This is a genomic window from Actinomyces provencensis (assembly GCF_900155435.1).
Classification (GTDB): Bacteria; Actinomycetota; Actinomycetes; order Actinomycetales; family Actinomycetaceae; genus Pauljensenia; species Pauljensenia provencensis.
In genome coordinates this window covers 1,845,242-1,902,427 of record NZ_LT700212.1, presented here as the reverse complement: position 1 = coordinate 1,902,427, position 57,186 = coordinate 1,845,242, and the positions used below count along the sequence as shown (strand labels likewise).

Below are 57,186 nucleotides of genomic sequence, written 5' to 3'. Positions count from 1 at the left end.
GTCGAGGTGCGTCCCGCGCGCCAGACCACGCTGGCCCTGCGCTGGCTCACCGACTTCTCCCGCCAGCGTCGCGAGAAGACGATGACCGAGCGTCTCGCCAACGAGATCATGGACGCCTCCAATGGCCTCGGCGCCGCTGTCAAGCGTCGCGAGGACATGCACAAGATGGCCGAGTCGAACCGCGCGTTCGCCCACTACCGCTGGTGACCGTCCTCCTTCACGAGGGCGTCGCCGCCTGAGTCCGTGTCGCCCCGCGTGAGCGGGGTGCAGCGGGACCGGCAGGCAGGGGCCGCCCTCGTGGGGGAGCCCACACCACATCCACGCAACTTCAAGCGTTAGGACACAACTCCGTGGCACACGAGGTGTTGACCGACCTGAGGAAGGTCCGCAACATCGGCATCATGGCCCACATCGATGCCGGCAAGACGACCGTGACGGAACGCATCCTGTTCTACACGGGCATCAACTACAAGATCGGCGAGACCCACGACGGCGCCTCGACGACCGACTGGATGGAGCAGGAGAAGGAACGCGGGATCACCATCACCTCCGCGGCCGTCACCTGCTTCTGGAAGAACAACCAGATCAACATCATCGACACCCCCGGTCACGTGGACTTCACGGTCGAGGTCGAGCGCTCCCTGCGCGTGCTCGACGGCGCCGTCGCGGTCTTCGACGGCAAGGAGGGCGTGGAGCCCCAGTCCGAGACCGTGTGGCGCCAGGCCGACAAGTACGACGTCCCCCGCATCTGCTTCATCAACAAGATGGACAAGCTGGGCGCCGACTTCTACTTCTCGGTGCAGACGATCAAGGACCGCCTCAAGGCGACCCCCATCGTCATGCAGCTGCCGATCGGTGCGGAGAACGACTTCGAGGGCAACATCGACCTGCTCACGATGAAGGCGCTGCGCTACCCCGCCAAGGATGCCCAGGGCAACCCGACGCTGGGTGCCATCGTCGAGGAGGGGGAGATCCCCGCCGACCTGGTCGACCGCGCCATCGAGTACCGCGAGGCACTCATGGAGGCCGCGGCCGAGGGCAGCGACGAGCTGACCGACGCCTACCTGGAGAATGGTGAGCTCACCATCGACCAGATCAAGGAGGGCGTGCGCGCCCTGACGATCGCCGGCAAGGCGTTCCCCGTCTACTCCGGCACCGCCCTGAAGAACATGGGCACCCAGCCCGTGCTGGATGCGGTCATCGACTTCCTGCCCTCCCCCCTCGACGTCCCGGACGTCACCGGTTTCAAGCCCGGCCACGAGGACGAGGGGGAGACCGAGTCCCGCAAGCCCAGTGAGAACGAGCCCTTCGCGGCCCTGGCCTTCAAGATCGCCGCCCACCCGTTCTTCGGGAAGCTGACGTTCATCCGGGTCTACTCGGGCAAGCTGGACGCGGGCTCCGCGGTCCTGAACTCCACCAAGGGCAAGAAGGAGCGCATCGGGAAGATCTTCCAGATGCACTCCAACAAGGAGAACCCCGTCGACGAGGCCCACGCCGGCCACATCTACGCGGTGATCGGCCTGAAGGACACCACGACCGGCGACACGCTCTGCGCGATCGACAAGCCGATCATCCTGGAGTCGATGACCTTCCCCAAGCCCGTCATCCACGTCGCCGTCGAGCCCAAGTCGAAGGCCGACCAGGAGAAGATGGGTGTCGCCATCCAGAAGCTGGCGGAGGAGGACCCGACCTTCACCGTCGAGCTCGACAAGGAGACCGGCCAGACCGTCATCGGCGGAATGGGTGAGCTCCACCTGGACATCATCGTGGACCGCATGCGTCGCGAGTTCAAGGTCGAGGCCAACGTCGGCAAGCCGATGGTCGCCTACCGTGAGACCATCCGCAAGAAGGTCGAGAAGTTCGAGTACACGCACAAGAAGCAGACCGGTGGTTCCGGCCAGTTCGCACGCGTGATCATCGCACTTGAGCCCATCCCCACCGACTCCGAGGAGGACTACGAGTTCGTGGACAAGGTCACGGGTGGTCGCGTGCCGCGCGAGTACATCCCGTCGGTGGACCACGGCATCAAGGACGCCATGCAGTCCGGCGTCCTGGCCGGCTACCCGATGGTGGACATCCGCGCCACCCTGCTGGATGGCGCCTACCACGAGGTCGACTCCTCCGAGATGGCCTTCAAGATCGCCGGTTCCATGGCGTTCCGTGAGGCTGCCAAGAAGGCCAAGCCGGTCCTGCTGGAGCCCATCATGGAGGTCGAGGTGCGTACGCCCGAGGAGTACATGGGCGACGTCATCGGCGATCTCAACTCCCGTCGCGGCTCGATCCAGTCCATGGACGAGCAGCACGGCGTGCGCGTGGTCCAGGCGCACGTCCCGCTGTCGGAGATGTTCGGCTACGTCGGCGACCTGCGGTCCAAGACCCAGGGTCGTGCGGTGTACTCGATGCAGTTCGACAGCTACGCCGAGGTCCCCCGGAACGTCGCCGAGGAGATCATCGGGAAGTCTCGGGGCGAGTGAGTCCCACGGGGTCGGATCGACCCCGGTCCGGGTGGGGCGTCGCGGAGACGCGGAGTCCCACCCGGACCCCCGGAGCGGTGGTGGCGGGAGTTGCCGCCGCGCCGGGGAGATCCGCCCTACACCAATAGAAAACCCTGTAGGATCTCCTGTCCCGTCGGTGTTACAGTGACACCGAGCCAAAGGCTGAGAGAACATCTACCCGAGTCCAGGAGGACACCAGTGGCGAAGGCCAAGTTCGAGCGCACCAAGCCGCACGTCAACGTCGGCACGATCGGTCACGTTGACCACGGCAAGACCACGCTCACCGCAGCGATCACCAAGGTGCTGCACGACAAGTACCCGGAGCTGAACGACTTCACGCCGTTCGACCAGGTCGACAACGCCCCGGAGGAGCGCGATCGTGGCATCACGATCAACGTCTCCCACGTCGAGTACCAGACCGAGAAGCGTCACTACGCACACGTCGACGCCCCCGGTCACGCCGACTACATCAAGAACATGATCACCGGTGCCGCCCAGATGGACGGCGCGATCCTGGTGGTCGCCGCCACCGACGGCCCGATGGCCCAGACCCGTGAGCACGTCCTGCTCGCCCGTCAGGTCGGCGTGCCCACGATCCTGGTCGCCCTCAACAAGGCGGACATGGTCGATGACGAGGAGATGCTGGAGCTCGTCGAGGAGGAGTGCCGCGACCTGCTCAACTCGCAGGGCTTCGACGGCGACAACGCCCCGATCATCCGCGTCTCCGCGCTGAAGGCCCTCGAGGGCGACCCCGAGTGGACCAAGCAGATCGAGGTCCTCATGGACGCCGTGGATGACTACATCCCGACGCCCGAGCGCGACATGGACAAGCCCTTCCTCATGCCCGTCGAGGACGTCTTCACCATCACCGGCCGCGGCACCGTCGTGACCGGGCGAGTGGAGCGCGGCAAGCTGCCGATCAACTCCGAGGTCGAGATCCTGGGCATCCGCCCGACTCAGAAGACCACGGTCACCGGCATCGAGATGTTCCACAAGTCGATGGACGAGGCGTGGGCCGGCGAGAACTGCGGTCTGCTCCTGCGTGGCACCAAGCGCGACGAGGTCGAGCGCGGCCAGGTCGTGGCCAAGCCCGGTTCCATCACGCCGCACACGAAGTTCAAGGGCCAGGTCTACATCCTGAAGAAGGACGAGGGCGGCCGTCACAAGCCGTTCTTCACCAACTACCGCCCGCAGTTCTACTTCCGTACCACGGACGTGACCGGCGTCATCGAGCTGCCCGAGGGCACCGACATGGTCATGCCCGGTGACACCACCGAAATCGACGTCGAGCTGATCCACCCCATCGCGATGGAGCCCGGCCTGGGCTTTGCCATCCGCGAGGGCGGCCACACCGTCGGTTCAGGTCGAGTCACCGAGATCGACGCCTGAGATCATCAGCGTCACGGGAGCGATCGGCCTGCGGGACGCCCGGGTGACTGGGTGAACTGACAGGTCTGATCGGTCCCACAGGGGTCTGCCCCCTCCAGCGAGAGCTGGAGGGGGCAGACCCCTTTCTCGTGTGCGTGCGGTGTGCAGGGGTGTGTGCGCGATGACCTGTGCGGGTGGCATCGCTGCATAGTCATGCACGGGTGGTGTGACCCTGGCGGTGGAGAGGTGAGCAGCCGTGTCCGGCCTCCTCTGGTACTGACTGCCCGCTCATGCGGATGAGCAGGGGTGAGGATGGTGCGGGTCACAAACACTGACGCGATGACAAGAGTTCGAGCTGATATGCATCTATGTCAACCACTGCATATCCATGACAGACTTGCCAAGCGTGTGGTAAGCGCCCACAAACAATTGCGGCCCAGACGAACGGGGTGGACGCGGTTGTCGTCAGGGGGTTGTCGGAACGTTTTCCAGCTGGTAGGTTCGTTCCCACATCCCATCCGCGAGGCGCGCGCGGGGCCGACTCCGGCGCCCTTGTGTGACCTCAAGCAGAGGAGCCGGAAACCTGATGAGTACTCAGCGACAGGGACCCGCCCACGCCAGTGTCGGCGGTGGCGGAGCGCGTGGTTGGAGGTCGCTCCTCGCAGTGGCTGCGGCCTCACTGATGTTCGTGACGAGCTTGGGCGGTGTGGCGTCCGCGGTGGGTGACACGACCGATGGTGGGGCTGGTGACGATGTCGTCGCCAGTGAACCTTCGGAGGCCACGGAGGACGAATCCACGCAGGCGGTTGAAGGCGATGGTGACGTGGAGTGGGAGGTGACGCCCACTCCGCAGGACAGTGCGTCCGAGGTCAGTGACGAGGATTCAGAGGCATCGAGCGGCAACCTTGCGGATGAGGCTGGCAACGAAGCAGATGACAGTGCGGATGATCAGGACCTGTCGACTGCGTCGGAGGAGGTGGGGGGACTCGCGGCGATCACGCCGTTCGCCCTCGGTCCCGAGACAACGGTCGACGCACCGTACCTGTACTGGAAGGCCGTCGACGGCACCGGCGCCCTCATCGGCGGAGCGACGTTCACACTCGCTGGTCCTCGCGCGGGCCGTGGCCCGAGCGTGAGCTGGGGTACTGAGCGCAGCGTGACCGACTGCACCTCCGCGCCGTGCACCGGCTACGACCGGGACCCCGACGTTGGCGAATTCCTGGTCAAGTACCTCACCCCGTCTACGTCGAGCAACGAGGTCTCCACGAGTTCGCGATACCGGGTGCGGGTTCTGTCGGCGCCGACTGGCTATACGGCGTCGACCGACTGGGAGGACATCCCGTCGACGGGAAACAACAACAACACCGGCAACTGGAACGCCGGGCAGGGTACTAACACACACGACTTCGGTGACTTCACCTTCAACCGCACCGGCTACGCGACGATCCAGGTGCAGGTGGGCGGCGACCGGCAGGGCCTGACGACCGTGCTCGGTCTCGCGGGCGTGACGCTGCAGTTGTGGAACGGCAACGACAATGGGCCGATCAGTCAGCGCAGCGAGTCGTGGGCAACGTGCGTCTCGGATGCGACCGGTCTCTGCGCGTTCGAGGTGCCGATTGCGGGAACCGGAGGAGTCGGGGACAACTCGTTCCGGCCGTGGGTCGTGCAGACGAGCGTGCCGACGGGTTGGTTCGTGAACGCGACGCTGCGTACCGGTAGCGGAACCGGCGGGAACAGCGAGGCCACCCCCTACCGTTTTCGCTTGGGCGCGAACCTCGCCGCGAACAGGACCTACCGAAGCACCGTGACGGGCAACAACGGTTTCATGCTCAGCTCGACCAACGGCACCAGCGCCACTCGTAATGCTTCCGGCGGAGTCTGGCAGCAATCCCGGAACAACCCGGTGCTCCCGGCCCAGTGCGGGCTCGATATGGCGATCGTCCTTGACCTCTCTGGTTCGGTGACCTCAACCGATTTGGCAAACCTGAAGTCGGCAGCAGCGACGATCACGAACAGCTTGGTCGGCACGCAGTCGCGGGCCGCACTGTTCTCCTTCTCCACGGGCAGCCCCGCCAACAACGCCACGGCGAACTACCCCGCGCTGACTTCAGTGTCCACCCAGACGCAGGCCAACACCTTCACCAGCAGATGGTCGAGCTGGACATCTGACGGCGGGACGAACTGGGACCGCGCGCTCGCGACTGTCGCCCAGGCCGCACCGACCTATGACGTCGTCGTCGTCATCACCGACGGCAACCCGACTTTCTACCAGGCCGGCGAGGGCCCCGGTGACTACACAAGGCTCCGCGAGATGGAGAACGCCATCTTCTCCGCCAACGCCGTGAAGGCCGAGGGCAGTCGCATCCTCGCCGTTGGCGTCGGCTCCGGGGTGACCGATGCGACCACCGCGTCGAACCTCGCAGCCATCAGCGGCCCGACGAAGTACTCGAGCGACGCTGGCAACGCGACCACCGCCGACTACTTCCAGGAGTCTTCCTACGCGAACGCCGCAGCTGCTGTGCGTGCGATGGCGCTCGGCAACTGCGCATCGTCGGTATCGGTGACGAAGATGATCGTCCCGAACACGACCTCGAACGAGGACGTCACGGGCGCCGTGACGGCCCCTGCGGGATGGCAGTTCACGGCATCGGCGACGAGCCCGGTCACGATCTCCGATTCAGTGAAGGCAACCACGAACGACGGCACCGGCACTGTGAACTTCCCGATTACGCTGCCAGGTACGCAGTCATCGGCGACGGTGACTCTCGCAGAGACTCAGCAGTCGGGCTACGAGCTGGTGACTCAGAACGGCGCGCGGGCGGTGTGCAAGCGGCTGGACAACGGGGCTGCGGTGACGGTGACGAACGACTCCTCAATCCCCACCGGTTTCAGCGTCGACGTTCCTTCCTCCACGGGGGTCAGTTGCACGGTGTACAACCGGGCGCCGGACGAGCAAGCATCGATCACCCTTGAGAAGCAGTGGGTGATCAACGGGGCCGACCCTGTGCCCGATGGACAGCAGAACGCCGAGTTCCAGGCGATTCCGTTGATCTCCGACCCCGGCGCCTCGAGTAGTGCCCCTCTGACCCAGATCGGATGGGGGGTCGAGCGCACCGGCTACGCAGCTGGTGACATCGTTACGGTGGGCGAGACCTATGGCAAGACCGACTCGAATCTGCAGTGCGAGCTCGTCAGCGCCACGATCACCAACGTCAACGGTCAGGACGTCGACGTTCCGTTGAGCGATCCCGACGCGAACGGAAGCCGCACGGGGTCGTTGCCCTACAGCGCGCTCCCAGCAGGGCGCTCGACCGTCACCTTTACGAACGTCGTCAAATGCACCACCGAGCTGGTCTTGCGCAAGCGCGTTGCCGACTACGGCGTCGAGCCGAACCTGTGGACCTTGACGGCGATCGCGCCTGATGGCGCATTGGCCGGGCCGACGGGTCAGAGCAACTCGCTCAGCCCGAGTAGTCCGGCCCCCGACGGCGGAGCGGATCCGAGCGGTGAGATCACCCCGGGCGTCACGTATCAGCTCGCAGAGAGCGGAGGCGATCCCCGGTATGTGCAGACTGACGAGCGGACGATCCCCCTCATCAATCGGCAATCCACCGGGACGATGACCTGTGAACGGGTGAACCCCACGACGGGAGCGATAATATCCGACTTCATCGATGGCATCGAGGGCGGCGTCACGGTACCCATGGGGTACGTCGTCCGGTGCACGGCGAACAACGAGACCGCGTCGCTCACGCTGCTCAAGCACGTCGAGGGCGATGCGTCGTTCGAAGCCGATGACTGGAACCTGACGGCGACGCCGGCGCCCGGAGTCGACGGTCTGGAATCCACGACGGTCGCGGGCGCGGAGACGGCCGAAGGGACCGCCAGCACGTTCCGCGTGCGCCCAGGGCACACCTACACGCTCGCTGAGGTGCTCGCCGATGCCGGAACGAGTCTGGCGTACCAGCAGCTGGGTCTCGAACGCTGGGATGCCTCCGAGAACGAGTGGGAGACGGTCGGCAGTGCCGACATCATGCTCGGCAACTCCGAGAGCGCGACGTATCGGTTCGTGAATGCCGCCGTACCCAGCGTGTCCCTACCGCTGACGGGTGGGCTCGGGACCGACACATTCCTCCTGGTCGGGGGCGGCCTGCTCGCCCTGGCAGGAATCGGCGGTTGGCTCCACAGGAGGAGGTCCCTGCGCGCACATGCATCTTGATCCTGGCGGCCACACCGGCCGCCTGATCTGGGGCATGGCCAGGTGAGCAGCACCTGGTCTCCTCCGGAACCACGTTCCACCACACACTCGTGCCGTGCGAAGGCGGCGCACACGAAAGGAAACACATCCCATGAACACACACACGAGCCTGGGGAGGCGCATCGTCGCAGCCCTCGGCGCCGCAGCGGTGGGCCTCGCAGGCGCTGTCGCGCTGGCATCCCCGGCATCCGCCGCGATCCCCGCGAACATCGACAACAGCCGCAACGGCAACAGCACCATCACCGTGCACAAGCACGCGCAGCCCTCGCCCGTCGGCGAGGCTGGTGACGGCACCGAGTTGGACACGGCTCCCGCGAACCCCCTCTCGGGCGTCGAGTTCTCGCTGTACAAGCTGAGCAACATTGACCTCACCACCGTGGAGGGCTGGACCACCGCGACCGCCGTGTCCACGGCGATCAACGGCGGTGCTGTTCCCGTGCCGGATGCCGACCCCGCGACCTCGGTGACGATCGGTGGCACGAACTACCCGGTGACCCCCGTCGAGACCCAGGAGACGGGCACCGACGGTGCCGCGACCTTCGGTAACGCCTCGGGTGCGGCTGGCACCGATGACCTCGGCTTCGGGATCTACCTGATTGTTGAGGGGGCGGACAAGGGCGACAACAACATCACCGACAAGGCTGCCCCGTTCATCGTGAGCCTGCCGTTCGCCACGGGTGACAACACCTGGAACTACGACGTGCACGCCTACCCGAAGAACTCGGTCACCGCCATCACGAAGACCGTGAAGGAGCCCGCTGCTGGCTCGGCGGAGGACCTCAACCGTGACCTCGTGCGCTGGGAGATCGCGCTCGACGTGCCGAACCTGACCACGGGGGACACCCTCACCAAGTTCGAGATCGTTGATACGATCGTTGCGGCCGAGCTCTCCTTCGTCGCGACGCTGCCCACCGGTGTCGACGGCAACTCGTTCACCGTGACGGATGCCGCGGGAACCGTACTGACCGTTCCGGCGGGCACCTTCGAGTGGGACCCGACGACACCCGCGGGCATCACCCTCACGTTGAAGGCCACCACGGTCGGACTGGAATGGCTGCAGAACAATGCCCAGGGCGGCACCGTGACGGCATCCATCCTCACGAAGCTGGTCGCTGTCGGCGACGGCGAGGTGACCAACAGCGTGGTCGGTAACGTCAACGACGGCACCGTCACCACCGACACCCCGACGGACGTCGGCGAGCTGGAGATCTTCAAGTGGGCTGACACCAGCTCGACCGAGACCCCGACGATCACCGGTCTCGGTGGCGCGAAGTTCGCGCTCTACCTTGACACGGCGAAGACCCAGCGCGTCGTGGTCAACGGCGTGAACGAGTGGGGTCCGACCACAGATACTGGCTACCTGAAGATCAGCAACCTCAAACCGGGCAGCTACTACCTGGTCGAGACGGTCGCCCCCACCGGCTACCAACTCGACACGGCCCCGCGTGAGGTGACGATCGTCGCTGGTCAGACGGTCCGCCCGACCGGTGCCGCGAACGAAATCGGAACCAACAACTACAAGCCGGTCGAGAACCAGCAGGTTTCCGAGTGGAAGCTGCCGCTCACCGGCGCCAACGGGCAGTTGCTCGCGCTGCTCGGCGGCGGCGCCCTGGTGCTGCTGGCCGGCGGGACTGCTCTGGTCGCGCGCAAGCGCAGCCACCAGAACCAGGGCTGAACCGGGACACGGTTGCGCAGAGCACAGGCTACCCGGCGTGACCGTGCCTGAACGGTCCGAATGAGAACAGCAGGTGTGGCGGGGAGGTCAACACCTCCCCGCCACACCTGTGTCATGCACCAGGAGAGTCACTGTGGTGCAGCTCCCGGAGCCGCCCTCGTGGGCCTCAGGGGCGGAACCGCACCTCGAGAATCGGAGAACACATGGCCACCAGCGCGGCACCGAGACATGCGGCGAGGCGCGCACCAGCCCACAGGACCGGCATTGCGCAGGGTGGGTGGCGGTTCCCGGTGCTGGCATTCGTCGCGGGGCTTGCCGCATGGCTCGGCATGTGCGTCGCGCTCTATCCGACGGTGGCCAGCTGGTTCTCCCAGTACAACCAGTCCCAACTCGTCACCAACTACTCGACCGAGGTCGCCGCGGGCATCAGTCCCTCGGCCGCGGAGCAACTGGAGCAGGCCCATGAGTACAACGACGCGCTCAACGCGGGCGCCCTGCTGGAGGCCGACCACCGTCTTCCCACAGGGGATGGCACTTCCACCAACGAGGACCTGAAGTACAACGCGCTCCTGACCGCGGACACCACCGGCATGATGGCGCGCATCAAGATCCCCTCCATCGACGTCGACCTGCCCGTCTACCACGGGACCTCGGACGAGACGCTGGCCAGGGGCATCGGACACCTGGAGGGAACCTCCCTCCCCGTGGGTGGCGCTGGCACCCACGCGGTTCTGACCGGACACCGTGGCCTGGCCACCGCCACACTCTTCACCAACCTCAACAAGGTGAAGATCGGCGACACCTTCACCATCGAGGTCCTTGACCAAGTCCTCACCTACAGGGTCTACGACACCAAGGTCGTCGATCCTGACCAGACCGAGTCACTGCTCCCCGTGGAGGGCAAGGACCTGGTCACCCTGGTCACCTGCACCCCGCTCGGTATCAACTCCCAGCGCATCCTGGTCACAGGGGAGCGGATCACTCCGACACCCCAGGAGGACGTCGACGCCGCAGGTGCTCCGCCGGACATCCCCGGCTTCCCGTGGTGGGCCGTGGCACTGGCGGGCGGCACTGTGCTGGTGGGGGTGTACATCTGGCGTTCCGGCTACCCGCCCAAGGCGAAGGTGAAGGCTGCGGGCGTGGGCGCAGGCGGGGTGGGCGACGCAGACGCGACGGGCACACCTGGTTCCGAAGGCTGAGGGCTCCGGGGAGCACTCACGGTCGACTTCAGGGGGCTGTGGGGCCCGGTTCGGGGTGGAATGGCCCGTGAGGTCGCCTGTGGATGTTCGGGGGGGACACTGGTGGTCGACTTCAGGGGGTGCTGGCGGGCGATCTGGGGTGGATTGGGCTGTGAGGTCGACTGTGGATGCGCCCGGGGACACTGGCGGTCGACTTCAGGGGGTGCTGGGGCGCAAACCGGGCTCGAACCGCCTGTGAGGTCGACTCCGGATGTCCGAGGAGGCATTCAGCGTCGACTTCCCGTGCGGATGTTCCCCGGGGGTGTTCGTGCCGGCCGATCCGGCACACCCGCCGCATCTCACACGCATCTCACACCCCGGAGACTTCGCGACACGCCCGAGTGGGGGGTAGGGTGGACAACCGGTGCCGGAGGTGGGGTGCGCGAGCACGCCACCGAAGGACGGGGGAGACCCCGGTACGTCGCCCAGGTCCTGACGGGACCGAGCCCACTCGGGCCCGGGTCCTCATCGGACCGGAGATGGCGCATCCGAGGTCGTGCCCGCGTCCTGTCGGCGGATTCACATGGGTCCTCAGGTCTCCTGACTTGAAGTGGCTGGTGCGTTTCTGCCAGACTGGTGCGGTTGCCCCGCGCAGGCGGGGCCGATCCAGAAACTCTCTGGGCCGGGCGAAATGCCCTGGTTCTTTGGACAAGACAACGGTCCACCTCCCGGACAGTAGGGGGGAACCGCGGAAGAGTGTGCCTCGCGCAAGCGACACGCCCGAATGCGGGGACCGGTGACGAAGCTGTACGAGAAGAGGTATGACGGCATGGCGGGACAGAAGATCCGCATCCGGCTCAAGTCCTATGACCACGAGGTCATCGACAGCTCCGCGCGCAGGATTGTGGAAACCGTGCAGCGCGCGGGTGCCACAGTCGTGGGCCCGGTGCCGCTGCCGACCGAGAAGAACGTGTTCGTCGTCATTCGGTCGCCCCACAAGTACAAGGACAGCCGCGAGCAGTTCGAGATGCGCACACACAAGCGGCTCATCGACATCATCGACCCGACGCCGAAGGCCGTCGATTCGCTCATGCGTCTCGACCTGCCCGCGGACGTCAACATCGAGATCAAGCTCTGAGGACATCTGCAATGACAACTGACACCAAGCAGCAGGCGGCGGCGCCCGTGAAGGCGCTGCTCGGCCGCAAGCTCGGCATGACCCAGGTCTGGGATGCCGAGGGGCACCTCGTGCCGCTGACTGTCGTGCAGGTGGGCACCAACGTCGTGACGCAGGTGCGCACCGAGGACACGGACGGCTACACCGCCGTGCAGCTCGGCTTCGGCGAGATCGACGCCCGCAAGGTGACCAAGCCGCTGGCTGGTCACTTCGACAAGGCCGGGGTCTCCCCGCGCCGCCACCTCACCGAGGTCCGCACCTCCGACACCGATGCCTTCGAGCTCGGCCAGGAGCTGGACGCGGCGATCTTCGAGGCCGGCCAGAAGGTCGACGTCTCGGGCAACACCAAGGGCAAGGGTTTCGCGGGCGTCATGAAGCGCCACGGTTTCCGCGGCGACAGCGCCTCCCACGGTGCCCACCGCAACCACCGCAAGCCCGGCTCCATCGGCGCGTGCGCGACCCCCGGTCGCATCTTCAAGGGCCAGCGCATGGCCGGCCGCATGGGCAACGCCCGCCGAACCATCCAGAACCTGACGATCCAGGCCGTGGACACCGAGAAGGGGCTGCTGCTCATCAGCGGCGCCATCCCGGGACCCAAGAACGGCGTCGTCCTGGTTCGCTCCTCCGTGAAGGGTGCGTGATCATGTCCGACGCTCGTACCGTTGACGTCCTGGACGTCGCAGGCAAGAAGGTCGGCACCGCCGATCTCCCTGCCTCGGTCTTCGACGCTCCGACGAACATCCCGCTGATCCACCAGGTCGTCGTCGCCCAGCTCGCGGCTGCCCGCCAGGGCACGCACGCGACCAAGACGCGTGCCGATGTCTCCGGTGGCGGCAAGAAGCCCTACCGCCAGAAGGGCACGGGCAACGCCCGTCAGGGCTCCATCCGCGCCCCCCAGTACAACGGTGGTGGCACGGTCCACGGCCCGCAGCCCCGCGACTACTCGCAGCGGACCCCCAAGAAGATGAAGGTCGGGGCACTCCGCGGTGCCCTGTCGGACCGCGCCCGCAACGGCCGCGTCCACGTCGTCACTGCCCTGTTCGAGGGCGAGAAGCCCTCCACCAAGGCGGCCAAGGCCACCCTGCGTTCCCTCGTCGAGGACCGTCGCGCCCTCGTCGTGCTGGAGCGTTCGGATGCACTCGCCGCACTGAGCCTGCGCAACCTGCAGGAGGCACACGTCCTGTGGGCCGACCAGCTGAACACCTACGACGTGCTCGACCACGATGACGTCGTGTTCACCGAGGGCTCCCTGGCGACCTTCCTCGGCACCAAGGAGGAGACCAAGTGAGCACCATCGAGGCGGGCAAGAACCCCCGCGACATCATCCTCAAGCCCGTCGTCACCGAGAAGTCCTCGGCGCTGATGGACCAGGGCAAGTACACCTTCGAGGTGGACCCCCGGGCCACGAAGACCGAGATCAAGATTGCCGTGGAGAAGATCTTCGGCGTCAAGGTCGGAGCGGTCGCGACCCAGAACCGCAAGGGCAAGGTCTACCGCACCCGCGACGGCATCGGTAAGCGCAAGGACGTCAAGCGGGCCATCATCACCGTCCGCGAAGGCACCATCGACATCTTCGGCGAGCAGGCCTGAGGCCCGCTGGAGAGGTAGAGGAACATCATGGGAATCCGCAAGTACAAGCCCACGACGCCCGGTCGTCGTGGCGCCAGCGTGTCCGACTTCGTCGAGATCACGCGCTCCGAGCCCGAGAAGTCGCTGGTGCGCCCGCTGCACAAGACCGGTGGCCGCAACGCCAACGGTCGTGTGACCTCGCGTCACCGCGGCGGCGGGCACAAGCGTGCCTACCGCGTCATCGACTTCCGTCGTCATGACAAGGACGGCGTGCCGGCCAAGGTCGCACACATCGAGTACGACCCGAACCGCACCGCCCGCATCGCCCTCCTGCACTACGCAGACGGCGACAAGCGCTACATCCTGGCCCCCGCCAAGCTCAACCAGGGTGACCGCATCGAGGCCGGTCCCGCTGCCGACATCAAGCCCGGCAACTGCCTGCCCCTGCGCAACATCCCGCTGGGCACCGTCGTCCACGCCGTCGAGCTCCAGCCCGGCGGCGGGGCCAAGATCGCCCGCTCCGCCGGTTCCTCGGTGCAGCTGGTCGCCAAGGAGGGCCGCTTCGCACAGCTGCGCATGCCCTCCGGGGAGATCCGCAACGTCGAGATCACCTGCCGCGCGACGATCGGCGAGGTCGGCAACGCCGACCACTCCAACATCAACTGGGGCAAGGCCGGTCGCATGCGCTGGAAGGGCAAGCGTCCCCACGTCCGTGGTGTCGTCATGAACCCGGTGGACCACCCGCACGGCGGTGGCGAGGGCAAGACGTCCGGTGGACGTCACCCCGTCAGCCCGTGGGGTCAGCCCGAGGGCCGTACCCGTCGTCCGAACAAGGCCAGCGACAAGCTCATCGTGCGTCGTCGCCGGACCGGCAAGAAGCGCTGATAGGGAGCTGGAACAATGCCGCGCAGTTTGAAGAAGGGCCCGTTCGTCGACGACCACCTGCTCAAGAAGGTCGACGCCGCCAACGACACCGGCTCGAAGAGTGTCATCAAGACCTGGTCACGTCGCTCGGTCATCACCCCGGACTTCCTGGGTCTGACCTTCGCCGTCCACGACGGCCGCAAGCACGTCCCCGTGTTCGTCACGGAGGCCATGGTGGGCCACAAGCTCGGAGAGTTCGCTCCCACGCGGACCTTCCGCAGCCACGACAAGGACGACCGCAAGGGGCGTCGGCGCTGAGCCGGCCCTGAGGAAGAAGAGGCAGATTTCATGGAAGCCAAGGCGCAGGCGCGTTATGTTCGCGTCACGCCCCAGAAGGCTCGCCGTGTCGTGAACGAGGTTCGCGACAAGGCCGCCCTGGAGGCCGCCGACATTCTGCGGTTCGCCCCGCAGGCCGTTGCTACCGATGTCCGCAAGGTGCTGCTCAGCGCCGTGGCCAACTCCAAGGTCAAGGCCGAGCTCGCCGGGGAGACCTTCGACGAGGCGGACCTCCGTGTCCTGGAGGCCTACGTCGACGAGGGCCCGACGATGAAGCGGTTCCGCCCGCGTGCCCAGGGGCGCGCCGGCCGGATCCTCAAGCGCTCCAGCCACATCACCATCGTGGTGGGCACCAAGGACGACAAGAAGAAGGGAGACCTGTAATGGGACAGAAGGTCAACCCCACCGGGTTCCGACTGGGAATCACCACCGACCACCGGTCCCACTGGTTCTCCGACTCCACGACCAAGGGTCAGCGTTACGCCGACTACGTGGCCGAGGACGTGGCCATCCGCAAGACGCTCTCCGAGAGCCTCGAGCGCGCCGGGATCTCCAAGGTCGACATCGAGCGCACCCGTGACCGCGTGCGCGTGGACCTCCACACCGCCCGCCCGGGCATCGTCATCGGGCGTCGCGGGGCCGAGGCGGACCGTCTCCGCCAGAGCCTGGAGAAGCTCACGGGCAAGCAGGTCCAGCTGAACATCCTCGAGGTCAAGAACCCCGACATGGATGCCCAGCTCGTGGCCCAGGGCATCGCCGAGCAGCTCGCTGCCCGCGTGTCCTTCCGCCGCGCGATGCGCAAGGGCATCCAGTCCGCCCAGCGCGCCGGTGCCAAGGGCATCCGCGTGCAGGTGGCCGGCCGCCTGGGCGGCGCCGAGATGAGCCGCTCCGAGTTCTACCGCGAGGGACGCGTGCCGCTGCACACGCTGCGCGCCAACATCGACTACGGCCTCCACGAGGCCCGCACCACCTTCGGACGCATCGGCGTCAAGGTGTGGATCTACAAGGGTGACATCACCGAGCGCGAGTACGCCCGCCAGCAGGCGGAGCAGCAGACGCGCGGTGGCGGACGTCGCGGCGAGCGCCGTGGCGGCCCGCGCCGTGGTGGTCGTCCCCAGGACAACGCCCAGCCGCAGCAGCAGGCCCCCGAGGCCCAGCCCGCGGCTGCTGAGACCGGAACGGAGGCCTGAGCCCGATGCTCGTTCCCCGGCGGACCAAGTACCGCAAGCAGCACCGTCCGCACCGCACCGGTGCGGCCTCGGGTGGAACCGAACTGGCGTTCGGTGACTACGGGATCCAGGCCCTTGAGGGCGCCTACGTCACCAACCGCCAGATCGAGGCGGCCCGTATCGCCATGACCCGTCACGTCAAGCGCGGTGGCAAGGTGTGGATCAACATCTTCCCCGACCGCCCGCTGACCAAGAAGCCCGCCGAGACCCGCATGGGTTCCGGAAAGGGTGCCGTGGAGTGGTGGGTCGCCCCCGTCAAGCCCGGACGCATCATGTTCGAGTTGGGTGGCGTCACCGAGGACCTGGCCCGTGAGGCCATGCGCCGCGCCCAGCACAAGCTTCCGATGAAGACCCGTTTCGTGGTCCGAGAGGGTGGTGACATCTGATGGCAGAGAAGGGACTCACCACCGCCGACCTCGACGCCATGGACGACGCCCAGCTGTCCAAGGAGCTGGAGAAGTCGAAGGCCGAGCTGTTCAACCTCCGCTTCTCCCAGGCCGTGGGCTCCCTGGAGGACCACGGCCGGATGAAGACCGTGCGTCGTGACATCGCCCGCATCTACACCATCGCGCGCGAGCGGGAGCTTGGCTTCCGCACCGCCCCGAGCACCGAGGAGTGAGTCGAGTGTCCGAGAGCACCGACCAGGACGTGCGCAACGACCGCAAGGTCCGTCGCGGGTACGTCACCAGCGACAAGATGGACAAGACCGTCGTCGTCGAGATCGAGGACCGCGTCAAGCACGCCCTCTACGGCAAGGTCATGCGCAAGAGCAAGAAGGTCAAGGTGCACGACGAGGCCAACGAGTGCCACGTCGGGGACCTGGTCCTCATCATGGAGACCCGGCCGCTGTCCGCCACGAAGCGCTGGCGGGTCGTGGAGATCCTCGAAAAGGCGAAGTGACCTTCGTCCACCAGACCATCATCCGTTCGGCCAGGCTCGGCCGGTGGGGGAACACCCACCGAGCTGAGAACCGGCTCGACGACAGGAGTCACACAAAATGATCCAGCAGGAGTCGCGACTGAAGGTCGCCGACAACACAGGTGCCAAGGAGATCCTGACCATCCGTGTTCTCGGTGGCTCGGGTCGGCGCTACGCGGGAATCGGCGACACGATCGTCGCGACCGTGAAGGACGCCATCCCCGGCGGCAACGTCAAGAAGGGTGAGGTCGTCAAGGCGGTCATCGTGCGCACGCGCAAGGAGACCCGTCGTGCCGACGGTTCCTACATCCGTTTCGACGAGAACGCGGCCGTCATCCTCAAGAGCGATGGCGAGCCCCGTGGAACGCGCATCTTCGGCCCCGTGGGCCGCGAGCTGCGCGACAAGAAGTTCATGCGAATCGTCTCTCTCGCCCCGGAGGTGATCTGATGGCAGCGAAGATCCGCAAGGGTGACCTGGTCGAGGTCGTCCGTGGACGCACATCGGACGACAAGAAGCTGGCGGAGCGCAACGCGCGCCGCCAGGAGGAGGGGCTCGAGCCCCTCAAGCCCGGCGACAAGGGCAAGCAGGGTCGCGTCATCAAGGTCTTTCCCGCTGAGGAGAAGGTCCTCGTCGAGGGCGTGAACCTCAAGACCCGCCACGTGCGCCAGGGCCAGACCCAGGGTTCCACCGGCGGCATCGAGACCGTCGAGGCACCCATCTCGCTGTCGAAGATCGCCCTGGTCGATCCCGACACCAAGCAGCGCGTGCGCGTCGGTTTCCGCGAGGACACCGTCGAGCGCGACGGTCGCACCCGCACCGTCCGGGTCCGCGTGACCCGTGGCGGCGCAGCGCGCGGCATCGAGCAGGGCAAGGAGATCTGAGCATGGCCCCGCGTCTCAAGGAGAAGTACCAGTCCGAGGTCCGCCAGGCCCTGCGCGACGAGTTCAAGCACGGCAACGTCATGGAGGTCGGCGGTCTGGTCAAGATCGTCGTCAACATGGGTGTCGGCGAGGCCGCCCGCGACCACAAGGCACTCGAGGGCGCCATCCACGACCTCACGCTGATCACCGGCCAGAAGCCCGTGACCACGAAGGCCAAGAAGTCCATCGCGCAGTTCAAGCTGCGTGAGGGCCAGGCCATCGGTGCCCACGTCACGCTGCGTGGCGACCGCATGTGGGAGTTCCTCGACAGGCTGCTCTCCACCGCGCTGCCCCGTATCCGTGACTTCCGTGGACTCTCCCCGAAGCAGTTCGACGGCAACGGGAACTACACGTTCGGCCTCACCGAGCAGTCCATGTTCCACGAGATCGACCAGGACTCCATCGACCGCGTCCGCGGCATGGACATCACGGTCGTCACCTCGGCCACCACGGATGCGGAGGGCCGCGCCCTCCTGCGTCACCTCGGCTTCCCCTTCAAGGAGGACTGACCACATGGCCAAGACGTCCCTCAAGATCAAGGCCGCGCGCACCCCGAAGTTCGCCGTGCGCGGCTACACCCGGTGCAACCGGTGCGGTCGCCCGCGCTCGGTGTACCGCAAGTTCGGACTCTGCCGCGTGTGCCTGCGTGAACTCGCCCTCAAGGGCGAACTCCCCGGCATCACCAAGAGCAGCTGGTAATCACTACGTCGTAGGTCCCGGGTCCGCCCGGCGGAAACCGCGACGAGGAAGGGGATAAGTCCCCCATGACAATGACTGATCCGATTGCAGACATGCTGACGCGTCTGCGCAACGCGAACTCGGCGCACCACGACACGGTCTCCATGCCGTCGTCGAAGCTGAAGGTCGCGATTGCCGGCATGCTGGTCGAGGAAGGCTACATCGCCTCCACCTCGGTCGAGGATGCCCGCGTCGGGCAGACGCTCACGCTGACCCTCAAGTACGGCTCGCACCGCGAGCGTGCCATCGAGGGCCTGCAGCGCGTCTCCAAGCCCGGTCTGCGCGTGTATGCAAAGTCCACCAACCTGCCCAAGGTCCACGGCGGCCTGGGCGTGGCGATTCTGTCCACGTCCTCCGGCCTGCTGACGGACCGCCAGGCGGCCGACAAGGGCGTGGGCGGGGAAGTCCTCGCCTACGTCTGGTGATGAGGAGCCTGAACGATGTCGCGTATTGGTAGGAATCCCATCACCATCCCCTCGAACGTCGAGGTCACGGTTGACGGCTCGACCGTCACGGTCAAGGGCCCCAAGGGCCAGCTGACCCACTCGGTCGCAGCCCCCCTCACGGTGGACGTGGCCGACGGCCAGGTCCAGGTGTCGCGTCCCGATGACGAGCGCTCCTCGCGTTCGCTCCACGGCCTGACCCGCACCCTGATCGCCAACATGATCACCGGCGTCACCGAGGGCTACAAGAAGCAGCTCGAGATCACCGGAACCGGCTACCGCGTGGTCCCCAAGGGCAAGGGCATGGAGTTCTCCCTGGGCTTCTCCCACACGGTCCCCGTCGAGCCCCCCGAGGGCATCGAGTTCACCGTCGACTCCCAGACCAAGTTCACGGTCGCGGGCATCGACAAGCAGCTGGTCGGCGAGACCGCCGCGAGGATCCGCAAGCTCAAGAAGCCGGAGCCCTACAAGGGCAAGGGCATCCACTACGTGGGCGAGAACATCCGCCGCAAGGTCGGAAAGGCTGGTAAGTGATGGCGTACAGCGTCAAGGGCAAGGGCAAGGTCGTCGCGCGCAAGCGTCGTCACCAGCGCCTGCGCAAGAAGGTCGCCGGCTCCGCCGAGCGCCCCCGCCTGGTCGTCACCCGTTCCAACCGCCACATGGTGGCCCAGCTCGTGGACGACAACGCCGGTCACACCCTGGTCTCGGCCTCGACGATGGAGGATGACATCCTCGCGTCCGAGGGCACCAAGGTCGACAAGGCCCGCCGCGTGGGCACCCTGGTCGCCGAGCGCGCCAAGGCTGCCGGCATCGAGGCAGTGGTCTTCGACCGCGGCGGCAACAAGTACCACGGCCGCGTCGCGGCTGTCGCGGAGGCCGCCCGCGAGGGTGGACTCGAGCTGTGATGGCGACTGAGGAAAGAGAGAGCATCTGATGGCTGCACCGCAGCGAGGCAGGACGGGTGGTCAGGGCGGCCCCGAGCGCAGCGAGCGCGACGGCGAGCGTCGTGACCGTCGCGGGGGTGGACGCGGGGACCGCCGCGACAACCGTCGCAACGAGGACAAGAACCAGTACATCGAGCGCGTCGTCACGATCAACCGCGTCTCCAAGGTCGTCAAGGGTGGACGTCGGTTCTCCTTCACGGCACTGGTGGTCGTGGGCGACGGCGAGGGCACAGTGGGCGTCGGCTACGGCAAGGCCAAGGAGGTCCCCATGGCCATCGCCAAGGGGGTCGAGGAGGCCAAGAAGAGCTTCTTCCGCGTCCCCATGGTCCGCCGCACCATCACCCACCTGGTGCAGGGCAGCGACGCCGCCGGCGTCGTGCTGCTGCGCCCGGCCTCACCCGGTACCGGCGTCATCGCCGGCGGCCCGGTGCGCGCCGTGCTCGAGGCGGCCGGTGTCCAGGACGTGCTGACCAAGTCCCTGGGCTCCAGCAACTCGATCAACATCGTGCACGCCACCGTGGACGCCCTCAAGCAGCTGGAGCAGCCGGAGGCCGTCGCGGCCCGCCGTGGGCTCCCGCTGGAGCGCGTCGCACCGGCTTCCATGCTGCGTGCCCGCGCCGAGGGCGAGGCCGAGGCCCGCGCCAAGGCGGAGGACGCCGAGGCCACCAAGGCCGCCACAGGGGTGAGCGAGTGATGTCGAACCTCAGGATCACGCTGGTCAAGTCCACGATCGGCGCGAAGCAGAACATGAAGGACACGCTGCGCACCCTCGGGCTGCGCAAGATCGGCCAGGACGTCGTGCGTGAGGACAGTGACGCCATCCGCGGCGCAGTCCTCACGGTGCGCCACCTGGTCACCGTTGAGGAGGTCGACTGACCATGGCGGACTCCACGTCCAAGAAGGACAAGGCCACGACCGAGAAGGTCCAGGTCCTCAAGCTCCACCACCTCCGTCCGGCGCCCGGCGCCAAGACGGCGAAGACCCGCGTGGGTCGTGGTGAGGCATCCAAGGGCAAGACCGCCGGTCGCGGCACCAAGGGCACCAAGGCCCGTTACCAGGTCCCGGCGCGTTTCGAGGGCGGCCAGATGCCGCTGCACATGCGCCTCCCGAAGCTGCGCGGGTTCAAGAACCCGTTCCGCGTCGAGTACCAGGTCGTCAACCTCGGGAAGCTCCAGGAGCTGTTCCCCGAGGGCGGCAAGGTCACCGTCGAGGACCTCGTCGCACGCTCCGCAGTGCGGGCGGGACACCCCGTCAAGCTGCTGGGCTCGGGCGACGTGACCTCGAAGTTCGAGGTCGAGGTCGACTCCTGGTCGGCCTCCGCCGAGGAGAAGGTCACGAAGGCCGGCGGCACCGTCACGGTGCGCTGACCCGACAGGGAGGGGGTGGTCCGGGAGTTCCCCGGACCACCCCCTTTCGCCACGCCCCCCGCGCGACGGTCCACGAGCGGGAGGGGGCCGCCCTCGTCAATGGGTGGCATGCAAGGACCCCAGACGTTCTCGGGTAGGCTGTCCGAGGTCGCCACCACCCCCGTCCGGGGGCCATCACACAGAGGAGGAAGCCGTGTTCAGCGCGTTCGCACAGGCATTCCGCACCCCCGACCTCCGTCGGAAGCTCCTGTTCACCCTCATGATCATGGGGTTCTTCCGGATGGGGTCGTTCATCCCCACACCCGGGGTCGACTCCGTCGCGATCGGGCAGTGCCTGGCGCAGCAGGACCAGGCGTCGCTGCTGGACCTGGTGAACCTCTTCTCCGGTGGCGCACTCATGCAGCTGTCGATCTTCGCGCTGGGCATCATGCCCTACATCACGGCCTCGATCATCATCCAGTTGCTGCGCGTGGTCATCCCGCGCTTCGACGACCTCCACAAGGAGGGCCAGACCGGGCAGTCGACGCTGACGCAGTACACACGTTACCTGACGATCTTCCTGGGCGTCCTGCAGTCGACCACCATGATCTCCCTGGCGCGCTCGGGCCAGCTGTTCCCGGGCTGCACGGCCGACATCATCTCCGACCGCTCGGTGACCGGCTTCCTCATCATGCTCATCGTCATGACGGCGGGCACCGCGGTCATCATGTGGCTGGGCGAGCTCATCACCGAGCGCGGCATCGGCAACGGCATGTCCCTGCTGATCTTCACCTCCATCACCGCCACACTGCCGGCGCACCTGTTCTCCATCGGCCAGGGTGGCGGCTGGGGCAAGGTCGCCGTCATCGTGCTGATCATCCTGGTGATCGCGATCGCGGTCGTCTTCGTCGAGCAGTCCCAGCGTCGCATCCCCGTCCAGTACGCCAAGCGCATGGTCGGGCGGCGCCAGTACGGCGGCTCCACCACCTACATCCCGCTGAAGATCAACATGTCGGGCGTCATCCCCGTGATCTTCGCGTCCTCGCTGCTCGCCCTGCCGCCGATGGTGGCGCAGTTCGGTGACCAGACGGAGGGCTGGGTCCAGTGGATCTCCGCCAACTTCAACCACCAGTCGGCGCCCTACCTGGCGATCTACTCGGTGCTGATCCTCTTCTTCGCGTTCTTCTACACCTCGATCACCTTCAACCCTGACGAGGTCGCGGACAACATGAAGCGCTACGGCGGTTTCATCCCCGGCTACCGCGCCGGGCGACCCACCGCCGAGTTCCTGCGCTTCGTCATCAACCGGATCACGACCGCCGGTGCGCTGTACCTGGTGATCGTGGCCCTGCTGCCCTCCCTGCTGATGATTCCCCTCAACCTGTCCAACACCCAGCTGCCCTTCGGCGGCACCACGCTGCTGATCATCGTCGGCGTCGGCCTGCAGACGGTCAAGGAGATCAACACCCAGCTCCAGCAACACCACTACGAAGGATTCCTGCGATGACCACCATCGTCCTGCTCGGCCCCCCCGGAGCCGGCAAGGGTACCCAGGCCGCCCGCATCTCCCAGCGCCTCGGGATCCCCGCCATCTCCACCGGCGAGATCTTCCGCGCCAACATCACCGAGAACACCGAGCTGGGCCAGCTGGCCAAGTCCTACATCGACCGCGGGGAGTTCGTCCCCGACACGGTCACGGACCCCATGGTGAGCGCACGACTCGCAGCGCCCGACACCGCTCCCGGATTCCTGCTGGACGGCTACCCGCGCACCCTCGACCAGGCACACGCCCTGCGTGACATGCTCGCGGACCTGGGACGCACGCTGGACGTCGTCCTGGAGATCGAGGTCGACGAGGACGAGGTCGTGGCCCGCATGCTGCGACGTGCCGACGAGCAGCACCGCGCGGACGACACCGAGCCCGTCATGCGTCACCGCCTCGAGGTCTACCACGCCCAGACGGAGCCGATGGCCACCTACTACGCCGACCAGGACCTCCTGGAGGTCGTGGACGGCACGGGCACCGTGGACGAGGTCTCCGAGCGCATCTTCGCCATCATCGACTCCGCGGTCGCCGCGGGGGAGGGGTACGAGGAGCCCCACGTCGACGAGTGGGCTGCTGCCCACCCCGAGGGCGAGGGCGAGTGCTGCGGCGCCGAGTCGAACCCCGAGGAGCACTGAGAGCGGTGTCGCGCATCCAGCTCAAGACCCGGGAGCAGGTCCGCCACATGCGTCGCGCCGGCCTGGTCGTGGCCGACATCCATCGCGCGCTGCGCGAGGCGGCCGTGCCCGGTGTCACGACGCGTTCCCTGGACGAGGTCTCCGCGCAGGTGATCTCCTCCCACGGGGCGAAGTCGAACTTCCTGGGGTACTACGGCTACCCGGCCACCGTGTGCATCTCCGTCAACGACACCGTCGTGCACGGGATTCCGGACGACCGGGTCCTGGAGGCGGGGGACATCGTCAGCTTCGACTGCGGTGCCTACCTGGAGGTCGAGGGCCGCCAGTGGCACGGGGACGCCGCCTTCACCATGATCATCGGTGGCGACGAGGCGGGCACCGAGCGTCGGCGCCAGCTCAACGCCGTGACCGAGGAGTCCATGTGGGCGGCGCTGGCCGCACTGGCATCCGCCCGACGCCTGTCCGCGGTGGGGGACGCCGTGGAGAGGGTCGTCGAGGAGCACGCCCTGCGTGACGGCTGGGAGGCCGGGATCATCGAGGACTACACCGGCCACGGCATCGGCACCGCCATGCACCAGGAGCCGGACGTGCTCAACTACCGGGCGCGCGGGATCTCACCGCGGCTGCGCCCGGGAATGGTCCTGGCCGTGGAACCCATGCTGGTCACCGGCGACATCGAGAACGTGACCCTGGGCGACGACTGGACGGTGAAGACCCTGGACGGCGGCGACGCCGCGCACTGGGAGCACACCATCGCCCTGCTGGAGGACGGCGTGAGCGTGTTGACGGCCCCCGACTCCGGCGCGGCAGGCCTGGCGCCCTACGGCGTGACGCCTGTCAGTCTGGACTGACGGGGTCGGTAGGCGGGGCCGAACGCGGACCAGGTCCTGCGTCGAGATCCACGGTCGGTGGTGAGATCCACGGCCCACGGCGAGATCCACGGCCCACGGCGAGATCCACGGCCCACGGCGAGATCCACGCGCAGAACCCGGTATCCCGACCCGGAGCGTGGATCTCAGCGCGGACCCGGTGTCCCAACCGGGACCGGACCGGGCACAGCGCCTCCGGTGTCCAGCTGGGCTGCACCGACCCGGCATGTCCCGGGACACGCCCTCGTCAATGCGTCGTCACCGCGACGGAGCCCGCCGGGCCCGCGCCCGTGAGGGACCTGACACGCCCTGCGCTACCGGGATCAGCGCCGATGCCGTACAGTGGACAGTCGGGCGTGCGCGCCTGCACACCCATGCGCAAGTATTGGGCGTCGGTGCGTTCCCGCCACGGTCCCCGGACCGTGGACCCATCCATATTGCAGAGGTTAGACGGAGGACATGGCGAAGAAGGACGGCGTCATCGAGATCGAGGGCACGGTTGTCGAGGCCCTGCCGAATGCGATGTTCCGCGTGGAGCTGGGCAACGGGCACGTCGTGCTCGCCCACATCTCCGGCAAGATGCGGCAGCACTACATCCGCATCCTGCCTGAGGACCGCGTCGTGGTCGAGCTCAGCCCGTACGACCTCACCAGGGGTCGCATCGTCTACCGCTACAAGTAAGCCGACACGAGACTGCCGCGTCCGCGCGGCGGAGGTAAACACCCATGAAGGTCAAGCCGAGTGTCAAGAAGATCTGTGACAAGTGCAAGGTGATTCGTCGCCACGGCAACGTCATGGTGATCTGCGACAATCCGCGACACAAGCAGCGCCAGGGCTGAGCCCCGCACTGCAGCAGCACCTCGGGCGACAGCTCGACAGCACACCACCAGCCGCGCTCGCGCGGGACCCCCGGTTCGGAGGCCGGGGCCGGACGACAGTCCGGATGGCGGTGTGACGGCCTCCGAGAACCACTGGAGCAACAAGATGGCACGTATTGCCGGCGTCGACCTCCCCCGCGAGAAGCGGCTCGAGATCGCGCTCACCTACATCTACGGAGTCGGACGCACCCGCGCCGCGGAGACCCTTGAGGCCACCGGCGTGAGCCCTGACGTCCGGGTCAAGGACGCGACCGAAGAGGACATGGTCAAGCTCCGCGACTACATCGAAGGCAACTACAAGGTCGAGGGCGACCTGCGCCGTGAGGTGCAGGCAGACATCCGCCGCAAGATCGAGATCGGTTCCTACCAGGGCCTGCGCCACCGTCGTGGCCTGCCCGTCCACGGTCAGCGCACCAAGACGAACGCTCGCACCCGCAAGGGTCCCAAGCGCACCGTCGCGGGCAAGAAGAAGGCCGCGAAGTAACGGACAAGTCCGGGGGCCCCGAGCCCCGGCGCATCGACCCAGAAGGAACTGAAACACATGGCAGCCAAGACCACCCGCTCCGCCTCCGCGGCACGCAAGCCGCGTCGCAAGGAGCGCAAGAACGTCACGCACGGCAACGCGTACATCAAGTCCACGTTCAACAACACGATCGTCTCCATCACCGACCCCACCGGGGCCGTCCTCGCCTGGGCCTCCTCCGGCCAGGTGGGCTTCAAGGGCTCCCGCAAGTCCACCCCCTTCGCCGCACAGCTGGCCGCCGAGGCCGCCGCGCGTCGCGCCCAGGAGCACGGGGTCAAGAAGGTCGACGTCTTCGTCAAGGGTCCCGGCTCCGGCCGTGAGACCGCGATCCGCTCCCTCGGGGCCGCCGGCCTCGAGGTCGGGTCCATCCAGGACGTCACTCCCCAGGCGCACAACGGCGCCCGTCCCCCCAAGCGCCGTCGCGTCTGAGAGCGTGCGAGGGGTGTGCCAGCACCCCCACGTCTGAGTGGGTCGGGGCACGTCGTGCCCGACGTCGCCCCGCCCACCCATCACCCCCTGTCCCGCGCGAGCGGGAACCCTATCCGGCGTCATATGGCGGTCGCCGGGAAGAAAGGACCAAGACGTGCTCATTGCAGAGCGACCCATCCTGACCGAGGAGAAGGTCAGCGACTTCCGCTCCCGCTTCACCCTCGAGCCCCTCGAGCCCGGCTTCGGCTACACGCTGGGGAACTCCCTGCGTCGGACGCTGCTCTCCTCGATCCCCGGGGCTGCAGTCACCTCGATCCGCATCGACGGTGTGCCCCACGAGTTCCGCACCATCGAAGGGGTCAAGGAGGATGTCGCAGAGATCATCCTCAACATCAAGCAGATCGTCCTCTCCTCGGAGAACGACGAGCCGGTGGTCATGTACCTGCGCAAGGCGGGCCCCGGGCCCGTCGTCGCCGGTGACATCACCCCGCCCGCAGGCGTCGAGGTCCACAACCCCGATCTGCACATGGCGACCCTGAACGAGAAGGGCAAGCTCGAGATCGAGCTGACGGTCGAGCGTGGCCGCGGCTACGTCTCCGCCGCCCAGAACAAGGATCCCCAGGCGGAGATCTCCCGCATCCCGATCGACTCGATCTACTCGCCCGTCCTCAAGGTGACCTACAAGGTCGAGGCGACCCGTGTCGAGCAGCGCACCGACTTCGACCGCCTCGTCATCGACGTGGAGACCAAGCCGGCCATCAGCCCGCGTGACGCCCTGGCCTCGGCCGGCAAGACGCTGGTGGAGCTGTTCGGGCTCATGCGTGAGCTCAACGAGGAGGCGGAGGGCATCGAGGTCGGTCCCTCGACCACGGACGCGACCCTGGCCGCGGACCTCGCCCTGCCGATCGAGAACCTCAACCTGCAGTCGCGTTCCTACAACGCGCTGCGTCGTCGGGGCATCCTCACCGTCGGCGAGCTCGTGGCCCACTCCGAGGCCGACCTGCTCGACATCCGCAACTTCGGGACCAAGTCCATCGAGGAGATCAAGGAGGCCCTCGCGGCCCTCGGCATGACCCTCAAGGACTCGGCGCTGCCCTCGGGCCCCGACGACGAGGACTCGGGTTCCATCCAGTTCAGCGACGACCAGTCCTTCTGACCCGGCCCGTCGTACTCAGTCACTTCACATTCCGTAGGAGACACAATGCCCACCCCCAAGAAGGGCGCCCGTCTGGGTGGTAGCCCGGCCCACCAGAAGCTGATCCTGGCGAACCTGTCCACGCAGCTCATCGAGCACCGCGCGATCACCACGACCGAGGCCAAGGCGAAGACCCTGCAGCCCTTCGTCGAGAAGCTGATCACCAAGGCCCGTCGCGGCGACATGCACGCCCGTCGCACCGTGGCCAAGACCCTGCCCAGCAAGGACGCGGTCTACGAGCTGTTCGACGTCATCGCCCCCGCGATCGACCCCGAGCGTGCAGGCGGCTACACCCGCCTCACCCGCGTCGGGAACCGCAAGGGCGACAACGCGCCGATGATGCGCATCGAGCTCGTCCTGGAGAAGGTCGAGAAGAAGGCCGTCGTCTCCGTCGCCGACCGCACCGCCGCCAAGGCTGCGCGCGAGGAGTCCGAGGACAACGCCGCCGCTGCCGAGGCCGCCGAGGCCGAGGTCGCCGCTGACGAGCGTGCCGAGGAGGCCCGCGAGACCGGCGACCTGGCCAAGGCCAACGAGGCCGACGAGCTGGCCGCGGAGGCCGGCAAGGAGGTCGACGCCGCCGAGGAGGCTGAGGCCGAGACCGAGACCGCCGAGACCGAGGCCGAGGCGTCAGTCGTGGCCGAGGACGCCGAGAAGTCCGCCGAGGCCGCCTTCGAGCGTGCCGAGGAGGCCCGCGAGGTCGGCGACCTGGCCAAGGCCAACGAGGCTGACGAGGTTGCAGAGGCCGCCGGCGAGGCAGCCACCGCGGCCGAGGAGGCCGAGGAGAAGTGATCTGACCCCGCCCTCCGACGAGGGCGGGACCGGTTGGGGGCCGGGTGCGACGTGATCGTCGCACCCGGCCCCTTCTCTGTTCCCTGTGATGGTGGGTGAACGCGCCGCGCCGCCATTGTGCTGTGGTGTGCCGGCACCACTCCGACTGCGAACCGTGGTGNCCGGCGACCTGGCCAAGTCCAACGAGGCCGACGAGCTGGCCGCGGAGGCCGGCAAGGAGGTCGACGCCGCCGAGGAGGCTGAGGCCGAGACCGAGACCGCCGAGACCGAGGCCGAGGCGTCAGTCGTGGCCGAGGACGCCGAGAAGTCCGCCGAGGCCGCCTTCGAGCGTGCCGAGGAGGCCCGCGAGGTCGGCGACCTGGCCAAGGCCAACGAGGCTGACGAGGTTGCAGAGGCCGCCGGCGAGGCAGCCACCGCGGCCGAGGAGGCCGAGGAGAAGTGATCTGACCCCGCCCTCCGACGAGGGCGGGACCGGTTGGGGGCCGGGTGCGACGTGATCGTCGCACCCGGCCCCTTCTCTGTTCCCTGTGATGGTGGGTGAACGCGCCGCGCCGCCATTGTGCTGTGGTGTGCCGGCACCACTCCGACTGCGAACCGTGGTGCGCCGACACCGCGGCAACAGCTAGGGCGTGTCTCCTATATGTGGAGTTCGGCTTGCCCGATACTGGCCAGGTGAGTGAGTTGACCCGGTTTGAGGCCTTGACGGATGAGCAGTGGGCGGTGGTGGAGCCGCTCCTGCCGTCCAACGAGGGCAGGAAGGGCCGCCCGTTCACCAACAACCGGAGGATCGTCAACGGGATCATCTACCGGTATCGCACGGGGATCCCGTGGCGGGACCTACCTCGGGAGCAGTACGGGCCGTGGCAGACGGTGTGGAAGAGGCATCGCTCGTATGCACGCCGAGGCGTGTGGGACCATGTGCTCTCCCACGTCATCTCCCAGGCGGACACGCGAGGTGAGGTGGACTGGGCGGTCAGCATCGATGCGACGATCAATCGCGCTCACCAGCACGCCACCAACACCAAACGCCCCGAGCAGGACACAGGGGGCGCGATCGAACTACAAGAAATCTCCCACCGGGGAGGATGAACCCGCAGGTCACGGCGTTGGTCGGTCCCGAGGCGGGTTGACCACGAAGATCCACCAGGTCGTGGACGGACACGGCCTCCCACTCGCCATGGTGGTCACTGGCGGGCAACGCAACGATGGCGTGATGCTCAAGGACACCCTGGAAGACATCTATGTTCCTCGGCCTACCGGCAGGCCTCGCACCACACCCGAGGTGGTCTTGGCGGATCGCGGGTACACCTCAGGTGTGAACCGCCGCTACCTGCGTGCCCGCCACATCAAGATGGTGATCCCCCAGAAGAAGAACGAGATCGCCGCCCGCCAGAAGAAGGGCTCCCAGGGCGGCAGACCACCTGGCCTCGATGTGGAGGCCTACAAGGGCCGCAACGTGGTCGAGCGGTCCTTCAACAGCGTCAAGCAATGGCGGGGACTGGCCACCAGATACGACAAGCTCGCCACCACCTACCGCTCAGCCACAGTCCTCCACGCCATCCTCCAATGGCTCAAGACATAGGAGACATGGCCTAGCTGTGGGGGCCCGCCTCGCGCCCACCGTGTGCTGTGGTGTGCCGACATCGCGCCAACCGGGCGCCCTGGTGCCGGCGTGCCGCTCCGGCTGCGTGCTGCACCGTGGGGCTTCAGGACTCGGCCGCTGGAGCTGTCGGACAGGTGCCCGCTGTCAGCGCGACAAGAGCTGGTTCCGGCGAGATTCAGTGATCGGTGCCGTCGCTGCTGGCACACGTCACTGAATGTCGTCGGCCCCTGGAGGCCTCTTCGGTCACGTGGAAGATCGGAATGCCCTGTGAACTGCGGCGATAGAGCTGGTCCGGCGTGCGGCTCCGGGGGGCCGTGTCCTCTTGCCTTGAGATTCAGTGACCGGTGCCGTCGCTGCTGCCACGGGTCACTGAATGTCAGCGGCTCCGGAGCTCACTTCGGTGAGGTGGCGAGCGGGAATGCCCTTTGAGCTGGAATGATGCAGCCAGCCTGGAACGCGGTTCCGGAGGACCGAGTCCACTGCCGTGAGATTCAGTGATCGGTGCCCCCGCCGCTGGCACACGTCACTGAATGTGCCGACGCAGGGACAGTCAGTTCGTGTGCGGTCCGGCCACGGTCTCAGCGGTCGACGTCGGGGACGCCCAGCCGGGACAGGCGCTCCCGGACAGTTGCCACCACCCGTTCCGGGTCCGCCAGGTCCGACCACAGGAATCGGATGAAGACGATGCCGAGCTCCTCGATCTCCTGCTGGCGGCGGTCCCGCGCGAGGTATGCCTCGTGGATCTGGTGATCGCCCGACCCGTACTTGGCGAGCCCGTCGAACTCGATGGCCAGGAGGAGCCCGGGGACTCCGATGTCGACGAAGTAGATCCTCCTTCCGCACACGGTCCTGACCTGCGTCTTCAGGCCGGGAATGCCAGCGGACCGCAGGATCCACAGCAGGCGGGCCTCGCCGACGGACTCACAGCCGGCGTCGCTGAGGGTGAGAACGCGCCGGGCGCGCACCCGACCGGCAGCGGTCGGGGGTGACCCTTCCAGGGTGGAGAGGAGGTCGGCACGGACCTCTTCCTCCCGGACCCTGCACACCTCCTGCGTACGCCGGTCGAAGTGGGACAACTCGGTGAGGGCAGCGGATGCAATGGTGAAACCCTGTTCCTCCGGCAGGGACATGGCAGCGGTGAGCGCGGTGGCTTCCAGGGACAGGACTGCTGTCCCGTCGATCAGCCGCACGCTGTCAGGTGGGATCCACCGATGGTGGTGGATGACCCGGCATTCGGGGATCGGGGCGAGACCGGGCACACGGATGCCGGGCAGGCGACGGGCAAGGGTGCTCGGTCTCCAGGGGTGCCAGAGGTGGATGTCGCCGGAGGGTGCGTACCGACGCAGTCCGTGAACGAGTGCGGCGCTCTCCCCATGGATGACGGAACCGGGCCCGGAACGGTGCGACACTGCCCTGGTCCGGGCCATGTCGACGGCCTCACGTTGTGCCCACGGTCCGTCGAGCCCGGCGAGGTAGTGCAGGTCGAGGTAGACGCCTCGGTCAATGCGGAGGAGTCCCGATGCGTCATCACTGACACCGGGAACCCGGGACCGGGACACCGACCGGATCCTGTTGTCCCGGGTGCTCAGGACGATGTGGCGTCCGACGTCCCTCCATGTCGGCATCTGTTCCATGGCGTGCATCCCCCGTCCGGTGGTCGCTGGAACGTTGGCAGTCGCGTCATGCCACTGTGCCGAGGCGGACGGAGGTCGGCCATGTCCGCACGCCCCACCTGTGGAGGGACGCGGACAGGTTCCAGCACCTGTGGACGCGCGTGGTCGTCGACCAGGCCTCTCGCCACCGGGCCTCTCGCCACCGGGCGTTCCGTCACCGGGCGTCCGGCCAGGTCCCGCCCGGCCACTAGGCTGGGGCCATGTCCGAGGAGATGACCCTGGCCGTGGACTGCGGCGGTGGGGGGATCAAGGCGTCCGTCGTCGACGAGGGCGGGACCCTCACCGCACCCGCACGGAGGACCCCCACGCCCTATCCGCTGCCACCCGAACTCCTGGTGCGCACCGTCGTGGACCTGGCGGCGGCGCTGCCCGATGCGACGCGCGTGACCATGGGGATGCCCGGCATGATCCGGCACGGTGTCGTCATCGCGACGCCGCACTACATCACCAAGGAGGGGCCGCGTTCGCGCATCGTCCCCGAACTGGTCGAGGCCTGGGCGCACTTCGACATGCGGCGCGCCATCGCCGATGCACTGGGCCTGCCCACGCTGGTGCTCAATGACGCCGAGGTCGCCGGGGCCGGGGTCATCGCGGGCAAGGGCCTGGAGATGATCATCACCCTGGGCACCGGTCTGGGGAACTCGGTCTTCGACGCCGGACATCTCGCACCCCACGTCGAGGTGTCCCAGGGCTTCGTGCGCTGGGGCCTCACCTACGACGACTACATCGGCGAGCACGAGCGTCTCCGCCTGGGTGATGCCCACTGGTCCCGGCGGGTCCGGCGGGTGGTCGAGGGGCTCCGCCCCATGTACATGTGGGACCGCCTCTACCTCGGGGGCGGGAACTCCAAGCGCATCACGACCACCAACCGCCAACGCATGGGCGAGGACGTGGTGATCGTCCCCAATGACGCCGGGATCATCGGCGGGGTGCGCGCGTGGGCCCTGTGACCTCCCCGGCCGGAGCCGTCGGCTCCGGAGATGGGGCAGGTCCGGCGACGGGCGCCCGTCACGGCAGGGGGCCGCAGGAGGAGTCGGGGCACCGGGACGACAGGACGGGAACGCCCTCGTCGACCGACGTGGCGCGGGTCCGCCTGGACCTCGCCTACGACGGCACCGCCTTCCACGGGTGGGCGGCCCAGCCGGGTCTGCGCACCGTCGAGGGCGTGCTCACCGAGGTGCTCGGCACGCTCGTCCGGACACCGGTGCGCCTCACGGTCGCCGGACGCACGGACGCCGGCGTCCACGCCCGCCACCAGGTGGCCCACGTCGACGTCCCGCGCGGGCCCTGGGAGGGGCTGCGAGGGCGCCCCGCTCGTGCCACGGGCGGCAGTGGTCGCAACGAGGCGGGCCAGGGCCGCAGCGCCGCCGAGGCACTGGTCTCACGCATGAACGGGTTGCTCGCCCGCGAAGCGGGGACGTGGCGGGAGACGTGGGGGGCACCCCCGATCCCACGCGGTACCGGCGACGTCGTCGTCCACACCGCCCAGGAGGTCTCCTGCGACTTCGACGCCCGTTTCTCCGCCACGGGCCGGCACTACGTCTACCGTCTCTGTGACCGCGTCGAGGCGCGCGACCCCCTGCGCCGCCACGACGTCGTGTGGCTGCCGCGCGGGCCGCTGGACCTGGTCGCCATGGACCGCGCGACCCGCGTGCTGCTCGGCGAGCACGACTTCCTCTCCTTCTGCCGCCCGCGCGAGGGCGCGACCACCGTGCGCACGCTGCGTAAGTTCCGCATTTCCGACGAGGGCGGGACCGTGCGCATCGATGTCTCGGCGGACGCGTTCTGCCACTCGATGGTCCGCTCCCTCGTGGGCGCGGCCCTGGAGGTCGGACTCGCCCGTCGACCGGCGGAGTGGGTGGAGGAGTTGCTGGACGCCCGATCCCGCCGATCCGCTGCCCCGATCGCGCCTGCCCACGGCCTGACCCTGGAGCGGGTCGACTACCCGTCGGAGGACCAGTGGGCCGCGCGTGCGCGTGAGTCCGCGCGCCGCCGGGACGAGTGCTGCTGACGGATGTGGGACCGGGGAGGCCCTGCGGGCGTGCCCGGGTGGGCATGAGTGATCGCCCACAGTCGCGTCCCGGCTTTGACCCTCTCCCCGGGCCCCGATAGACTGGGTGCCGCTGTGCGTCAGCCGCGTCACCGGTGCTTTCCCACTCGCCGTTCGCAGGTGTTGACGCCTCGCGCGAACCGATCTCAACGAGAGCGCGTGCGGAGGCCACCCAGTCGTGGTGCCCGGACGTGCTCCTTGACCGAAAGAATTGAAGGCTACGCCCGTGCGCACCTATTCACCCAAGCCTGGGGACGCCGACAAGAAGTGGTATGTCATCGACGCCACCGATGTCGTCCTCGGACGCCTGGCGACCCAGGTCGCCACCCTTCTCCGTGGGAAGCACAAGCCGACGTTCGCCCCCCACATGGACCAGGGCGACTACGTCATCATCATCAACGCGGACAAGATCGTCCTCACCGGCAAGAAGGCCGAGCAGAAGATTGCCTACCGCCACTCGGGTCGTCCCGGTGGTCTGCGGGCCGTCAGCTACCGTGACCTGCTCGCCAACCGCCCCGAGAAGGCGGTCGAGAAGGCAGTCCGCGGCATGCTTCCGCGCAACACCATCGGTCGCGAGCAGCTGCGCAAGCTGCACGTGTACGCCGGCGCCGAGCACCCCCACGCCGCCCAGCAGCCGATCCCCTTCGAAATCACCCAGGTCGCCCAGTGAGCGCGTCGCGCTTCTGAGCCCACGAACTGCACTGAGGAGAACTGTGGCTGAGACCACCGAGACCATTGAGCTGGACGAGGAGAACGCCCCCAGCTCGTACACCACCGAGACCGAGTCAGCGCCCTCCGGCGCCGGCCAGTCCATCACCGCCCCCGGCGCCGGCCTCGGCCGTCGCAAGGAGGCCGTGGCCCGCGTCCGTCTGGTGCCCGGCACCGGACAGTGGACGCTCAACGGCCGCACCCTGGAGGAGTACTTCCCGAACAAGCTGCACCAGCAGCTCGTGAAGTCCCCCTTCGTCCTGCTGGACCTGGACGGCCGTTTCGACGTCATCGCCCGCATCGACGGCGGCGGCATCTCCGGTCAGGCCGGCGCTCTGCGTCTGGGCATCTCCCGCGCCCTCAACGAGATCGACCGCGACGCGAACCGCGCGGTCCTCAAGAAGGCCGGCTTCCTGACCCGTGACGCCCGCGCCGTCGAGCGCAAGAAGGCAGGCCTGAAGAAGGCCCGCAAGGCGCCCCAGTACTCCAAGCGCTGATCGGCAGCTGCCGTTCGGAGCCGGAGGGCCCCATCCCGCTGTGCGGGGTGGGGCCCTCCCGCGTGTCGGGCGTGTGGACGCGGGCACTGCTCGTGCGGGCAGTGCGCGCGCCGGTAGTGCGGAGGCCGCGAGCGTGAGCTGTGTGTGCGCGGGCAGTCCGGAGGCCGCGAGTGTGAGTTGTGCGCGCGCCGGTAGTGCGGAGGCCGGGAGTGTGAGCTGTGTGCGCGGGCAGTACGGAGGCCGGGAGCGTGAGCTGTGTGTGCGCCGACTGGCGGGAGCGCCCTCGTACGTGTTGGCCTGACCGGAGGTGTCCTGACGGGCCTGCTCGCCCCCGCCGCCGCCCCCGCCCTCGTACTTGTCGCCCCGTCCCCGTGCTGCTCACGTGACCGGAGGTGTCCTGACGGGAGGGCTCACCCCCGCCGCCGCCCCCGCCCTCGTACTTGTCGCCCCGCCCTCGTACGCGCAGATCCACCCGGGGACGGCGCGACCCGGACGCGCTCCCCGGGCACGCAGGAGCGCGGGGCCGTCGGGGAGCGAGCGGCGGGGCTGCGCCCGCGGCACCCGCCGCCACCACCGGTGTTCTCGGGAGGAACGGGCGGGGCGGTAGTGTGTGGGGGTTGAAACCCTCACCCGACACGGAGGACGCGAGGATGCCCAGACTGTTCGGCACGGACGGCGTGCGTGGATTGGCCAACAGGGATCTGACGGCCACCCTGGCCCTCGAGCTCGGCGACGCTGCCGCTCGGCGCATCGGCGGGGGGCCTCGCAGCGACGGGTCCAAGCCGCGCGCCATCATCGGGCGCGACACGCGCATCTCCGGGGAGTTCCTCGATCACGCGCTCGCCGCCGGTCTGGCCTCGGCGGGCGTGGACGTGGTGCGCATCGGTGTGGTCACCACTCCGACGGTCGCCCACCTCACCGCCAACGGTGACGGCGTCAGCTTCGGTGTCATGATCTCCGCCTCCCACAACCCCATGCCCGACAACGGCATCAAGTTCTTCGCCCACGGTGGTTTCAAGCTCCCCGACACGGTCGAGGACGACATCGAGGACCTCCTGGGCCAGGACTGGGAGCGCCCCGTCGGTGCCGATGTCGGCGAGGTCGAGTACGACGACGACTGGGCGGAGAAGTCCTACGTCTCCCACCTCGTGGAGTCCCTGGGGGGTGCCGACCTGCGGGGCCTGCGCATCGCGGTCGACTGCGCGAACGGCGGTGCCTCCACCCTGGGTCCGGAGGCCCTGCGCGAGGCGGGGGCGGACGTGGTCGTCATCAACGCCTCCCCGGACGGGCGCAACATCAACCTCAAGGCCGGATCCACCCACCCCGAGCAGATCAAGGCCGTCACCGTCGCCTCCGAGGCGGACTTCGGTGTCGCCTTCGACGGCGACGCGGACCGTTGCCTGGCCGTGGACCGTGCGGGCAACCTCATCGACGGGGACAAGATCATGGGAACCCTGGCCGTCGCCATGCGCGATGCGGGCACCCTGGACCACGACACCCTCGTCGTCACGATCATGTCGAACCTCGGGCTTCTCCTGGCCATGCGCGAGCAGGGGATCGCCACCGTGCAGACCGCGGTCGGCGACCGCTACGTCCTGGAGGCCATGCTCAAGGGCGGGTACTCCCTCGGCGGTGAGCAGTCGGGCCACGTCATCGCCCGACACCACGCCACCACCGGCGACGGGATCCTCACCGCGATGCTGTTGGCCCGGACCGTCAAGGAATCCGGGCGGGACCTGGGAGATCTGGTCTCCTTCATCAAGCGTCTGCCACAGACCCTCATCAATGTCCCCGGTGTCGACAAGGCGCGGGCCGCCGATGACGAGGGTCTCGCGGCGGCCGTGGCCGCGGCCGAGCAGCGGCTGGGCTCGACGGGCCGCGTCGTGCTGCGGTCCTCGGGCACTGAACCCCTGGTCCGGGTCATGGTGGAGGCTCCCACCCAGGACGAGGCGGATTCCGTGTGCGCTGAGCTGGCGGACGTGGTCAAGGAACGTCTCTCCCTGTCCTGAGCACGGGGGCGCCCTCGTACGAGGGCGGGTCCCCGGGACTGTCGGGGGTGGGCTGTCGGCGTCGGGCCGACACGGCGCGCCACCGGTGTGGGGTCAGGTTGGGCGGACCTCGAGGTCAGAACAGAGCGGACTTCGAGCCCCGAACTGAGCGGACTTCGGGGTCTGAACAGAGCGGACCTCGAGCCCCGAACAGAGCGGACTTCGGGGTCTGAACAGAGCGGACTTCGAGGTCGGAACAGAGCGGACTTCGGCAGGGGAAGGTCATTCCTTGCGGAGGTAGAGGGACTCGACCCGGTGGGCGGGGCCCTTGGTGAAGACCATGGTCGCGCGCTCGCGGGTGGGCAGGATGTTCTCCTGGAGGTTCGGCAGGTTGATGGCGTGCCAGATCACCCGGGCGGTCGCGTCGGCTTCCTCGTCCGTGAGGTCGGCATAGGTGCGGAAGTAGGAGTCCTCGCGCAGGAAAGCGGTGCGGCGCAGCTGGAGGAAGCGGTCGACGTACCACTGCTCGACGTGGGCCTCCTCCGCGTCGACGTAGATCGAGAAGTCGAAGAAGTCCGACACCGCGATGCCCGTGGTCCCCGGTGACAGCCGCGGGGGTTGGAGCACGTTGACGCCCTCCACGATGAGGATGTCGGGACGCGAGACCGTCAGGAACCTCCCGGGGACCACGTCGTAGGACACATGGTCGTAGACCGGGACCTGCAGGTCCGCCTCGCCCGCCTTGACCCGGGCCAGGAAGTCCCGCAGGGCGGATCGGTCGTAGGACTCGGGGAATCCCTTGCGTGCCAGGATGCCGCGTTCCTCCAGGACGGCATTGGGCAGCAGGAACCCGTCGGTGGTCACCAGGTCGACGCGTGGGGTGTGCTCCCAGCGCGAGAGCAGCAGGCGCAGCAGGCGCGCGACCGTGGACTTGCCCACCGCCACCGATCCCGCGATCCCGATGACGAAGGGGGTCGGGGGGAACTCGGGCTCCTCCAGGAACGCACGCCTGGCCGCGGCGGTCTGGCGTGATCCCTCCACGTAGAGCTGGAGCAGTGCCGACAGCGGCCGGTAGATCGCGTCGACCTCCTGCATGTCGATCGGGTCCCCCAGGGAGGCGATCCGCGAGATGTCCGTCGGAGTCAGGGGCAGCGGGGTGCGCGAGGCCAGCCGGTCCCACTCCGCACGGCTGAAATGCGTGAACGGGCTGGTTCCGGTGGACGGCTCGATGAGGGGACTCACCCCGACATTGTGGCGCATCCTGAGCGCAGTCCGCGCCACCCGATCATCCGCACTCGGGCCCCCGTGTCGGTCTTGGTCACCGCCGCCCCCGCGTGCTCCAATGGGCGCCATGTGTGGAATCGTCGGCCATGTCGCCCGCAGCTGTTCAACCCGCCCCCTGGAGGTCGTCATGGACGGCCTCTCCCGCCTGGAGTACCGCGGGTACGACTCGGCCGGGGTGGCACTGACGCACGGCGAGGTGGACGACGGCTCGGAGCTCACGGTCGTCAAGGCCGTCGGCAAGCTCACCAATCTCCGGGCGGCACTGGCCGAGACCCCCACCGCACCGTCGCGCTCCGCCATCGGGCACACCCGCTGGGCCACCCACGGCCAGCCGACCCTGGTCAACGCCCACCCCCACGTGTCCATGGACCACCGCCTGGCCCTCGTCCACAACGGGATCATCGAGAACGCCGACGTCCTGCGCGCCGAGCTGCGCGCGGAGGGCTACCGCTTCGTCTCGGAGACGGACACGGAGGTGGTCGTCCACCTCCTCGACCGCGCCTTCCACGACGCCGACCTGCCCGCCTGGGAGGGCGAACTGGCGGGCCTCACCGGCCCCGACAGTGATCGTGGTCGCGCCCTCGTCGCCGCCATGCTCGCCATCACCCCCCAGCTGCAGGGCACCTACACCCTCCTGGCGCTCAGCGAGGAGGTGCCCGGCCTCATCGTCGCGGCGCGCCGCTCCTCACCACTGGTCATCGGGGTGGGCGAGGGCGAGAACTTCCTCGGCTCCGACGCACTGGCCTTCGCCTCCCGGACCACCGACGCCGTGGAGGTCGGCCAGGACCAGGTCGTGGGCGTGACGGCGGAGGGCATCGTCGTCCTCGACAAGGAGGGTGCGGTCCTGGAGCCCCACCACTTCAGCGTCGACTTCGCCCGGGAACGCGCGACGAAGGAGGGCTGGTCCACCTTCATGGAGAAGGAGATCCACGAGCAGCCCCGCGCCGTGGCCGCCACCATCGCCGACCGCCTCGACGCCACCGGCCACCTCGCCCTGGACGAGCTGCGCATCCCGGAGTCCATCCTGCGCGGCGCGGACAAGATGATCATCGTCGCCTGCGGCACCGCGTCCTACGCCGGCCTCGTCGCCCGCTACGCCATCGAGCACTGGTGCCGGATCCCCGTCGAGGTCGAGCTCGCCCACGAGTTCCGCTACCGCGACCCGGTGGTCAACGAGAAGACCCTGGTCGTGGCCATCTCCCAGTCGGGGGAGACCATGGACACCATCATGGCGATCCGCCACGCCCGCGAGCAGGGTGCCCGCGTCATCGCCATCGTCAACACCCCCGGGTCCACCATCTCGCGTGAGTCCGACGCGGTGCTCCTCACCCACGCCGGCCCCGAGATCGCGGTGGCCTCCACCAAGGCCTTCACCGCGCAGATCGCGGCCACCTACGTCCTGGGCCTCTACCTGGCCCAGGTGCGCGGCAACAAGTACGCCGACGAGGTCGAGGACTACATGGAGAAGCTGGAGCGCGTCCCCGAGGCGATCCAGTGGGTCCTGGACCGCGCGGAGTCCGTGCGCCAGGTCGCCCGCTCCATGGCCGACATCGACTCGATGATCTACCTGGGACGCCACGTCGGCTACCCCGTCGCCCTGGAGGGCGCCCTCAAGCTCAAGGAGCTGTGCTACATCCACGCCGAGGGCTTCGCCGCCGGTGAGCTCAAGCACGGCCCCATCGCCCTCATCGACGAGGGGCAGCCCGTGATGATCATCGTCCCCACCCCGCGCCGCCCGGAGCTGCACAACAAGGTCGTCTCCAACATCCAGGAGGTCCGGGCGCGTGGGGCGCGCACCCTCGTGGTCGCCGAGGAGGGCGACACCTCCGTCGACGAGTACGCGGAGATCGTCTTCCGCGTCCCGCGCACCCCGACCCTCTACATGCCGCTGCTCACCGTGGTGCCCCTGCAGATCTTCGCCTGCGAGCTGGCGGCGACGATGGGTCATGACGTCGACCAGCCCCGCAACCTCGCGAAGTCCGTGACCGTGGAGTGACCCGTCCGGAGGGACGCGCGGCGGGGCGACGGGGCACAATGGGCGTGTGATCCACGCCCTGCCCCCCGAGCTCGTCCGTGAGGCCGAGCGGCTGGCCGTCGCCGCCGCCCCCGAGGACGCACTCATGCTGCGCGCCGCGCGCGGTGTGGCGGACGCCGTCGAGCACCTGGGTGGAGGAGAGGCCACGGTCGTCGCCCTGGCGGGTGGCGGGGACAACGGCGGCGATGCGCTCCACGCCGCAGCCATGCTCGCCCGCGACGGCTCGGAGGTGCGTGCCGCACTGCTGAGCGCGCACCCCCACTCCCGCGCGCTCGCGGAGGCCCGCTCCGCCGGCGTCGACATCCGTGAGCTCTCCCTCCCCCTGGACGAGGGCGTCCCCACCTGGCTCCAGGGGGACATCTGGATCGACGGACTGACCGGGACCGGTCTGACGGGCCCGCTGCGGGAACCCCTGGCCGGTGCCGTGGGCGCCCTGGGGCGCGCGGCCCGGCGGTGGGGGACCCGGATCGTGGCGGTGGACGTGCCCTCGGGGTCCTGCGCCGTGGACGGGACGCTGCCCGGGGCGGTGCTCCGCGCCGATCACACGGTCACCATGGGCGCCTTCAAGACGCCGTTGCTGCTGCCCCCGGCAGCCCAGTACGCGGGCACCCTGGAGGTCGTCGACCTGGGCACCGACGTGGGGGGCGCGCGCCGGGCGCACGGTGCGGAGGGCGAGGGGAGCGCCCTCGTCGAGGTGCTGCGCCCCGAGGACGTCGACGTCGCCCTGACACTGCGCGCACCGGGGCCCTTCGACCACAAGTACACCCGCGGGGTCGTCACCGTGGCCGCAGGTTCGGACACCTATCCGGGCGCGGGAGTCCTGGCCACGATGGGTGCCCTCGGTGCGGGGCCGGGCATGGTGCGCCTGGAGTCCGCCGGGCGCACGGCCCGCATCGTCCTGGACCGCCACCCCGGTGTGGTCACGGCACCCGGGCGCTCCCAGGCGGCGGTCGTCGGCTCCGGCCTCGACGCCGACATCGAGCCGCGGGCCCAGGCCGTGGCGCGCCGTGCCCTGGGACGCGGCATCCCCCTGGTGCTCGACGCCGGCGCCCTCGGCTTCGTGCCCGGACTCCTGGCGGACCACGACGCCCTGGACCACGTCGTCCTCACACCCCACGCCGGGGAGGCAGCCACGCTGCTCGCCCACCTGGAGGACCGGACGGTGGAACGCCCGGAGGTGGAGGCGTCCCCCCTGGCCGCAGCCCGCCGCATCGTGGAGCTGACAGTGGCGACCGTCGTCCTCAAGGGATCGGTGACGCTGGTGGTGGGCAGTGACGGGCGCGTCCTCTCCGTCGCCGGGGACACCGGATGGACCGGGGTCGCAGGCAGTGGGGACGTCCTCGCCGGCGTCCTGGCCTCCCTGCTGGCCCAGAGGAGGGCCGAGGAGGAGCTCGGGGGCGGCCCCGTCGACATCCCCCTCACCGCCGCGAGCGCGGTGTGGATCCACGCCCGCGCGGCCCGCGTCGCAGCGCACGTGGACACGACCGGCAGGGTCGCCCTGCCCGGGAGGCCCATCCAGGCCGACGACCTGGCCGGGGCCGTGCCCGGCGTGGTCGGGCACCTGCTGCGCCTCGCCGGTGAGGAACGCCTCCGGAGACGGCGGAAGGCCTGGGAGTCCCGGGACCAAGGGGTGGCACCGGGGGAGCTTCCCACGCTGTAGGGTGTCGCGGTGGCCGACTTCTTCATCGCCCTGACCCCCTCACTGATCTTCGGTGTGATGTCGTTGCTCCTGGTCGCGCTGGGGGGCGACTACCGGCAACAGACGATGGGAGAGGTCACCGGCGGGCTCCTGATCGCCCTGGTGCTCACACCGTTCTTCGGGGTGGAGTGGGACCTGCGCACCGTCCTGGTCGCCTTCACCACGGGCGCGGTGCTCGGGGTCGGCATCCTCTACCAGGTCCGGGGACTCAACCACATCGGGGTCTCGCGCACCATGCCCATCTCGACCGGTGCACAGCTGGTGGGCATGGCACTGGGCGGGATCATCCTCTTCGGCGAGTGGCGGGGTCCCGGCGCCATGCCGATCGGGATGCTCGCGCTGGTCCTGCTCACCGCCGGGGTCACCTGCACGACGTGGACCGAGGGCAACCCCGTGCGTGAGGGAGTCGACTGGGGGGCGGGTCGGGTGGACCTGGTCGTCTCCACCATCTGCCTCGTCGGCTACCTCCTCGTCCAGCGCCACTTCGGGATCGGCGGGCAGGAGGCCATGCTGCCCCAGTTCGCGGGCTGTGCCCTCGCCTGCCTGGTGCTCACCTCCCCGCGCTTCACGCCCGAGCTCGGGGAGCGCGACACACGCTGGTCACGGGTGACCGTGCGACAACTCTTCCCCGGGGTCCTGTGGGGGCTCGGTGTGCTGCTCATGCAGACCAATGCGGCCCGCGTCGGTGTGGCCATGGGCTTCTCCCTGTCCCAGCTGGGCGTCATCATCTCCACCCTGGGCGGGATCTTCCTGCTGGGGGAGAAGCGCACCCGTCGGGAGTTGGTCACCACGATGGCCGGTGTGGTCCTGGTGGTCGCGGGAGCGATCCTCATCGGGGTGGCGAAGGCCCTCGACTCCTGAGCGGGTGACCCCGGGCGCGGCCCGGTCCCGCCCCCTCCACCGGTGCGCCCGTCGGGCGGCGAATAGACTTGGGGCCTGGACCCGCAGCGGAGCGGAGGCCCCAGGAGCCCGAGGAGGTCGCGACATGGGAGACGTCGACATCAGGGAGCTCGACGCGGACCGGTCGGGGGTCCTGGAGACCGCGACGTGGACGGCGCTGAACTGGGAGAACCGTCGTTTCACCCTCGAACAGGTCCGCACCTCACCGGACTTCCGTCACTACACACGTCTGGTCCCCGAACGCGGAGACTTCGCCCTGGTCGCGGAGGGTGCGGGAACACTGGTCGGGGTGGTGTCGCTCCTGTTCCTGCCCGAGGACGATGCCGGCTACGGATGGCTGGCCCCCGGAGTCCCGGAGCTGTCCCTGTCCGTCATGCGCGGCCACCGCCACCACGGGTGGGGTCGGCGCCTGCTGCGTGCCGCCCTGGACCGGGCGCGCGCACGCGGTGTCACGCAGGTCTCCCTGTCGGTGGAACCCGCGAACCGCGCTGCCATCGCCCTCTACAGGTCGGAAGGCTTCACCGAGGTCCCCGGGCGGGAGGAGGACGGGGTCATGGCCATCGACCTCACGGCACGCACGGCGCCGTGAGCTGGGGGTCCCGCCCACGGGTCCGGACACCTGCTGACGCCGGGTGAACGCAGTGGGTGCGGCCCGCGCAGCCGGTGGGATACTGGCCCGGTGAGCACGATCCCCACTGTCCCTGCTGTCCCCACCCCCGCGTCCGGTCCCGTCGCCGACGCCTTGTCCCGTGCCGTCGGGACGTATCCCTCCCGGGCGGTCGTGGACCTGGACGCCGTGGCCCACAACCTGCGTGTCCTCAGGGGGCGTGCCCCGCACAGCCTCCAGATGGCCGTCGTCAAGGCGGGCGCCTACGGACACGGCCAGCTCCCCGTCGCGCTCACGGCCCTCGCGGCCGGGGCCGACTGGCTGGGCGTGGCACAGGTGGAGGAGGCACTGGAGCTGCGCGCAGCCCTGGACGCGCACGGCGTGCCCCGCGACTCCGCCCCGATCCTGGCCTGGATCGCGCCGAGCGGACAGGACTGGGCCCGCGCCGTCGAGGCCGACATCGACCTCTCGGTCTCCTGGACCTGGACGCTCGCGGAGATCGCCGCGGCAGCCCGCTCCCTGGGCCACCCCGCCCGCATCCACGTCAAGGTCGACACGGGCATGTCGCGCGCCGGGTCCACACCGGAGGACCTCCCGGCCCTCGCGGCCGCGGTGCGCACGGCCGTGGACGGCGGACAGGTCGAGCTGGTGGGCGCCTGGTCCCACCTCTCGCGCGCGGACGACCCCTCCCCGGAGGGACTGGCCTCCACCGCCGAGCACGTGGCCATCTTCGAGTCAGGACTGGAGGTCCTGGCCCGCGCCGGGCTCCACCCCTCCATCCGGCACCTCAGCGCCACTGCGGGCGCCCTGTGGCACCCGGAGGCCCACTACGACATGGTCCGCATCGGCATCGGGATGTACGGCCTGAGTCCCGACCCGGAGGTCGAGGGATCCGCGGAGCTCGGACTGCGCCCGGCGATGCGGCTGGAGGCACCACTGACCTCCGTCAAGGTGGTCGCCGCCGACCGGCCCGTCTCCTACGGGGGGACCTGGCGCACCCCGACGCGACGCTGGATGGGGCTGGTCCCGCTGGGCTACGCCGACGGGATCCTGCGTGCGGCCTCCAATGCCGGGCCCGTCACCGTGCTGGCCGACGGGGGGCCGATCGCCACCCACGTCGTGGGCCGGGTGTGCATGGACCAGTTCGTCATCGACCTGGGTCCCGCCCGCGACGACCAGGCCAGCGCCGCGGAGGACGCACCTGCGCGCGTGGGCGACACGGCGGTCCTCTTCGGTGACCCCGCCCGAGACCGGGTCCCCTCCGCTGACCAGTGGGCCCGCGTGTGCGGGACCATCAACTACGAGATCGTCTCCCGCCTGGGGGAGAGGGTCCCACGCGTGCACATCCACGAGGGCGGGAACACCGCCGGGGGAGAGGGACGGGAATGACCAGTTTCGAGGTCGACGACGCCGAGGCCACGCGCGCCCTGGGACGGGCCCTGGCGACACATCTGCGTGCCGGGGACCTGGTCATGCTGCGCGGAGAGCTCGGAGCGGGCAAGACGACCTTCGCCCAGGGGATCGGGCAGGGCCTCCACGTGCGCGGCCACGTCTCCTCCCCGACCTTCATCGTGGCGCGGGTGCACCCCTCGTTGGTGGGGGGACCGGACCTGATCCACGCGGACGCCTACCGCATCAAGGACCTCGACGACCTGGAGACCCTCGACCTGGACTCCTCCCTGGCGGACTCCGTCACCGTCGTGGAGTGGGGTGAGGGCAAGACCGAGGGCCTCTCCGACCAGCGACTCGAGGTCGACGTCACCCGACCACGCGGAGGCATCGCCCGCGACGAGGGCGGGGTCATCGACCTGGAGGAGATGGACGACGGACATCGCACCATCACACTGCGACCCTTCGGGCAGCGGTGGGACGGTCAACTCGACGACCTCGCGGAGGAGGCCCGCTCCACCGGCAATGTCGGGGACAGCACGGCCCCAACGGTCACCGAGTAGGATCGACTGCCGTGAGCGAACTCTGCCTGGACACCTCCTCGGCCACGAAGGTGGCACTCGTGCGCGACGGCGTCGTCCTCGCCCACGCCGAGAACGACTCCGCACGCCGACACGCCGAGTCGGTCACCCCGCTGGTCCGTGAGGTGCTGCGCTCCTCAGGGGTGGACGGTCCCCTGGCCGGTGCGGGGATCACCTCCGTCCTGGTGGGCACGGGGCCGGCGCCCTTCACCGGGCTGCGTGCCGGCCTGGTCACCGCCCGCGTCCTGGCGCGGGCCGCGGGCGCGGAGGTGTACGGGGCCTCCAGCCTGGACATCGTCGCCCGGCAGGCACTCGACCTGCTGCCCCCCGACGCCGAGGTCGTCGTCATCACCGATGCCCGGCGTCACGAGCTCTACTGGGCGCGCTACCGCGCCGAGGGGCCCGACGACGTCCGCGCGGTGGAGGGCCCCCAGGTGTCGGCCCCGCGCACCGTCGTCAATGCCATGCGCGAGCTCGACGCCCTGCTGGTGCCGGCAGGAGCGGTCCCCGATCATGCCGTGGACGCCCTGCAGCAGGTCCCGCTCGGTCCCGAGGTCACGCTGGACCCCTCCGTCCTCGTGCGCATCGTGGCCTCACGTCTGGCACGCGGGGAGTCGCAGCGGCTCGGCACCGAGCCCCTCTACCTGCGTCGCCCCGACATCCAGGGTCAGCCGACCGCGGCCCTGTGAACACTCCGGGCACCGGCCCAGTCGACCGCGGCCCGGCCGACCCGGGCCCGGTGTGCGCTCCGGGCACCGGCCCAACCGACCGTGGACCGGCCGACCCGGGCCCGGTGGAGCTCCCGGGGACCGGACCTGTCCGGCAGGAGGGGACGGATCCCGGGGGAACGGAGCCCATGACCGTCCCGGGCACCGGTGCGCCACCACGTGCCGCGGGTGCCCAGGTCGACCTGCGCGCGCTGGGTCCCGACGACGTCGAACAGGTCTCCGCACTTGAGGCGGCGCTCTTCCCCGAGGACCCCTGGACGCGGACCATGGTCGCCGAGGAACTCTCCGCTCCCGGGCGCCACTACGTGGGAGCGGAGCTGGAGGGTCGCCTCATCGGCTACGCCGGGATCCTCATCGGTCCGGACGCCGATGTCATGACCATCGGGGTCCTTCCGGACCATCGCGGCAGGGGAGTGGGGACCCTGCTCCTGGAGGACATCCTGGACGCCGCCCGAACGGGTGGCTCGGAGCGGGTGTTCCTGGAGGTGAGGGCCTCCAACGGCGCGGCACAGGGCCTCTACCTCGCACACGGGTTCCACCGCATCGGCAAGGTCCGCCACTACTTCCGCAACCCCCGCGAGGACGCCGTCACCATGCGTCTGGACCTCGGCGGCACCCGTGGCGCCCTCGTCGGTGTCGGGAACTGACTGCGTGCTCCCGGGAGTGTGACCGGGGCGGGGTCGCCCTCGTCGATGTCCGGTACTGACGATGTGCTCCCGGGAGTGTGACCGGGCCGGGGTCGCCCTCGTCGGTGTCGGGAACTGACTGCGTGCTCCCGGGAGTGTGACCGGGGCGGGGTCGCCCTCGTCGATGTCCGGTACTGACGATGTGCTCCCGGGAGTGTGACCGGGCCGGGGTCGCCCTCGTCGATGTCGGGAACTGACTGCGTGCTCCCGGGAGTGTGACCGGGGCGGGGTCGCCCTCGTCGATGTCCGGCAGCCCCTCAGGGAAGTCGGTGCAGGACGGGCACGCCGGCGGGTCTCAGGTGGCTGCAGGTCATTCGGACATACGACGCTTGCGGAAATCGGCTGGTCGTGGACCGGACGTGGATGTGTCCACCCCCGTCCGCGGGGCGCCGGAGGGGCCTTCCAGCGGCGCGAACAGGCCGAAAGAGTGACCTCTGACTCACCGCGGGTCAGGTCCGGGTCCGGGGTCCCACGAGGGGGCGTTGATCGGCGGATACGGTGTGCCACATGGCCACAACTACTGTCGCAACGAAGAAGCGGCGCGCGTGGACCACCACTGTGTTCGTCAAGCAACTCATGGCGGTCTCCGGCCTCGTCTTCGTGATGTTCCTGCTGTTCCACTCGTACGGCAACCTCAAGATGTTCCTCGGCGAGGAGGTGTACAACGACTACGCCCACTGGCTGAAGGTGGACGCATTCGTCCCGATCTTCCCCCACGGTGGATTCATCTGGGTGTTCCGCGGCGCGATGCTGCTGATGCTCGTCATCCACGTCGCGGCCGCCGCCATCACCTGGAAGCGTTCCAAGCGTGCGCGCGCCTCCCGCTACGTCGTGAGGAAGAACGCCGCTGACGCCTACGCGGCGCGCACCATGCGCGTGACCGCCGTGCTGCTGCTCTTCCTCATCGTCTTCCACATCCTGCACTTCACCACTGCGACGGTTCGGACCGGTTTCACCGTGGACTCCAGCCCGTACGAGCGGATGGTGGCCGCGTTCCAGCAGCCCCTCATGGTGATCGTCTACCTGGTGTTCGTCGCGGCAGCCTGCCTGCACGTCGGGCACGGCTTCTGGTCGGCCTTCCAGTCCCTGGGCTGGGTGCGTGCGGGGACCCGGAAGTTCATGGTCGTGCTCTCCGGCCTCATCGGCGGCCTGATCTTCGTCATGTTCATGGCCCCGCCGTTGGCCATCGCGTTCGGGATGATCTCCTGAGGAAGTGCTGAAAAATGACTGACACACTCATCAAGGGCCTCTACCGCGAGGGTGAGCCCATTGTCGACACCAAGGCCCCCTTGGACGTGCCGCTGTCCCAGTGCTGGGAACAGCGCAAGTTCAACGCCGCCCTGGTCAACCCGGCCAACCGCCGCAAGCTCCGCGTCCTCATCGTCGGCACCGGCCTGGCCGGCGGTGCAGCCGCCGCCTCGCTGGGCGAGATGGGCTACAACGTCGACGTGTTCTTCTACCAGGACTCGGCGCGCAGGGCCCACTCGATCGCCGCCCAGGGCGGGATCAACGCGGCGAAGAACTACCGCAACGACAACGACTCCGTCTACCGGCTCTTCTACGACACGGTCAAGGGCGGCGACTACCGGGCACGTGAGTCCAACGTGTACCGCCTCGCCGAGGTCTCCAACAACATCATCGACCAGTGCGTCGCACAGGGCGTCCCCTTCGCCCGTGAGTACGGCGGCCTCCTCGACAACCGCTCCTTCGGCGGCGTGCAGGTCTCGCGTACGTTCTACGCGCGCGGCCAGACGGGCCAGCAGCTCCTCATCGGGGCCTACCAGGCCCTGGAGCGCCAGGTGGCGGCGGGGACCGTCACCGAGCACTCGCGCCACGAGATGGTCGAGCTCATCGTCTCCGACGGGCGGGCGCGTGGCCTCATCGCCCGCAACATGAGCACCGGTGAGCTGGAGACCTACGTCGGCGACGCAGTGGTCCTGGCGTCGGGCGGCTACGGCAACGTCTTCTTCCTGTCGACGAACGCCATGGGCTGCAACGCGACCGCCATCTGGCGCGCGCACCGCAAGGGCGCCTACTTCGGCAACCCCTGCTTCACGCAGATCCACCCGACCTGCATCCCCCAGCACGGCGACCAGCAGTCCAAGCTGACGCTGATGTCGGAGTCCCTGCGCAACGACGGGCGCATCTGGGTGCCCAAGCGTGCCGAGGACTGCGAGAAGGACCCCCGCCAGATCCCCGAGGAGGACCGCGACTACTACCTGGAGCGGATCTACCCCTCCTTCGGCAACCTGGTGCCCCGCGACATCGCCTCGCGCCAGGCGAAGAACATGTGCGACGAGGGTCGCGGCGTGGGCCCGAAGATCGACGGTGTGGCACGGGGTGTCTACCTGGACTTCGCCGACGCGATCCAGCGCCTGGGGCGCGCCAAGGTCTCGGAGAAGTACGGCAACCTCTTCGACATGTACCTGCGCATCACGGGGGAGAACCCCTACGAGGTCCCGATGCGCATCTACCCGGCCGTGCACTACACGATGGGTGGTCTGTGGGTCGACTACGACCTGGAGTCCAACCTGCCCGGCCTCTACGTGGCCGGCGAGGCGAACTTCTCCGACCACGGGGCCAACCGCCTGGGGGCCTCGGCCCTCATGCAGGGCCTCTCGGACGGCTACTTCGTCCTGCCCGACACGATGAGCGACTACCTGGCCCACGCCTTCGGGCTGCCCAAGCTCGACGAGTCCTCCGCGGACGTCGTCGCGGCGAAGAAGCAGGCCCAGGACCGCATCGACCGCCTCATGGCCGTCAACGGCAACCGTTCGGTGGACTCCTTCCACAAGGAACTCGGCCACATCATGTGGGAGTACTGCGGGATGGAGCGCAGCGAGGAGGGCCTGCGCAAGGCGATCGGCCTCATCCGGGAGCTGCGCGCCGACTTCTGGAAGAACGTCCGCGTGCCCGGCAAGTCGATCGGCGAGCTCAACCAGTCCCTGGAGAAGGCGGGCCGCGTGGCCGACTTCATGGAGCTGGGCGAGCTCATGTGCATCGACGCCCTCCACCGCGAGGAGTCCTGCGGTGGTCACTTCCGCGCGGAGTCCCAGACCCCCGAGGGCGAGGCCCTGCGCCACGACGACAAGTACCTCTACGTCGCCGCCTGGGAGTGGGGCGGTGAGGGTCAGCCTCCGGTCCTCCACAAGGAGGATCTCGTCTACAAGAACATCGAGCTGAAGCAGCGGAGCTACAAGTGAACCTCACACTGAGAATCTGGCGCCAGAGCGGTCCCGAGGACCCCGGTGCCATGCACGAGTACCAGATCCGTGGGATCTCCGAGGAGTCCTCCTTCCTGGAGATGCTCGACGTCCTCAATGAGGAGCTCTTCGCGCGGGGCGAGGAGCCCATCGCGTTCGACTCCGACTGTCGCGAGGGCATCTGCGGCCAGTGCGGCCTCGTCATCGACGGGATCGCCCACGGCCCGGAGGTCACCACGACCTGCCAGCTGCACATGCGTTCCTTCCACGACGGTGACACCATCACCATCGAACCGTGGCGCGCCGAGGCCTTCCCGGTCATCAAGGACCTGGTGGTCAACCGCTCCGCACTGGACCGCATCATCCAGGCCGGCGGCTACATCTCGGTCAACACGGGTGCGGCTCCCGAGGCCCACTCCACGCCTGTGCCCAAGCAGGATTCGGACAAGGCCTTCACCGCTGCGGCCTGCATCGGCTGTGGCGCGTGCGTGGCGGCCTGCCCGAACGCCTCGGCGATGCTGTTCACGGCGGCGAAGGTCACCCACCTCCACCTGCTGCCCCAGGGCCAGCCCGAGAACCTGCCGCGTGTGGTGAACATGCTCAACCAGATGGACGAGGAAGGCTTCGGCACCTGCACGAACGTCGGTGAGTGCTCGGCGGTCTGCCCCAAGCAGATCCCGCTGGACGTCATCGCCACGCTGAACCGCCAGCTCGGCAAGGCTGCCTTCCAGGGGGTCTGAGCGCCGGATCGGTGATGCGGGTCGCGCGGGCCTCCTGCGCGTGCGGTCGGCAGCGGTCGGCCTGCGCGTCCTGATGGGCGATGCACCCGGCTCGCCGTGTTCAGCGCCGTGACGGTGGATGAGGTCCACCCCGGCAGCAGTTGTGACCAGCTACGGCCCCGCCCTCGGTACCGAGGGCGGGGCCGCGGCATGTCCGGGGCGTCGGGGCGTGTCCGGATGTCGGTGCTGGTGCTGGTGCTGGTGCTGGTCAGGTCCCGGGATCCGACGGGAACGGGAGCGAAGCGCGCACTTGCTCGCGAGGTACCGGCTTCGGGTTGAGGTACCGGGCTGTGCGCGTGGATCTCGACATGGACTGTGGATCCCGGCGTGGACTGTGGATCCCGGGATGCGCCGGGGACGGGAGTGAGGCGCGCAGTTGCTCGCGAGGTACCGGGTTCGCGTCGAGGTACCGGGTTCGCGTCGAGGTACCGGGCTGTGCGCGTGGATCTCGACATGGACTGTGGATCTCACTGCCGAGCTCCACGGTCCGAGTCCTCCTGGGTTCCCCTCTCCCACGGACTTCGGCTCGCCGCTCACGCCTTGAACAGCGGCGATCCTCTCGTGCCGGGGTCGAAGATCTCCGGCGCGACGGCCCAGAGATGGGTGAACAGTTCATCCGGTGGACCGAGGACGAGGGTGGCGGGAAGGTGGATCACCCGCCAGCCGGCAGCCTCGAGTCGCGAGCCGCGGCTCATCTGTTGTTGGGCGTTGTGCCTGACCTCGAATGCAGTGGTGCCGAGCTTCCCGAACCCCTCCACCTCCAGGAGGAGACCGATCTCGGGAAAGGCCACGTCGGGGAACAGAGACCGTCCGTCCACGACGACCTCGTGTTGCGTACGCCAGGGTTTCGCCCCGTATGCGTGCAGGAACCACACGAGCGCGCCCTCGGCGATCGACTCGCAGCCGGCGTCCGCGACCCGCAGGATTTCCACCCCGCGTGCGCGGCCCCTGCGATCGGTGCCGGTGGCGATCCTCTTCGCCAGGCGCTCCTTTGCCGAGGCCTCGGCCTCACGTGAGCGCTCCGATTGGCGTCGGTCGAATCGGGTGCCCAGGTGCAGACCCACGCTGAGTGATGCGACGGCCTCCCGCGCCGGACAGAAGCGCGCGAGTTCCGCGAGCATGGTCTGGGGTGAGCACATGGGGACGCCCTCCATGGACGAGGGTGGGCCGCCCTCGTCGGCGCTGTGGTGCAGGCGCACCCGCACGGCGGGGGAGAGCGCGCGGCCGTCGAAGCGGATCGCGGGGAGACCCGCCCGCATCCTGTCCTGGCGCCCGGCGGTGAGGGCATGGACGTCGGGAGCGTGGTCGAGCAGGGGGATGCCGCGGAGGAGTGCCGCGGACTCCCGGCAGAACAGGACGTCGGGGGACAGGTGGGTCTGTACGACCACGATCCGGGCGATGTCGACGAGACGCCTCCTCTCCCAGGGCGTCGGCACACTCGCCAGGAGCTCGGTGGGGAGGTGCGCGCCGCGCGCGATGGTGACGTACTGGTTGCCGTGGTGCGCGGAGCGGGGCAGTGCGCTGGTCGAGGGGGACGCCCACCGGATCGCCGAGCGCACGGTCGCGACGGTTCCGCTCGGTGTGGCTGCGGACCACGGTTGTTCGTCGCGAGGAGCGGTCCGTGTCAGCTCTCGGGGAGCGGGACCTGCGGATGCGGACGAGGAACTTCCTCGGGCGTCGGCCGGGGAACCGGTGGAATGGCCGGGGTGTGGGCGGAGTGTGGGTGGTGTGCTCATGGGCACAGCATGGGCGGAGTGCCGACCTCGGTCACGTCGCTCGTCCCCGTCCTGGGGACGGATGGCGCTCTGTCCACAGGTGCTGGTGACCGGGTGGTGGGTCGGGGCAAGTTGGTCCGCATCTGAGGGGCGCAGAGGCAGGGATGGAACCGTCCGGAACGGCGGAGGCGTCACGGAGTTCTCGGTGGTCCCGACTCCTGAGGTCCGAGGTGGCATATTGTGGCGGGGCCGGTCGACCTGGAGGAGTTGGAATGGACGGAGAATCCCACGTGATCGAGGGGACGGACGGGGCGAACGCTGGGGGAACTCGCGGTCACGGCCGAGGATGGAAGCTGGGCACGACGATCGGGATTCTTGGGCTGCTCGGCTTCGTGGCTCTCATGGCCGTGCTGCTGATCGGTGTCCTCTCGGAGGACCCGGTGAAGAGGGAGTTCGCAGTCGGGTTGTTCCCCTGGGCGCTGGCGTGTCTGGGAATCGGGGTCGCGGGCATGGTCGTCGCGGGCTCGCGCACGCCGGAGGTCGATGCCGGTGCCGAGGTCGAGGGCGGTGGGTCCTCCCAGCAGGGGTGACACGGCGGAGCGGAGGAGCGGGAGAGAGGGCGTGAGATCGACCGGCGGTCGGACTCGCGCTGATCGGGACTCCGGGCAGTGTGGGCTCCTCGAGTGCTGGTGGGATCCACATCTCCCGGTGATATCCACAGTTTCGGGTGAGATCCACGCTTCCGGGCGAGATCCACGCATAGACGCCGGTATCTCGACACGAACCCGGTATTTCGACGTGACTGCGATGCCGGGGGGGCTTCGGGCCGCACCGTGACCGGTCTTCCAGGCGCCGGAGTGCCCGTGCGGACTAGAATCTCCCGGGTGAGTGATGAACCCCTGATCCTCGGCATCGAGTCCACCTGTGACGAGACCGGCGTCGCCCTCGTGCGTGGCACCGAACTCCTGGTCGACCGGACTGCCACCTCCATGGACCAGTACGCGCGCTACGGGGGCATCATTCCCGAGATCGCCTCGCGTGCGCACCTGGAGTCCTTCCTCCCCACCCTCGACTCCGCGCTCGCGGAGGCCGGGGTCGGTCTGGACCAGGTCGATGCCGTCGCCGTCTCCGCGGGACCGGGTCTGGTGGGATCCCTGACGGTCGGGATCTGTGCGGCCAAGGCCCTGGCCACCGGGCTCGACCTGCCCCTCTACGGGGTCAACCACGTGATCGGGCACCTGGCGGTCGACAAGGTGGCCGAGGGGCCGCTTCCCCGGCGGTTCATCGGGCTGGTGGTCTCGGGTGGTCACTCGAACATCCTCCTGGTGGAGGACATCGCCACCGACGTGCGCGAGCTGGGCGGCACCCTGGACGATGCGGCGGGTGAGGCCTTCGACAAGGTCGGTCGGCTCCTGGACCTGCCCTACCCCGGCGGTCCGCATGTGGACCGTCTCTCCCAGCAGGGGGACGTGGACGCGATCCGGTTCCCGCGGGGTCTCGCCGCCGGCAAGGACAAGGAACGCCACAAGTACGACTTCAGCTTCTCCGGCCTCAAGACGGCCGTCGCCCGCTACGTGGAGGGCGTGCAGGAACGCGGGGAGTCCTTCAGCCCCGAGGACATCTGTGCGGGCTTCTCGGAGTCCGTCAACGACTCCCTCACCGCCAAGGCGGTGCGCGCTGCCCGTGACACGGACTGCGACACGATCGTCATCGGTGGGGGTTTCTCCGCGAACTCCCGCCTCCGCGCACTCATCACCGAGCGCGCCTACGCCGCAGGCCTCACGGTCCGCATGCCCCCGCTGCGCTTCTGCACGGACAACGGCGCACAGATCGCTGCCATCGGTTCGGAGTTGGTGCGTGCGGGTCTGCCCCCGTCGGACTGGGACTTCTCGCCGGACTCCGGCATGCCGCTGACCCAAACCTACATGGCGCCCGCAGTCAGCTCGGCTCTGGCCTCCTGAGCAGTCGTTCCCACCTGTCGCGCGCGGTCCCGTCCTCGTCACTGCGCCCGCGCCGCGCCCCTGTCGGAGTACCCGTGCCCGCCCTCGTCAACACGCCCGTGTCCCTCCTCGCAGGCGTCCCTGACCTCGTCCCGTCGGACACACATGGGCAGGCGCAGACCTGCCGACGGCGGTGGGACTGTCGGCGCGAAGGTGGCCGGGTGATCGGTCAGCGGGACGGACTTCGAGCCCCGAACAGAGCGGACCTCGAGCCCCGAACAGAGCGGACTTCGACCTCCGAACTGAGCGGACTTCGCCGAGGTGGGGTGGGGGTGGGGTGGGGTCAGCAGGGCGGGTTGTGCACGGCGCCCGGGTCCTTGACCGTACGTGACTCCAGGAACTCGGTGGGGTCCAGGGGCCGGTCGGCGCGCATCTCGGCGCGGATCAGCTCGGCCACCGCATCGAGGGGGTCCTTGGAGTTCTCCGCGACGAAACGCTGACGCTGGTACGAGGCGCCCAGGCGGAGGATCTCGTGGACCCCGTCCAGCTCCTCGGCGCAGCGCAGGTCTCGGGCGACGGGGGCCAGGTCCTCCAGCATGGACTCCACCGTGTCGCGCACGTGCTCCTGGTGGCCCTGCGCGTCCAGGACCAGCACCGCGTCCATGCCGTAGCGGGCGGAGCGCCACTTGTTCTCCGCCACGAACCACTCGGGCAGGACGGGCAGCTGCTCGCCGGCGTCGATCATGCGTGAGTAGTGCTCGACCAGGCAGTGGGTGAGGGCGGCGAAGGCGGCGACCTCCAGGATGTTCGTCGCGGCGTCGAAGACGCGGTTCTCGACCGTGCCGAGCTTGGGGGAGGGGCGCACGTCCCAGCGGATCTCGTCGAAGCCCTTGATGACCCCGGTGGAGATCATGTCATCGGTGTAGTGCTCCAGTTCGTCCCAGGTCCGGAACTGGCGGGGGATGCCCGCGGTGGGCAGCTGCTGGAAGACCATGGCCCGGTTGGAGGCGTACGCGGTGTCCACTCCCGCCCAGAAGGGCGAGGAGGCGGAGAGGGACTGCAGCTGCGCGAAGCGCGTCGTGAGTGCGCGCAGGATGGGCAGGACCTTGTCGCGCTCCTCCACGCCGACGTGGACGTGGACCCCGTAGAGCAGCATCTGGCGACCCCAGTACTGGGTGCGGTCCACCAGCTCCGCGTAGCGCTCGGAGTCGGTGACGCGCTGGTAGGCGGGGCGCGCGAAGGGGTGGGTGCCGGCAGTGGCCAGGTCGATGCGCAGGGCGTCGGTGACGGGACGCAGCGAGGTGACGGTGGTCGCGATGTCGTGGAGGCACTCCGCCACGGTCTCGCGTGCTCCCGAGGTGACCTCCACCGTGTTGAGGAGCATCTCGCGGTGGATGTGGGGACTGAGCTCACCGTCGTGCGTGGCGCCGGCGATGACGGCATCGGCAGCCTGGCGCAGGTCATTGGAGTCCTGGTCGACGAGCTGGAGCTCCCACTCGACACCGATCGTCGAACGCTGGGAGGGGGTGAAGGGAAGGGGCATGGTGCCTCCCGTCCTGGGATTCCTGGGGCACCCGGGTCCGGGCACCATGGCTCAAGTCTGGCAGCGTCGCGCGATGATCGCTCGGTGCCGGCCCTCCACGCGCGTCGCAATGACCGTCACCGCCCCCGACCCGCGCAGCCGCAGGGAGCGGCGCAGTGCCTCGGGGTCGATGTCCACGCCGCGCTTCTTCACCTCCACGCTGCCCACGTCGAGCCGGTCGAGGGCACCCTGGACGGCCTTGGGGCGCAGTGCCACGACGTCGATGACCTCGAAGCGTGCGGCGAAGGGGGTCGCGGGCAGGTCGTCCCCCGTCAGCCACGCGATGGACGGTGACACCAGCTGCGCCCCGAGGTCCTCGGCCAGGCGGGCGACCAGTCCGGCGCGGATGACGGCCGGGTCGGGTTCGGCGACGAGGGAGCCCAGCGCCCCCACGGAGGCCTGCCGGACAGGGGCGCTCGCGGACCCGAGGGTGGGGTCGGTGAGGGTGTGGGCGCCACCCCCGCGCAGGACGAGGGCGGAGCGTCCCGGTCCCTCGGGTGCCAGGGGAGGCGTCCACAGGGCGGCCTCCACGAGGTCACCGTCCACGGAGGTCCACTGTGCGTGGCAGTCGTCAGGCAGGGCCGCATGGGGCACACCGGGTGCCATCTTCACACCGAGACGCCCGAAGGTGGACCGCCAGGACAGGACGGTGGAGAGGGGTGGGGACCACAGCTCGGGTCCGAGGCGCCGGGAGGATCCTCCGGCGGTTCCCGTGCGCCGGGCCGGATCCGCGAAGACGGCGTCGACGCCCAGTGCCCGCAGGTCCGCGAGGTCGAGGTCGTTGACGTCCCCGAGGACGACCTCGGCGTCGGGGAAGGGCCGGAGGTTCTCCGCCGCAGCGGCGGCGGCGTCCTCGTCGATGTCGAGCGCCCACACCCCCAGTCCGAGGCCGGCGAGCGCGAGAGCGTCCCCGCCGATCCCGCACCCGAGGTCGGCGACGCGCGTCGCGCCCCCGCGTCGGAAACGTTCCGCGTGGCGTGCGGCCACGGCCAGGCGCGTGGCCTGTTCCAGGCCGTCGCGGGTGAAGACCATGGAGCGGGCGAACCGCCCGAACTTGCCCTCCGCACGGTCCCGGAGGTCCAGCTGGGTGAGGACGGCCGCAGCGACGGAGGCATCGACCCCCTGGTGGCGCATGGCGGCGTCGAGGCGGGCGGAGTCCCTGTGGTCGCGGTCGGGCAGCGTCTCCAGGGAGGCCAGGAGTTCCCGGCCGGGGGAG

59 protein-coding genes and 2 pseudogenes (1 of these 61 running past the window's edge) are annotated in these 57,186 nt (G+C 68.8%); 56 read left to right on the top strand and 5 right to left on the bottom strand.

Going from position 1 to position 57,186, the window contains the following annotated elements; translation table 11 throughout:
• The 38 genes and pseudogenes from rpsG to BQ9890_RS08285 form a co-directional block, all read left to right on the top strand.
• On the top strand, positions 1-207 hold the 3' end of the coding sequence (rpsG, locus tag BQ9890_RS08475) for a 30S ribosomal protein S7 (protein WP_043536162.1). The gene continues 264 nt to the left of window position 1, outside the view; 207 of the gene's 471 nt are visible here — the last part of the coding sequence; its start codon lies beyond the left edge, outside the window; the stop codon is at positions 205-207.
• 143 nt (positions 208-350) lie between these two features.
• A complete protein-coding gene (fusA, locus tag BQ9890_RS08470) occupies positions 351-2,474 on the top strand; it encodes an elongation factor G (RefSeq protein ID WP_075890813.1) in 2,124 nt (707 codons plus the stop codon).
• 219 nt (positions 2,475-2,693) lie between these two features.
• A complete protein-coding gene (tuf, locus tag BQ9890_RS08465) occupies positions 2,694-3,884 on the top strand; it encodes an elongation factor Tu (protein WP_075890811.1) in 1,191 nt (396 codons plus the stop codon).
• A gap of 643 nt (positions 3,885-4,527) precedes the next feature.
• Positions 4,528-8,082 carry a vWA domain-containing protein gene (locus BQ9890_RS08460; RefSeq protein WP_075890809.1) on the top strand — a complete coding sequence of 1,185 codons (3,555 nt, stop codon included), beginning with the start codon at positions 4,528-4,530 and terminating at the stop codon, positions 8,080-8,082.
• Between the two features lie 130 nt (positions 8,083-8,212).
• Positions 8,213-9,796: a SpaH/EbpB family LPXTG-anchored major pilin gene (locus BQ9890_RS08455; RefSeq protein WP_075890807.1), complete on the top strand. Its 1,584-nt coding sequence runs from the start codon at positions 8,213-8,215 to the stop codon at positions 9,794-9,796.
• 203 nt (positions 9,797-9,999) lie between these two features.
• Positions 10,000-10,995: a class C sortase gene (locus tag BQ9890_RS08450; RefSeq protein WP_195907650.1), complete on the top strand. Its 996-nt coding sequence runs from the start codon at positions 10,000-10,002 to the stop codon at positions 10,993-10,995.
• Between the two features lie 808 nt (positions 10,996-11,803).
• Positions 11,804-12,112: a 30S ribosomal protein S10 gene (gene rpsJ / locus BQ9890_RS08445; protein ID WP_043536173.1), complete on the top strand. Its 309-nt coding sequence runs from the start codon at positions 11,804-11,806 to the stop codon at positions 12,110-12,112.
• An 11-nt stretch (positions 12,113-12,123) separates the two neighbouring features.
• Entirely contained in the window at positions 12,124-12,792 is a 669-nt protein-coding gene (gene rplC / locus BQ9890_RS08440; protein WP_075890803.1) for a 50S ribosomal protein L3, read from the top strand.
• Positions 12,793-12,794: 2 nt separating this feature from the next.
• Positions 12,795-13,439, top strand: coding sequence for a 50S ribosomal protein L4 (rplD, locus tag BQ9890_RS08435; RefSeq protein ID WP_075890801.1), 645 nt, complete (start codon positions 12,795-12,797; stop codon positions 13,437-13,439).
• Positions 13,436-13,741: a 50S ribosomal protein L23 gene (gene rplW / locus BQ9890_RS08430; protein ID WP_075890799.1), complete on the top strand. Its 306-nt coding sequence runs from the start codon at positions 13,436-13,438 to the stop codon at positions 13,739-13,741. Before rplD ends, rplW begins: the two co-directional genes overlap by 4 nt.
• A 27-nt stretch (positions 13,742-13,768) precedes the next feature.
• Complete coding sequence (gene rplB / locus BQ9890_RS08425) at positions 13,769-14,605, top strand: 50S ribosomal protein L2 (RefSeq protein WP_075890797.1); 837 nt, start codon at positions 13,769-13,771, stop codon at positions 14,603-14,605.
• 15 nt (positions 14,606-14,620) lie between these two features.
• Positions 14,621-14,902, top strand: coding sequence for a 30S ribosomal protein S19 (gene rpsS / locus BQ9890_RS08420; protein ID WP_043536186.1), 282 nt, complete (start codon positions 14,621-14,623; stop codon positions 14,900-14,902).
• Between the two features lie 30 nt (positions 14,903-14,932).
• Positions 14,933-15,304 carry a 50S ribosomal protein L22 gene (gene rplV / locus BQ9890_RS08415; RefSeq protein ID WP_075890795.1) on the top strand — a complete coding sequence of 124 codons (372 nt, stop codon included), beginning with the start codon at positions 14,933-14,935 and terminating at the stop codon, positions 15,302-15,304.
• On the top strand, positions 15,304-16,110 hold the full coding sequence (gene rpsC, locus BQ9890_RS08410; protein ID WP_075890793.1) for a 30S ribosomal protein S3: 807 nt from the start codon (positions 15,304-15,306) through the stop codon (positions 16,108-16,110). The genes rplV and rpsC overlap by 1 nt, the downstream gene beginning before the upstream one ends.
• Positions 16,111-16,115: 5 nt before the next feature.
• Positions 16,116-16,535: a 50S ribosomal protein L16 gene (gene rplP, locus BQ9890_RS08405; RefSeq protein WP_075890791.1), complete on the top strand. Its 420-nt coding sequence runs from the start codon at positions 16,116-16,118 to the stop codon at positions 16,533-16,535.
• Entirely contained in the window at positions 16,535-16,768 is a 234-nt protein-coding gene (gene rpmC, locus BQ9890_RS08400) for a 50S ribosomal protein L29 (RefSeq protein ID WP_075890789.1), read from the top strand. Before rplP ends, rpmC begins: the two co-directional genes overlap by 1 nt.
• The gene (gene rpsQ / locus BQ9890_RS08395) at positions 16,765-17,049 is read left to right on the top strand and encodes a 30S ribosomal protein S17 (RefSeq protein WP_407638901.1); all 285 of its coding nucleotides are present in this window, start codon (positions 16,765-16,767) and stop codon (positions 17,047-17,049) included. The genes rpmC and rpsQ overlap by 4 nt, the downstream gene beginning before the upstream one ends.
• Before the next feature lie 97 nt (positions 17,050-17,146).
• On the top strand, positions 17,147-17,515 hold the full coding sequence (gene rplN, locus BQ9890_RS08390; RefSeq protein ID WP_075890785.1) for a 50S ribosomal protein L14: 369 nt from the start codon (positions 17,147-17,149) through the stop codon (positions 17,513-17,515).
• Positions 17,515-17,949, top strand: a complete 435-nt coding sequence (rplX, locus tag BQ9890_RS08385; protein ID WP_075890783.1) for a 50S ribosomal protein L24 — start codon at positions 17,515-17,517, stop codon at positions 17,947-17,949. The genes rplN and rplX overlap by 1 nt, the downstream gene beginning before the upstream one ends.
• A gap of 2 nt (positions 17,950-17,951) precedes the next feature.
• Complete coding sequence (gene rplE, locus BQ9890_RS08380) at positions 17,952-18,497, top strand: 50S ribosomal protein L5 (RefSeq protein WP_075890781.1); 546 nt, start codon at positions 17,952-17,954, stop codon at positions 18,495-18,497.
• Positions 18,498-18,501: 4 nt separating this feature from the next.
• Entirely contained in the window at positions 18,502-18,687 is a 186-nt protein-coding gene (locus BQ9890_RS08375; RefSeq protein WP_075890779.1) for a type Z 30S ribosomal protein S14, read from the top strand.
• A 65-nt stretch (positions 18,688-18,752) separates the two neighbouring features.
• Entirely contained in the window at positions 18,753-19,151 is a 399-nt protein-coding gene (gene rpsH, locus BQ9890_RS08370; protein WP_075890777.1) for a 30S ribosomal protein S8, read from the top strand.
• 15 nt (positions 19,152-19,166) lie between these two features.
• Positions 19,167-19,703, top strand: a complete 537-nt coding sequence (gene rplF / locus BQ9890_RS08365; protein ID WP_075890775.1) for a 50S ribosomal protein L6 — start codon at positions 19,167-19,169, stop codon at positions 19,701-19,703.
• A complete protein-coding gene (rplR, locus tag BQ9890_RS08360; protein WP_075890773.1) occupies positions 19,703-20,074 on the top strand; it encodes a 50S ribosomal protein L18 in 372 nt (123 codons plus the stop codon). Before rplF ends, rplR begins: the two co-directional genes overlap by 1 nt.
• 28 nt (positions 20,075-20,102) lie before the next feature.
• The gene (gene rpsE, locus BQ9890_RS08355) at positions 20,103-20,807 is read left to right on the top strand and encodes a 30S ribosomal protein S5 (RefSeq protein ID WP_075890771.1); all 705 of its coding nucleotides are present in this window, start codon (positions 20,103-20,105) and stop codon (positions 20,805-20,807) included.
• Positions 20,807-20,989, top strand: coding sequence for a 50S ribosomal protein L30 (rpmD, locus tag BQ9890_RS08350; protein WP_075890769.1), 183 nt, complete (start codon positions 20,807-20,809; stop codon positions 20,987-20,989). The genes rpsE and rpmD overlap by 1 nt, the downstream gene beginning before the upstream one ends.
• A gap of 2 nt (positions 20,990-20,991) precedes the next feature.
• Positions 20,992-21,480: a 50S ribosomal protein L15 gene (gene rplO, locus BQ9890_RS08345; RefSeq protein WP_075890767.1), complete on the top strand. Its 489-nt coding sequence runs from the start codon at positions 20,992-20,994 to the stop codon at positions 21,478-21,480.
• 193 nt (positions 21,481-21,673) lie between these two features.
• Entirely contained in the window at positions 21,674-22,966 is a 1,293-nt protein-coding gene (gene secY / locus BQ9890_RS08340; RefSeq protein ID WP_075890765.1) for a preprotein translocase subunit SecY, read from the top strand.
• Positions 22,963-23,526 (top strand): annotated as a pseudogene (locus tag BQ9890_RS08335) (adenylate kinase); the annotation flags it as partial. The gene secY and the pseudogene BQ9890_RS08335, both read left to right, overlap by 4 nt.
• Positions 23,527-23,645: 119 nt before the next feature.
• Positions 23,646-24,491, top strand: a complete 846-nt coding sequence (gene map, locus BQ9890_RS08330) for a type I methionyl aminopeptidase (RefSeq protein ID WP_075890763.1) — start codon at positions 23,646-23,648, stop codon at positions 24,489-24,491.
• A gap of 477 nt (positions 24,492-24,968) precedes the next feature.
• Positions 24,969-25,190: a translation initiation factor IF-1 gene (gene infA / locus BQ9890_RS08325; RefSeq protein ID WP_043536217.1), complete on the top strand. Its 222-nt coding sequence runs from the start codon at positions 24,969-24,971 to the stop codon at positions 25,188-25,190.
• 44 nt (positions 25,191-25,234) lie between these two features.
• On the top strand, positions 25,235-25,348 hold the full coding sequence (rpmJ, locus tag BQ9890_RS08320) for a 50S ribosomal protein L36 (RefSeq protein ID WP_003790577.1): 114 nt from the start codon (positions 25,235-25,237) through the stop codon (positions 25,346-25,348).
• A 145-nt stretch (positions 25,349-25,493) separates the two neighbouring features.
• Positions 25,494-25,871: a 30S ribosomal protein S13 gene (gene rpsM, locus BQ9890_RS08315; RefSeq protein ID WP_075892932.1), complete on the top strand. Its 378-nt coding sequence runs from the start codon at positions 25,494-25,496 to the stop codon at positions 25,869-25,871.
• A 57-nt stretch (positions 25,872-25,928) separates the two neighbouring features.
• Positions 25,929-26,339 (top strand): 30S ribosomal protein S11, encoded by a 411-nt coding sequence (rpsK, locus tag BQ9890_RS08310; RefSeq protein WP_075890761.1) that lies wholly within the window; start codon positions 25,929-25,931, stop codon positions 26,337-26,339.
• Positions 26,340-26,493: 154 nt separating this feature from the next.
• Entirely contained in the window at positions 26,494-27,495 is a 1,002-nt protein-coding gene (locus BQ9890_RS08305) for a DNA-directed RNA polymerase subunit alpha (RefSeq protein WP_075890759.1), read from the top strand.
• Between the two features lie 45 nt (positions 27,496-27,540).
• Positions 27,541-28,131: pseudogene (gene rplQ, locus BQ9890_RS08300) on the top strand (50S ribosomal protein L17); the annotation flags it as partial.
• A gap of 864 nt (positions 28,132-28,995) precedes the next feature.
• Complete coding sequence (locus BQ9890_RS16905; RefSeq protein WP_075890300.1) at positions 28,996-29,412, top strand: IS5 family transposase; 417 nt, start codon at positions 28,996-28,998, stop codon at positions 29,410-29,412.
• A complete protein-coding gene (locus BQ9890_RS08285; RefSeq protein WP_078062235.1) occupies positions 29,306-29,905 on the top strand; it encodes an IS5 family transposase in 600 nt (199 codons plus the stop codon). The genes BQ9890_RS16905 and BQ9890_RS08285 overlap by 107 nt, the downstream gene beginning before the upstream one ends.
• Positions 29,906-30,504: 599 nt before the next feature.
• On the opposite strand, the gene BQ9890_RS14850 is transcribed toward BQ9890_RS08285, so the two are convergent.
• Complete coding sequence (locus BQ9890_RS14850) at positions 30,505-31,560, bottom strand: endonuclease domain-containing protein (RefSeq protein ID WP_143226286.1); 1,056 nt, start codon at positions 31,558-31,560, stop codon at positions 30,505-30,507.
• 239 nt (positions 31,561-31,799) lie between these two features.
• On the opposite strand from BQ9890_RS14850, the gene BQ9890_RS08275 reads away from it, so the two are divergent.
• The 5 genes from BQ9890_RS08275 (at position 31,800) to glmM (ending at position 36,863) form a co-directional block, all read left to right on the top strand.
• Complete coding sequence (locus BQ9890_RS08275) at positions 31,800-32,549, top strand: ROK family protein (RefSeq protein WP_075890755.1); 750 nt, start codon at positions 31,800-31,802, stop codon at positions 32,547-32,549.
• Positions 32,550-32,677: 128 nt separating this feature from the next.
• Positions 32,678-33,610: a tRNA pseudouridine synthase A gene (locus BQ9890_RS08270; protein ID WP_075892928.1), complete on the top strand. Its 933-nt coding sequence runs from the start codon at positions 32,678-32,680 to the stop codon at positions 33,608-33,610.
• A gap of 265 nt (positions 33,611-33,875) precedes the next feature.
• Complete coding sequence (gene rplM / locus BQ9890_RS08265) at positions 33,876-34,319, top strand: 50S ribosomal protein L13 (RefSeq protein WP_075890753.1); 444 nt, start codon at positions 33,876-33,878, stop codon at positions 34,317-34,319.
• A 43-nt stretch (positions 34,320-34,362) separates the two neighbouring features.
• Complete coding sequence (gene rpsI / locus BQ9890_RS08260; RefSeq protein WP_075890751.1) at positions 34,363-34,854, top strand: 30S ribosomal protein S9; 492 nt, start codon at positions 34,363-34,365, stop codon at positions 34,852-34,854.
• Positions 34,855-35,504: 650 nt separating this feature from the next.
• Complete coding sequence (glmM, locus tag BQ9890_RS08255; protein ID WP_075890749.1) at positions 35,505-36,863, top strand: phosphoglucosamine mutase; 1,359 nt, start codon at positions 35,505-35,507, stop codon at positions 36,861-36,863.
• Positions 36,864-37,124: 261 nt separating this feature from the next.
• On the opposite strand, the gene coaA is transcribed toward glmM, so the two are convergent.
• The gene (gene coaA / locus BQ9890_RS08250) at positions 37,125-38,084 is read right to left on the bottom strand and encodes a type I pantothenate kinase (RefSeq protein WP_230297883.1); all 960 of its coding nucleotides are present in this window, start codon (positions 38,082-38,084) and stop codon (positions 37,125-37,127) included.
• A gap of 109 nt (positions 38,085-38,193) precedes the next feature.
• Between coaA and glmS the strand changes: the two genes are divergently transcribed.
• The 11 genes from glmS (at position 38,194) to BQ9890_RS08195 (ending at position 50,694) form a co-directional block, all read left to right on the top strand.
• A complete protein-coding gene (gene glmS / locus BQ9890_RS08245) occupies positions 38,194-40,122 on the top strand; it encodes a glutamine--fructose-6-phosphate transaminase (isomerizing) (RefSeq protein WP_075892926.1) in 1,929 nt (642 codons plus the stop codon).
• Between the two features lie 46 nt (positions 40,123-40,168).
• Entirely contained in the window at positions 40,169-41,821 is a 1,653-nt protein-coding gene (locus BQ9890_RS08240) for an NAD(P)H-hydrate epimerase (RefSeq protein ID WP_075890745.1), read from the top strand.
• A gap of 9 nt (positions 41,822-41,830) precedes the next feature.
• Positions 41,831-42,721 (top strand): GRP family sugar transporter, encoded by an 891-nt coding sequence (locus BQ9890_RS08235; RefSeq protein ID WP_075890743.1) that lies wholly within the window; start codon positions 41,831-41,833, stop codon positions 42,719-42,721.
• A gap of 124 nt (positions 42,722-42,845) precedes the next feature.
• A complete protein-coding gene (locus BQ9890_RS08230; protein WP_075890742.1) occupies positions 42,846-43,349 on the top strand; it encodes a GNAT family N-acetyltransferase in 504 nt (167 codons plus the stop codon).
• Positions 43,350-43,502: 153 nt separating this feature from the next.
• On the top strand, positions 43,503-44,756 hold the full coding sequence (alr, locus tag BQ9890_RS08225) for an alanine racemase (RefSeq protein WP_075892924.1): 1,254 nt from the start codon (positions 43,503-43,505) through the stop codon (positions 44,754-44,756).
• Positions 44,753-45,319 carry a tRNA (adenosine(37)-N6)-threonylcarbamoyltransferase complex ATPase subunit type 1 TsaE gene (tsaE, locus tag BQ9890_RS08220; protein WP_075890741.1) on the top strand — a complete coding sequence of 189 codons (567 nt, stop codon included), beginning with the start codon at positions 44,753-44,755 and terminating at the stop codon, positions 45,317-45,319. Before alr ends, tsaE begins: the two co-directional genes overlap by 4 nt.
• Before the next feature lie 11 nt (positions 45,320-45,330).
• Complete coding sequence (gene tsaB, locus BQ9890_RS08215) at positions 45,331-46,026, top strand: tRNA (adenosine(37)-N6)-threonylcarbamoyltransferase complex dimerization subunit type 1 TsaB (protein WP_075890740.1); 696 nt, start codon at positions 45,331-45,333, stop codon at positions 46,024-46,026.
• 167 nt (positions 46,027-46,193) lie between these two features.
• Positions 46,194-46,712 (top strand): ribosomal protein S18-alanine N-acetyltransferase, encoded by a 519-nt coding sequence (gene rimI, locus BQ9890_RS08210; protein ID WP_075890739.1) that lies wholly within the window; start codon positions 46,194-46,196, stop codon positions 46,710-46,712.
• 546 nt (positions 46,713-47,258) lie between these two features.
• The gene (locus BQ9890_RS08205) at positions 47,259-47,960 is read left to right on the top strand and encodes a succinate dehydrogenase cytochrome b subunit (protein WP_075890738.1); all 702 of its coding nucleotides are present in this window, start codon (positions 47,259-47,261) and stop codon (positions 47,958-47,960) included.
• Between the two features lie 14 nt (positions 47,961-47,974).
• Complete coding sequence (locus BQ9890_RS08200; protein ID WP_075890737.1) at positions 47,975-49,954, top strand: fumarate reductase/succinate dehydrogenase flavoprotein subunit; 1,980 nt, start codon at positions 47,975-47,977, stop codon at positions 49,952-49,954.
• A complete protein-coding gene (locus BQ9890_RS08195; protein ID WP_075890736.1) occupies positions 49,951-50,694 on the top strand; it encodes a succinate dehydrogenase/fumarate reductase iron-sulfur subunit in 744 nt (247 codons plus the stop codon). Before BQ9890_RS08200 ends, BQ9890_RS08195 begins: the two co-directional genes overlap by 4 nt.
• Positions 50,695-51,266: 572 nt before the next feature.
• Here BQ9890_RS08195 and BQ9890_RS08190 read toward each other — a convergent pair.
• Positions 51,267-52,292: a hypothetical protein gene (locus BQ9890_RS08190; RefSeq protein ID WP_075890735.1), complete on the bottom strand. Its 1,026-nt coding sequence runs from the start codon at positions 52,290-52,292 to the stop codon at positions 51,267-51,269.
• A gap of 428 nt (positions 52,293-52,720) precedes the next feature.
• Between BQ9890_RS08190 and BQ9890_RS08185 the strand changes: the two genes are divergently transcribed.
• Together BQ9890_RS08185 and tsaD are read left to right on the top strand one after the other, a co-directional pair.
• Positions 52,721-53,038, top strand: coding sequence for a hypothetical protein (locus BQ9890_RS08185; RefSeq protein WP_075890734.1), 318 nt, complete (start codon positions 52,721-52,723; stop codon positions 53,036-53,038).
• Positions 53,039-53,332: 294 nt separating this feature from the next.
• The gene (gene tsaD, locus BQ9890_RS08180) at positions 53,333-54,409 is read left to right on the top strand and encodes a tRNA (adenosine(37)-N6)-threonylcarbamoyltransferase complex transferase subunit TsaD (RefSeq protein WP_407638900.1); all 1,077 of its coding nucleotides are present in this window, start codon (positions 53,333-53,335) and stop codon (positions 54,407-54,409) included.
• Between the two features lie 322 nt (positions 54,410-54,731).
• Here the strand turns inward: tsaD and BQ9890_RS08175 are convergent, their stop codons facing one another.
• Together BQ9890_RS08175 and BQ9890_RS08170 are read right to left on the bottom strand one after the other, a co-directional pair.
• Positions 54,732-55,931 (bottom strand): glutamate--cysteine ligase, encoded by a 1,200-nt coding sequence (locus tag BQ9890_RS08175; protein ID WP_075890732.1) that lies wholly within the window; start codon positions 55,929-55,931, stop codon positions 54,732-54,734.
• Positions 55,932-55,982: 51 nt separating this feature from the next.
• The coding region (locus BQ9890_RS08170) for a class I SAM-dependent methyltransferase (RefSeq protein ID WP_407638899.1) at positions 55,983-57,186 on the bottom strand (1,204 nt) is incomplete at its 5' end.

Coding starts and splice junctions, on each gene's coding strand:
- rplN (WP_075890785.1), top strand. CDS start 17,147: ATGATCCAGCAGGAGTCGCGACTGAAGGTCGCCGACAACACAGGTGCC.
- rpsH (WP_075890777.1), top strand. CDS start 18,753: ATGACAATGACTGATCCGATTGCAGACATGCTGACGCGTCTGCGCAAC.
- rplR (WP_075890773.1), top strand. CDS start 19,703: ATGGCGTACAGCGTCAAGGGCAAGGGCAAGGTCGTCGCGCGCAAGCGT.
- BQ9890_RS08275 (WP_075890755.1), top strand. CDS start 31,800: ATGTCCGAGGAGATGACCCTGGCCGTGGACTGCGGCGGTGGGGGGATC.
- rpsM (WP_075892932.1), top strand. CDS start 25,494: ATGGCACGTATTGCCGGCGTCGACCTCCCCCGCGAGAAGCGGCTCGAG.
- rpsJ (WP_043536173.1), top strand. CDS start 11,804: ATGGCGGGACAGAAGATCCGCATCCGGCTCAAGTCCTATGACCACGAG.
- rpsK (WP_075890761.1), top strand. CDS start 25,929: ATGGCAGCCAAGACCACCCGCTCCGCCTCCGCGGCACGCAAGCCGCGT.
- tsaE (WP_075890741.1), top strand. CDS start 44,753: ATGACCAGTTTCGAGGTCGACGACGCCGAGGCCACGCGCGCCCTGGGA.
- BQ9890_RS08200 (WP_075890737.1), top strand. CDS start 47,975: ATGACTGACACACTCATCAAGGGCCTCTACCGCGAGGGTGAGCCCATT.
- glmM (WP_075890749.1), top strand. CDS start 35,505: ATGCCCAGACTGTTCGGCACGGACGGCGTGCGTGGATTGGCCAACAGG.
- infA (WP_043536217.1), top strand. CDS start 24,969: ATGGCGAAGAAGGACGGCGTCATCGAGATCGAGGGCACGGTTGTCGAG.
- rpmC (WP_075890789.1), top strand. CDS start 16,535: ATGGCAGAGAAGGGACTCACCACCGCCGACCTCGACGCCATGGACGAC.
- BQ9890_RS08205 (WP_075890738.1), top strand. CDS start 47,259: ATGGCCACAACTACTGTCGCAACGAAGAAGCGGCGCGCGTGGACCACC.
- BQ9890_RS08285 (WP_078062235.1), top strand. CDS start 29,306: ATGCGACGATCAATCGCGCTCACCAGCACGCCACCAACACCAAACGCC.
- BQ9890_RS08375 (WP_075890779.1), top strand. CDS start 18,502: ATGGCCAAGACGTCCCTCAAGATCAAGGCCGCGCGCACCCCGAAGTTC.
- rpsS (WP_043536186.1), top strand. CDS start 14,621: ATGCCGCGCAGTTTGAAGAAGGGCCCGTTCGTCGACGACCACCTGCTC.
- BQ9890_RS08450 (WP_195907650.1), top strand. CDS start 10,000: ATGGCCACCAGCGCGGCACCGAGACATGCGGCGAGGCGCGCACCAGCC.
- rplB (WP_075890797.1), top strand. CDS start 13,769: ATGGGAATCCGCAAGTACAAGCCCACGACGCCCGGTCGTCGTGGCGCC.
- rpmJ (WP_003790577.1), top strand. CDS start 25,235: ATGAAGGTCAAGCCGAGTGTCAAGAAGATCTGTGACAAGTGCAAGGTG.
- BQ9890_RS14850 (WP_143226286.1), bottom strand. CDS start 31,560: ATGGAACAGATGCCGACATGGAGGGACGTCGGACGCCACATCGTCCTG.
- rplD (WP_075890801.1), top strand. CDS start 12,795: ATGTCCGACGCTCGTACCGTTGACGTCCTGGACGTCGCAGGCAAGAAG.
- glmS (WP_075892926.1), top strand. CDS start 38,194: ATGTGTGGAATCGTCGGCCATGTCGCCCGCAGCTGTTCAACCCGCCCC.
- rimI (WP_075890739.1), top strand. CDS start 46,194: ATGACCGTCCCGGGCACCGGTGCGCCACCACGTGCCGCGGGTGCCCAG.
- rplP (WP_075890791.1), top strand. CDS start 16,116: ATGCTCGTTCCCCGGCGGACCAAGTACCGCAAGCAGCACCGTCCGCAC.
- rpsC (WP_075890793.1), top strand. CDS start 15,304: ATGGGACAGAAGGTCAACCCCACCGGGTTCCGACTGGGAATCACCACC.
- rpsE (WP_075890771.1), top strand. CDS start 20,103: ATGGCTGCACCGCAGCGAGGCAGGACGGGTGGTCAGGGCGGCCCCGAG.
- rplF (WP_075890775.1), top strand. CDS start 19,167: ATGTCGCGTATTGGTAGGAATCCCATCACCATCCCCTCGAACGTCGAG.
- BQ9890_RS08455 (WP_075890807.1), top strand. CDS start 8,213: ATGAACACACACACGAGCCTGGGGAGGCGCATCGTCGCAGCCCTCGGC.
- rplO (WP_075890767.1), top strand. CDS start 20,992: ATGGCGGACTCCACGTCCAAGAAGGACAAGGCCACGACCGAGAAGGTC.
- BQ9890_RS08175 (WP_075890732.1), bottom strand. CDS start 55,931: ATGCCCCTTCCCTTCACCCCCTCCCAGCGTTCGACGATCGGTGTCGAG.
- rplE (WP_075890781.1), top strand. CDS start 17,952: ATGGCCCCGCGTCTCAAGGAGAAGTACCAGTCCGAGGTCCGCCAGGCC.
- rplV (WP_075890795.1), top strand. CDS start 14,933: ATGGAAGCCAAGGCGCAGGCGCGTTATGTTCGCGTCACGCCCCAGAAG.
- rpmD (WP_075890769.1), top strand. CDS start 20,807: ATGTCGAACCTCAGGATCACGCTGGTCAAGTCCACGATCGGCGCGAAG.
- rplC (WP_075890803.1), top strand. CDS start 12,124: ATGACAACTGACACCAAGCAGCAGGCGGCGGCGCCCGTGAAGGCGCTG.
- BQ9890_RS08185 (WP_075890734.1), top strand. CDS start 52,721: ATGGACGGAGAATCCCACGTGATCGAGGGGACGGACGGGGCGAACGCT.
- BQ9890_RS08230 (WP_075890742.1), top strand. CDS start 42,846: ATGGGAGACGTCGACATCAGGGAGCTCGACGCGGACCGGTCGGGGGTC.
- rplX (WP_075890783.1), top strand. CDS start 17,515: ATGGCAGCGAAGATCCGCAAGGGTGACCTGGTCGAGGTCGTCCGTGGA.